The sequence below is a fragment of the Hungatella sp. SL.1.14 genome (assembly GCF_024460495.1).
Classification (GTDB): domain Bacteria; phylum Bacillota; class Clostridia; order Lachnospirales; family Lachnospiraceae; genus Hungatella; species Hungatella hathewayi.
On sequence record NZ_JANFYJ010000029.1, the window covers coordinates 1 to 57,671 of the forward strand.

A 57,671-nucleotide genomic window follows, 5' to 3' on the forward strand; every position below is an offset into this window, starting at 1 on the left:
CCATATCCAGCTTCCTTCAGATTCCACCTCACGATGGACACCCTTGCCTTCGGCTATATCCTTCCCACCACCGGGCGGATTCCGGACTTGCACCGGTTAGAAACGTGCGCCGCCGGGCGCACCAAAAAACAGGTAACTGATGAAATCATCTCTTCTTTTCATCAGTTACCTGTTTCTATTATCTTTTAGTTTCTATTATCTTTTCCATTCAGCAATACATACCGTTCTTAGTACAGCTTCGCTCCTGCAGGAATCCTGTCATCCACCATCAGAAGATTCAGTCCCTCATGACCATCTTCCTCATGTACCGCTGAAATCAGCATACCTTCGGAATCAATGCCCATCATCTTTCTCGGCGGCAGATTAACAATGGCAATCGCCGTCCTGCCAATCAGCTCTTCCGGTTCGTAATACTCATGAATCCCGCTTAAAATCGTGCGTTTCCGGTCTGTTCCATCGTTCAAGGTAAACTTTAAGAGCTTCTTGGACTTCGGCACCACCTCACAGGCTTCGATCTTTACAGCCCTGTAATCGGACTTGGCAAAGGTATCAAAATCAATCATTTCTTCAAACAACGGTTCAATCTTCACATTGGAAAAATCAATCTTTTCAACAGGCTTTTCCTCTGTTTTCACTTCAGCCGCAGCTGCCTTTTCCGCCTTTTTCCCACTCTCAGAACCGCCCAGGCTCTTCATCGTCGGGAACAGCAGCACATCACGGATTGCATAGGAATCCGTCAGCAGCATTACAAAACGGTCGATTCCGATTCCGATTCCGCCTGTCGGAGGCATACCGATCATCAGAGCATTTAAGAAGTCCTCATCCATGGAGTTGGCTTCCTCATCGCCTGCGGCCTTTAACACTTCCTGCGCCTCAAAGCGGACTCTCTGGTCAATCGGATCGTTTAACTCGGAGTAAGCGTTGGCCATCTCACGCTTCGTGATAAACAGCTCGAAACGCTCCGTATAGTCAGGATCATCCGGCTTTCTCTTGGTCAGCGGGGAAATCTCCACCGGGTGGTCCATGATAAAGGTCGGCTGTACCAGATGTTCTTCCACAAACTCTTCAAACAGCATGCTTAAGATGTCGCCCTTCTTATGACGCGCTTCATACTGGATGTGGTACTGGTCTGCCAGCGCCTTTGCCTCTTCGTCTGTATGAATCTCCGTAAAATCAATTCCCTTATATTTCTTCAGCGCATCGACCATGGTAATACGCTCAAACGGCTTCGATAAATCGATTTCCACGCCGTCGTATGTCACGACTGCGGTTCCCAGTACCTTTAAGGCAACGGAACGGAACAGATCCTCGACCAGGTCCATCATACCGTGGTAATCCGTGTAGGCCTGATATAATTCCATTAAAGTAAATTCCGGATTGTGACGGGTATCCACACCCTCGTTGCGGAATACGCGGCCGATCTCATAGACTCTCTCCAGGCCGCCTACAATCAGTCTCTTCAGATACAGCTCCAGAGAAATTCTGAGTTTCACATCCTCGTCCAGCGCATTGTAATGAGTCTCAAACGGTCTTGCAGCCGCACCGCCTGCATTGGCGACCAGCATCGGGGTCTCCACCTCCATGAAGCCCTGATCGTCTAAATGATCACGGATCGCCTTGATAATCTGGGAGCGCTTCACGAAGGTGTCACGTACTTCCGGATTCATAACCAGATCCACGTAACGCTGTCTGTAGCGGAGGTCTGTGTTGGTCAGGCCGTGGAACTTCTCGGGAAGAATCTGCAGGCTCTTGGTAAGCAGAACCACGCTTGTGGCATGGATCGAAATCTCACCGGTCTTCGTGGTAAATGCGGTTCCCTTAATGCCGACAATATCGCCGATATCCAGCTTCTTGAAATCTTTATAGGACTCCTCGCCGATGCTGTCTCTGGCTACGTAGGTCTGGATGTTCCCTTTTAAATCCTGGACGTTGCAGAAGGAGGCCTTTCCCATCACACGCTTGGACATCATACGTCCTGCTACGGAAACTTCCTTTCCTTCCCATTCCTCATAATGCTCCTTAATATCACTGCTGTGTACCGTTACATCATACTTTGTAATCTTAAACGGATCCTTTCCCGCTTCCTGAAGCTCCGCCAGCTTATCGCGGCGCACCTTCAGCAGCTGGTTTAAATCCTCTTCCTTAACCTGGTTCTGGTTCTGCTGTTCTGCCACTTATATACACTCCTTTGTGAACTTGACTTTTCGATTTATGATACTCTCTGGATCTCCAGCACCTTGTACTGGATCACACCGGCCTGGGTTTCTACATCTACGACATCACCGGCTTTTTTGCCCATCAGTGCCTGGCCTACCGGCGACTCGTTGGAAATCTTGTTCTGAAGGCTGTTCGCCTCTGTGGAACCCACGATCTTGAACTCCATCTCCTCGTCCTCATCCACGTCGTAAACCTTTACCTTACAGCCAATGTTAATCTTATCCAAATCAATCTCGTCTTCCACGACAACTTCCGCGTTCTTCAGCAGCTTCTCAAGCTCTTCGATTCGAAGCTCGATGTCTCTCTGCTCATCTTTCGCAGCGTCATACTCTGCATTCTCCGATAAGTCGCCCTGCTCCCTGGCTTCCTTAATCTTCTGGGCAACTTCTTTTCGTTTGACTACTTTTAAGTTCTGAAGCTCATCCTCATATCTCTTAAGGCCTTCATATGTTAATATATTTTTCTTATCTGCCATGGTTTTACTTCCTCCTGGTTTATTTCTCGCTCTTTCGCATTCAAAGTATTATATCTTAAACGTCCCGGATTGTCAAGAATTCCGCCTATTTTCCCTTGCAAATGGCAAGCGTTTCATCCTCCGCTTCCAGGACAAACCGCAGATACGTCCTGTCATCGAAGCTGTGAAATCCCGGGGCTATTCCTTTCGGTCCTTTAAACCGGAACATGCACATGGGATCCGTCTCCTTCACCTCCCGGATGACGGCTTCACTCTCCGCAAGGCTCCCGAAAAGTTCCGGATATCCGTCGCTCGCCAGCACCACTTCTTCTCCGGGCCGAACCGGATATACCCGGGTGTGTTCTTCATGGATCGGAAACCCATCCAGCACATCGTAGGAATATTCCCCGTCACCATTGGCAAAACGGCACTCTCCCACCAGAAGCGGCATAATGTACTCACGCCCCGTATCATGCTCCGCCAGCTCCTCAAGCGTCTTTCCGGCAGCCAGTTCCAGCTGGTTATAAGCCGACCTGACGCCCGCAGTCAGTTCATCCATCACCGTCGTTTTCCGATAAAGCCTGCCGCCGATCATACACTGACAATCCCCAAAGCACCAGACCTCCCGGCGCATACGGCTGTATACAACAAGAACGGCCTGAGGACGCTCCTCTCTCATCCGTTCCAGAAGCTCCGGATGTTCCAATGCCTGAAATGAGGCCGACCGAAGCGCATGATTTAAACAGGAAACAGCTTCTTGCGCACTGCAGTCCGCCGGAAGCGTTTCCAGTGCACCCAGAAGTACATCTTTGGCGAACCGCCCTCCTGTCTTTTCCCCCGGCCACACAAGGCTTCCTTTGCTGGTCACCCCATCGATAACCGCAAAATAATGACGGCCTGTGTAAAGGCCATCCTCACACAGTTCCTGGTTCGGATGCTTTGCCTGGATCCATGTTTCAATAATCCGCTCTCCCATTCAGAACACTCCTCCTCCCGTTTGTTTCCGGTTTATTTTTCCCATACAGCCAGTTTCCGCAGCAAAACCGCCCCGCAAACCGGGGTACAGAGAATACGAAATGGCAGGTTTTCTCCCTGCCATTCGCTGTCGGAAGCATCTGCTCCCGCTCATACCGTATGATACCAGTTGGTAGTATACCACAAAACAGGAATAATAACAATGTCCTGCCATCATTCTGAAGCCCTGTTTTCTCCTTTTTTAATCAGAAAAATTCTGCTTTTCTTTCCTTAAAGCGCCCCGTCCCCTTTCATGGAATCGTACTGAAGAAGCCCGGCGAAAAATGCAAGCGCCATGCCCTGTCCCCAGCCCTGAATCCATTTGCGGGAAATACTGCGGTAGCCTTCCCTGTCCTTCATCACCGCGGTGCCGCCGGAGACATTCGTCACGCGGCCGTCCTCCGTCACATTGGCCAGGAGACCCTGTACTGTTTTGTTTACATATTTTAAATACAGCGGGTTCTTTTTCGCCAGCATCGCCGCGGCAATCCCGGCAGAGGCGGACACTTCCTCATAGGATTCGCCGTCATCCAGAAGCGTGCGCCATAAACCGGACTCCGTCTGGTACAGCTTCAGCGCAGATAACTGCTCATTTAAGCTTCCCGCAATCTCCAAATACTCCGGATATAAATAGCATTCCGGGAGAATATGGGATACCCGGGACATGGTATACGCCGCCCAGCAGTTGGCCCTTCCCCAATAGAAGCCGCTCATATGGTCCTTTGTAATATGGTTATAGCCATGATACCACAGTCCGTTTTTCTCGTCCTGCAAATACTGAATGTGCCAGTACCACTGTTTCAGCGCATCCGCTGTCAGCTCAGGTCTGTCAAGCAGCACGCCTGCCCGCAGCAGAAACAGCGCGGCCATAAAAAGCGTGTCCGCCCAGCACTGTTCCGGGAAATCATTGTCCGCCGACACGGTATGCTGCAGGACGCCGTCTCCGAACCGAAGCGCCTCATGTTCCAGGTAATCCACCTTGGCCTCGATGATATCTCTGTAAATCTCCGAACCGGTGTGCTGATAAAGCGTCAGCAGCACATGCCCCATGGCGCAGGTATTAACCGTAAATCCGGGAAGTCCAAGATCGATCAGTTCATCCACCCTCTCCTTCATACGGTCCAGATACTGCTGTTTCCCTGTCGCCTCATACACCTCTGCGATGCCGTAATAGGCGACACCGCAGGGCCAGTCCCATGTCATATCCATCCGCATGGTGCGCTCCACGATCCGGTCCATGGTCTCTTCGATGATATCTCTGTCAAATTCCAGTTTTCCCATCTGCCTGTTCCTCCATCTTCAACAGCTTTTTTCTTCTTTCCTCTTCCGTTTCATCCTTATCCCTTTAATCCGCTGGTACTGATTCCCTCGACCAGATATTTCTGGAAGAAGATGAAGATAATCACTGACGGAAGAATGGACAGGGAAGCCATGGCAAACATTGCACCGTAATCCGAGGAAGAGCCCGGATCACAGAACAGCTTTAACGCAAGGCTGACCGGATACTTAATGGACTTATTGATGTAAAGCAGTGCAGAGAGGAAGTCATCCCATCTCCACATAAAGGAGAAGATTCCGCCGGTTACCAGAGCCGGCGTAATTAACGGAAGGATTACCCTTGCAAATATCTGTGGATAGGAACAGCCGTCGATCTTGGCCGCCTCGTCCAGCTCCTTCGGAATACCGTCGATAAAGTTGGTCATCAGGTAGACGAAAAATCCCTGGATTGCAAAGAAGTACGGCACAATCAGCGGTAAGTAGCTTCCCACCCAGCCAAGCTTCTGGTACCAGAGGTACTGCGGGATCATTAAAACCTGTGCCGGAAGCATCATGGAGAGCAGCATCGCCGCAAACAGTATTTTCTTTCCCCGGAATTCAAATCGTGCGAATCCATACGCCACCACCGCAGATGAAATTACAGTTCCAATCGTGGCGATTACGGAGATAAACAGGGAATTTTTAAAGAATACCAGAAACGGCACCTTTGCAAAGCCCTTCAGTCCGTTTATGTAATTATCCAGTGTAAACGGATTGGGGATCAGGCTCCCGGCCGTCTGGAAGATGGTTTTCGTCTCCTTAAAAGAACTCATGAACATCCAGATCAGCGGATAAATCATGAGAATGCCAATGCCGAACACGATGACATGGTATACGATATCGCGAATTCTTTTCTTTGCCTTCATAATTAAAGCCCTCCTTCGTACACCCAGAATCTCTTTGTCGCAAACAGAAACAGCGTGATCAGTCCGATTATGGCCAGCATTACCCACGCCAGCGCCGCGCCGTATCCGGTGTTATAGAACTCAAAGGACTGCTGGTACATATACACCGTGTAAAAAAGGGTGGAATTCATTGGTTTTCCCTGGGTAATGATATAGCTCTGCGTAAAGGCCAGGAAACCGTTGATCATCTGCATGACCAGGTTGAAGAAAATTGTCGGTGTCAGAAGCGGCAGCGTAATTCGGAAGAATTTGGAAATGCCGTTAGCCCCATCCACATTGGCCGCCTCGTACAGAGACTGCGGAATCTGTTTTAACGAGGATAAGAAAATCAGCATGGAGGAACCGAACTGCCATACCGCCAGGATAATTAACACCCAGATCGCCGTCTTCGTATTGCCCAGCCAGGACATGGTACAGTTAATTCCAACCGCCTGAAGCAGCTTGTTGATCACACCGTCCGTGGCAAACATACGCTTCCACAGAATAGCGACCGCAACGGAACCGCCGATGATGGATGGAAGGTAATAGGCCGCGCGGTAAAAACCGGTCAGCTTCGTGCTCTTCAGCAGCAGCATCGCCACAATCAGCGCAAATAAAAGACGCAGCGGTACAGACACAAACGCAAAGAAGAAGGTGACCTTAATGGATTTATAGAATGTCTCATCCGCAAACATAGTCTTGAAATTCTGCAGGCCCGTGAAGACGGGCGGAGACAAAATATCATAGCTGCAGAAGGAATAGTACAGTGAAATTCCCATCGGCACTATCATAAACAGCAGGAATCCGATGGTAAACGGCATGGTAAAGATCATTCCCGCCGTGCGCTCATTATTCATAGCTTTTTTCAGCATTTTCATAGATCTGCTCCTTTTTCCCTTGATCAGAAATTCCTGATTCCTGAAAAAAGGGCGCCCCATATGTCAGATTTTATCGAAATGGGGACACCCTCAAAATGTTTTCAATTAACAGCCGTTTATTTGGCTTTTTCTGCCATGATCTTGTTTCCCTCGGTATAAAGCTGCTCTGCCGCTTCCTCCGCAGTCAGTTCGCCGTAGCATACCTTTTCACCCAGCTTGTTGATTAAGTCGGATACCTCTGCACTTCCGTTGGGATACGGAGGGTTGATCTGGGAAGAATTCGGTGTCACCACATCATTGATGAAGCTGATTACCTTCTGATCGCTCTCTGTCAGAGACGGAGCCAGTTCCTCGGCAACCTTGGAAGAGATCGGCACGCCTCTCTCTGCCAGAAGAATCTCGTTGCAGTCCATGGAATTAGTCCAGTAATCAATAATCTTAGCACCGGTAACCGGGTCCTTGGAATCCACGGATACGGAGAAGAGCTGGGACGGTTTTAAGAAATTGGACTTTTTCGGATCTTTGGAGGGCCATGTGGTTAAGTCTAATTCCATATCTTCCGGAGCCGCATTGGTAAACGCCGCATACTGGTTTGACCAGCAGAACGCCACCCATGACATGGTTTCCGGGCTGGAGCCGTAGATCAGGGGATCCTGCTCGATGGAACCCGGTGTCAGTTCTGCGAATACGCTCGGTTCAATGTACCAGCCTTCCTTTACGCCATCTTCATATACCTTATAAAATGGAACGAATTCGTCAGCGCTGTCTACGCCCAGTTTTCCTTCGTCAAAGAGCACATGGCCGTCATAGCCGCGGATCATGGCCTGTAAGATTTCCTGGGATACACCGTATGCCATGTTGGTCTTGCAGCCGGTCTTTTCATAGATTTCCTTGCTGACCGCTACAAATTCATCCAGTGTCATATTGTCTTTAATTTCCACTCCCGCCTGGTCGGTGATCGTCTTGTTATAGACCATGGCCGGCGCATTGATTCCGATTGCGATGGAGTAGACCTTTCCGTCAACCGAACCGGAATTTATGATGTCCTGGCTGCAGTTGTCCACGTTCAGGGTTCCATCTTCGATATAAGGAGTCAGATCAACCAGAAGGTTATTGGTAACGTACTGGTCTAAGTAAGCGTAATCCATCTGAATGACATCGGGAAGCGAATGGCCTGCTGCCGCGGTCGCCAGCTTGTTCCAGTAATCCGACCACTCGGAGAACTGACCGTCGAATGTCACGCCCGGATTCAGCTCTGAATATTTGTCAAGCGCAGCCTGTGTTCTTTCATTTCTCGTCTGGTTGCCCCACCAGGCCACCGTTAAGGACGCATCGCCGGAAGCCGCCGCCGTCGTATTTTCAGCCGCCGCACCTGCGGTTGTCTGGGAATCAGCTCCCGTTGTGCTTCCGCTTTCCGCCGCACCGCCGCCGCAGGCCGCCAGGGATACCGCCGCCATGGAAGCGGCCAGGACTACTGCCAGTTTCTTTTTCATTTTCATATCCTCCTGTCTCAATTCTTTTCTTTAAACGGTGTTGTTCTTCCGTTTCGTTTGTAAGCTTATTATAAACCGGTTTCTTCCGATACCGGTATAAATAAAACCGACTTCCTTTTAGAAAAAACCGACTTTCCTCTCTGAAATCTTGAGTTTGCAGCCCAATTATTATATACTGGCCATGTACCATTTGTAACCATGTTTTTCCGGTTCAACAGAATCCTTAATTATAGAAAGAAGCAGGGCAATTTCCATGAAAAAGCGTGCAGAAACCATTCAAATAAAGTTCCTTACCTTATTCAAAAACCTCTCCCTGAGATGGAAGATTTTCTTTATTGTGCTGTTAAACGTGGTCTCCCTCCTGCTGTTTTCCTTCATCGGCTTTACCATACTTTCAAAGACCTACAACGAACTGCTGTACCGGTCCATCGCAGGTAATCTGAGTTTTTCGGCAAATACCATTTCTACAAATTTAAAGGATGTGGAGCGCCTGTCGTCCATTATCCTGTCGACATCGTCGATTCAGACTTCCCTCTCTGCGATCCATGAATCGGAGGATGCCGTGGTCCGCTCCAATGCCAACAGAAGCATTAACACCGCCCTTTCATCCTATTATGAGACCTTCCGTCAGAACGGAGTCTCCTATATCGTCCTGTTTAACGACAACTTTTCCAACGCAACCAACTGGGCCGCCTACGAAAAGACTGACCGGGAATTTATCGATCATGCCCTGCAAAACGCGGAGCTGGGAGACGGTGCGGTCAGCTGGACCACAGGAGGCGGCAGCACTTCCGGCCTTTTTCTGGGGAGAAATATCAGGAAAATCGAAGGCCTCGATTTTTCCACCATCGGAAGGCTCCTGATCTATGTGGATACCGACAGACTGATTAACACCATCAACCGTTCCTTTCAGACCTTCGATACCGGATACTACATCCTGGCAGACGGCCCGGATACCATCTACGCCTCCTCCGGGCTCTCCAAAGACCTGGTAAACCGGACGCTCCTGCTGGAGGATGATACCTACCAGACGCTGCAGTCGGACAATCACACCTATTTCGCAGTCAGCAGTAAGATTCCGTATTACGACTGGCGCTATATCAGCCTGATTCCGTTTGACTCCATCATCCACTCCATAGGACGTTCGGCGAAGATCATTCTCGGCATCATGGTACTCGGCATTCTGACTGCCCTCGTTTTGACCCAGTGGCTGATTTACTCTATCCTGCGCCATTTCAACGCTCTGATCGTCAAGATGGACGTCTTCAGTAAGAATGAACTCACGCTGGAGCAGTCCGCCTACGATTACAGTACCCGCAATGATGAGATCGGACGTCTCCATCAGCGTTTTGACCGGATGGCAACCAGGATACGAACTCTGGTGGACACCAATTACAAAAATGAACTGCTGCGCAAGGAGGCCCAGATCAAGGCGCTGGAGTCCCAGATCAACCCTCATTTCCTCTATAACACGCTGGAATCCATTAACTGGAGGGCAAAGGCGTCCAAAAATGCGGAAATATCCATGATGGCGGAATCGCTGGGGACACTGCTCCGCTCCACACTCAGCAATCACGAGTCCCTGGTGGAGCTGGACTATGAGCTGGAACTGGTGCGCGCCTACATTACCATACAGAAAATACGGTTCGAGGACCGCTTGGACTTCCTCTCCCTGGTGGATGACGATCTGCATCATATCCTGATGCCTCCGCTCACCATACAGCCGCTCATAGAAAACGCCATCCGCTACGGCATGGAGGAGATGACGGAAACCTGTCACATAGAGCTTCTGGTGCGCCACGAGGGCGATCAGGTGTTAATCCGGGTAAAAAACAACGGTTCTGTTTTCGAGGATCATCTTCTCGAAAAATTAAAAAGCCGGGAAAAACAGCCGAACGGCTTCGGCATCGGTCTCATGAACATTGACCAGCGCATCCGCCTGCTGTTTGGCGACGCATACGGTCTGGAACTTAACAATGAAGACGACTGTGCCACCGCCGATATCCATATTCCATTTCAAGTCAAGGAGAACTGATACTATGCTGAAACTGATCATTGCAGACGATGAGCGCATCATCCGGGAAACCATATCCACAATCATAGACTGGAGCCAGTACGGGATTGAACTGGCCGGTCTCTGCTCCAACGGAATCGAAGCGTACGACATGATCTTAGATGAATCGCCGGATCTGGTTATCACGGATATCCGTATGCCCGGCATGAACGGACTGGAGCTGATCGGCCGGATCTGCGAGACGGATCTTGACACGCAGTTCATCCTTCTCTCCGGCTACGGGGAATTTGAATACGCCAAGCAGGCCATGAAATACGGAGTCCGCCACTATCTTTTAAAGCCCTGCAATGAACAGCAGATCATTGACGCCGTAAAAGAAAGTGTCAGTGACTGCTACGCCAAACGCCAGGCGCGCAGGATCCTGGACTCCCAGTTCAGTCAGGCGGACAGCATCCGCCACAATGTGGTCTCCAGTATCATCAACGACGCCCTCTATCTGGAAAAGCCGCTGGAGGAGATCATTCCGACCTATGAACCTTACATGGACTTTTACTTTACCCCCTACCGCCTGTTTTACATTTACTATCTGGAACAGGAAAATCTGGAGGAATTTCTGGGACTCTTAAATGCGTTTGCCCGGAATTCCCTTCCGCAGGTCAGCATCTACGGGATCTACGTGAGAAACACCTTCCTGATCTTCTGTCAGGATATTTCCTTTGACTTCGACCAGCTGGAGGCAAAGCTTGACGGCGTCAGCCTGGAAGGCCAGCACACCAGCCTGGAGCTTCATATGGAGACGTACTCCGATTTAAAAGGCCTGTTCGCCATTGTGCTCGAAAAAATCCGCAGATTCAGCACCTTTTACTTCGTAAATAATGATCACACCTTATGTACCTGCAACTATACCGCAATCACCCAGGAGACGGAAAACTACTGCCGCGCCATTTCCGAAGGGGATGCTGCCGCCATGAGCGGGCTTATGGAGCTGATCTCCGATATCATGGACATCCGGTTCCTCAAACAGCTGTCCGGCAGTATGTTTTTAAAAATCACCCTCGGCAATCCGAATATCTCCGGCTCCGGCCTCACGGAGTGGCTGATGCAGGCCGAGGGGGAGACGGATCTTTCCGCGCTGAAGGAATCCGTCTTTCAAAAGCTTACAGAAGTGGTGGAAAGCGGCTCCAGAACGGAGACCGTCAGCAGCATGACGCGGCAGATTTTTACGTATATCAAGGAAAATCTGGAGAATCCCAACCTGACGCTAAAGTACATTGCCGAACAGCATTTGTACATGAATGTGGATTATGTATCCAGAAAATTCCAGAAGGAGACTGGAATACGCTTTTCTGATTACCTGACCAATGAGCGGATTCAAAAGGCAAAGGAATATATCGAAACCGATGGAATGGACCGGATTTCGGACATCGCCGAGCGGGTCGGCTTCGGCAACAATCCACAGTATTTTTCCCAGCTTTTCAAGAAAAAGACCGGGATGGCGCCCAGCGCCTACATCACCGGTCTGCGGGGACCGTCCGGGATGTCCGGACAGAAGGAGGAATTTTAAGATGCAGATTCAGTTTCAGCCATTTACCCACAGCACGGACACAGGCCGTCTTCCGGAGGATTCGGAACGGCTCGCCATACCGGAACTGTCTGACGGCTTTGACAGAGAGCTCTCCTCTCTGGCCGACGGCGTCGCGGGCAGTATGACTCCCGTCAGCTATTATTCGGACCGGGTGCCCTGCGGACTGTACGCCATACATATTTCGCTGACCGCCGTGGAAGAGGCAGAGCAGATTTTTCTCTTCACCGGAAGAAAACTTATGCGGGATATCATCTCCTTAAAGAAGGGGGAACGGTACGAGCGTACCTTTTACCAGTCCATAGCCGGGATTATTCCGCGCTATCACGAAGAGTATTATCCTGCAGAACACCTCTTCGTCACGCTCTGCACCCCCACGCCCGGTGCTGTTAAGATCGACGGCTGCCATGCAGAAACGGCCGGCCCTGTGACGACAGTCTATCTCTGCGGAGATTCCACAGTCACAGACCAGGCCGCGGAAATCCCTTATCTTCCGGGAGCCTGCTATGCCTCCTGGGGCCAGGCGCTTCCGGCGTTCCTAGAAGGCAGAACAGCCGTGGAAAACCAGGCGCACTGCGGGCTGACGACCGAAACCTTCCGCCAGGAAGGCCATATGGACATCGTAAAGCGATTTCTCCGTCCGGGTGACTTCTGCCTGTTCCAGTTCGGCCATAATGACCAGAAGCTTCCCCATCTGCTGGCCCACAGGGAATACCCCGTCAATCTGCGAAGATACGTGGAAGAAGTCCGGGCCCTGGGCGGAATTCCGGTGCTGGCAACCTCTCTGGGACGCAACATCTGGAATGCGGACGGCACCTACCACGAGCTTCTGGCCGAACACGTTCAGGCGGTAAAGGACGTGGCGGCCGCCACGAATACCCCGGTCATTGACTTACATGAATTTTCGGTACAATTTTATAAAAAAACCGGGATGGAACGCTCCTGCGGATACTTCCATCCCGGGGATTATACCCACACCAACGAGTATGGGGCATATCTCTTTGCTTCCTTTATCGCAGCAGAGCTTAACCGGCTGTTTCCTGAGACTTTCCACGTCACCCCGGGACGGACGGACTTTACACCGCCCTCCAGTCTCTGGGAGGAGCTTGAAAACCGGAACAACAGGGCCGGCGGTCAGGAACAGAGGGAACAGTTTGACGCCATGGAAAAATCCACAGCCGCACTGCTGAAAGCATTGGAGGAGGCAGAAAAGCCTTACACGGATACGCTCTGACTCTTCCTCCGGCTTTTGCTGGCTTTGCCTTATTCCATTGCCAACTGGTTCCTCAGAAAACTCAAAACAGATGTTTGTAAATCGGACAGTGCTTCTTTCTCGATCGGATAATGGGATCCATTCTGAAGCACTGTTTTTGTCACCGGTACCTTCTCAATCTGATTAAGAAAATCGTCACTTAAGAACTGCGGCGTCCAACCGTCCTTTTCCGGCTGAGTCAGAAGAATCGGACAAACCGAAAACTCTTTCGGCTCCACCTCCGGTTTATACGTTATATAACTGTTCAGAAATTCCATTGTTACCCGGTTCCCTGCCGAAGTTCTGTCCGCCATCATAATATCCAGGCATTTTCTGTCATTGACAAGGGCCTTCATCTTTGACGGGATACTCATTTTGATTCTGAATCCGGAGAAACCGGCCGCACAGGCCAGCTTTGCAAGCATTGCTCCCGCATGCCCCCAAAAGGGGTTACTGGCTGTAGTGATCTGAACCGGCTTTTGGCGCTGGTCAAGGAATGTCATTCCAATAATGCCTCTTACCCTGCCGTTTTTCGCTGCTATATGGTAAGTTTCCATGCCTCCTGCTGATAACCCGTACAGAAAGACAGGGCGGTCATCCTTTTTCAGTTCTTCCTCGACCAGATCGCTTCCGCACTGCACCCAGTCTGCATAGGTGATCCGCATTTTGGGGTTGACCTCTGTCACCCCGTAAGTTGGCATATCCACGGATATCGTCTCAAACCCCTCTTTTGCCAGCGGACCCCCGATGATCAGAGAAATCTGCCTCCCGTTTGTTCCGACTCCATGAAAACAGATCATTTTCGCCTCCGCATCCGGATTACGAAACGTATCCAGATGGACCTTATTTCCTTTCCAGTTCCACAGTTCCTCAGCCGGCTGATACTCCCCACGAAAATGATATTCCGGCGGTAAAAATTTCTCAATCTCTTTCCAGGCTTTTTGATTGTTATAGGTCATTCCAATTTCCTCCGTTTCCATCTTATCTGACAGAAATTCTATTCTAAACGGAGGATTTTGGCATTAACAAATGTTAAAACAGACTCAGCCGTTATCCCTGAGATTACGGCGCAGTCTGCTTAAGGATTCCTTTTTTATTCCAAGATAAGACGCGATCACATTTTGGGGAACCCGCTCTAAAAGATCTCTGTAATCTTCCCGAAACTGAAGATACCGTTCCATCGCCTGCATATTCTGCAGGCTGTATTCGCGGCGCATCTTGTATATAACGGTCTGTTCCAGCATTCCTGCGTAACTCACCAGGGCCGCCTTGTCAGAGTAAATGATTTCCTTCATTTTTTTCGCTTCAAAGCGAAGGCTTTTTAAGTTGTCCAATGCCTCAAAAACCTCCAGACTCTCCGGCAAAAAAAGGCTTTCCCCTACCGCAAATTCCTCTTCCCGAATAAACATTTTTGTTATATCGTTGCCCTCGCTGTCGATATAATAGCTTCTTGCAATCCCTTCTGTAATCAGATAGAGGTACTTCTGCTCCACGCCAATCTCCTGTATGGCTGCACCGGCCGGAAAATGCACTTCCCGGGCAAGCTTTACCATCTGATCAATCGTCTCGGGTTTGGGAGAGCACCCGCTTGTCTTAAAAACCTTTTCTATTGTGTATCTCTTTTCGGCTTCTGTCATTGTCACAGCTCCAGTCTTTTCTAATAAACAGGAAAACAGCCAGTCCGGACAGTGGGGACCAGCATGGAATTTTTGGGGTATTAAACTTAATAGAATTATAACAGATATCCTGTCAATATGGGAACTGCTATTTCCCAAACATTTTAGGATGCAGCCAAATGCCCTCGCCAATTTGTTATAATAATGTATCACACAAATTTAAGTGCAGGAGGTAATTCAATGAAAAAAACTAAACTGATAAGGGGAAATGCAAAGCGGGTGATTGCAGTAGCATCAGCTTTCATGATGACTTGCAGCACAGTGGCCGGAAATCCTGTTAACCATGCGGCAGCTGCATATGCAAAGGAGGCCGATACTGCAAAAGAGGAAGAAAATTCTTCCTGGAAGGAGAATGCTGCATCTGATACAGAGAAAAGTGACACTGAAGGAACTATGTCTGCTGAAGATGCGGATGAAAGCAGAGCCGATGACGAATCCGGGAAGGGCGACGATGGGATTGCTTCCGAGGAATCAAAGGAAAACGATGACGGGATTAATTCTGACGAATCCAAGGAGACCGATGATGAGATTACCTCTGACGAATCCAAGGAGGCCGACGATGGGATTGTTTCTGACGAATCCAAGGAGGCCGACGATGGGATTGTTTCTGACGAATCCGAGGAAACCAATAATGGCGAAGAAGCTGATGAGAGTCAGGCAGCAGACGGATCGGAAGCCACTGACGAGTCAGAGGAGAACGGAGAGACAGGAGCCGCAGAGGAATCTGAGGGCACAGATGAGAGCACTACCTACAATGAGCCTGAAACTCCCAAGGGCCTGGAAGAAGCAAACAGACTGGCAGCCGTAATGGCAGTGGATCCTGATTCCTGGTATGTAGAACTCGACAGCTGCATCTGCAGGGACGATCGCTATTATGTGGTGGATGAGACTACTCAAGAAGAAACCATGCTGAAAAAACAATACATAGAGGTGGAAAAGGACGGCGAATCTTTCATTATCTATGTAGACGGTAATGGTGTGATGGTCAAGAGTAAATGGCTGGAGACAGAAGACGGACACTTCCGTTTTGTCAATAACAAAGGAAAAGTGATCAGGAACAAAGAGGGAAAGGAAGCAGGTAAGTTTTACGGCAACTTTGATGATATGGGGTATTGGACTCCCGTGCCCAATACATTTTTTGAATCCCAACTGGATGACGGTACCAGTGTGATAAAGTATTCGGGTGAAGATGGAGGGGTATCAGGAAAGAAGAAGGATGACATCCAGAAGTACTACTGTTTCCAGACAACGGAGGACGGAATACTCTGCAGCCTGATACCAGCTGAAGGCATATCCGGCGCAGAAGCCGTAACCGACACCTGGGTTGTGGATCTGTGGATCGATGCAGACGGCTATTTGACTGTTGACAAGGAAAACCAGCTGATCGGAGATAACTACTACAACTTTGACGGAGAAGGCCATTCTTCCCGGTCTGCCAATACCTTCATACGGACGGAAGATGGGACAATCTTATGTTATCTCGACGAGGACGGAGAGAAAGTAAGGGAGCAGTTTGAGTCAGACAGCGAACATACGTATTATTTCGACGAGAATGGTGATCTGGCAGTACGTCAGTGGATAGAAGAAAACGGAAGCTTCCGCTATGTGGACGGCAAAGGCCGCATGATTGTGAATGCCACAAAGCTAGTCGCCGGATTTTACGGCCATTTTGACGGAGAAGGTTACTGGACTGCGATCGAAGATGAATTTTTTGAGGATAAACTGGACGATGGGACTCCTGTAACAAAGTATTCGGGCAAAGAAGGAGAAGTAGCCGGAATTGGCAAAAAGCCAGACCGCAGGTACTACTGCTTTGTAACAGGTACGGACAACAGGATCAGCTGCCGTCTGCTCTCCGCAGATGAAACGTCCATGAGCGAGACGGTAAAGAATGTCTGGATCGACGATATGTGGGTAAACGAGGACAGCATTCTCACCATCGACGTGAGGGAGCAGCAGATCGACGGCAAATATTACAATTTTGATGCAGCAGGCCATGGCAGTCTGATTACCAGCGCCTTCATCCATGATGGAGATGGGAACAATCTGTACTATGTGGATGACGCCGGAGAGAAAGTGACCGGTGAGGCAGAATATCCGATTGAAGACAAATATTACAGTTTTTCTGAAGACGGCAGGGTCACTCTGATCACCAATTCTTTTATCCATGATACGAATGGCAATAACCTGTATTATGTGGATGAGAATGGAGATAAATTAACCGGATTAAGAGAGCATCCGCTTGGAGAGAAGTATTACAACTCCGATGCCGATGGCCGTATCGAGCTGATCGTCAATTCCTTCATCCATGATGAGAATGGAAACATCCTGTGTTATGTCAATGCAGATGGAATAAAAGTGACCGATACGAAAGAACAGTTAGCCGGAGATAAATATTACAACTTTGATGAAGATGGAAACGGTACTCTGATCATCAATGCCTTTATCCATGATACGAATGGCAATAACCTGTATTATGTGGATGAGAACGGTGATAAGCTGACGGGCTTAAGAGAATACCAGATTGGAGATGAATACTATAACGTCAGCACAGACGGCCTCCTGGAACTGATCGTCAACGCCTTTATCCATGACGCGGATCAGAATATCCTGTGCTACGTCGGCGCAGACGGGATGAAAGTGACCGGAGTGAGGGAACAGCTTGTTGACGGCAGATACTATAACCTTGACAAAGATGGCAAAGTCACCCTGATCACCAGTGCCTTTATCCATAATGCAGCCGGTGAGAATCTGTATTATGTCGATGAGGCCGGAGATAAGGTAACTGGGAAAGACGAGTATTTGATCGAAGGGAACTACTACAGCTTTGATGCGGAAGGCCTCTGCCGCATGATCACCAATTCCTTTATCCACGACACTGCCGGTAACCTTTTATATTATGTCGATGATACAGGTTCTGTCATAACCGGTAAACAGGACTATCCGATAGAAACCAAATACTATAACATTGCTGATGACGGGAAAGTCACTCTGATCAAAAACGCCATGATACATGATCAGAATGGAAAGATCCTGTGTTATGTCAATGAGTCTGGGGAAAAAGCAGCCAACCGCTTCGTAACGGTTGACGGCCGAACCATTTATTTTGGAGCAGACGGAGCACAGGTATTCCGCCAGTGGATCGAATCAGACGGGAAATTCCGCTATGTGGACGGGAAAGGCTATATGATCGTGAACGCGGTTAAGGCGGCAGGCGGATTCTATGGCCGCTATGACGGAGAAGGCTATTGGACCGCAATCTCCAATACATTTTTCGAAGACAAACTGGATAATTGGGAACCTGTTACGAAATATGCAGGCAAAGAGGGAGCCATCGCAGGAATCGGTGAAAAACCCAATACCCGCCATTATTGTTTTGAAACCGGCCAGGATAATACCATACACTGCCGTCTGCTTTCCGCAGACGGAGGTTCCGTTACGGATGATCCGGTAGCAAATGTATGGATCGGCGATCTGTGGGTCAATGAAGACGGCAATTTAAGTATGAATGTAAGCGCACAGCAGATCGATGGCAGATATTACAGCTTTGATGAGAACGGCCACGGCACCCTTATTACCAATTCTGTTATCCAGAGCCCGGATGGGGAGGGCTTGTGTTACGTCAACGAGTCCGGTGAGAAAGCAGCCAACCGTTTTGTGACCTTCGAAGGCCATACCCTTTATTTCGGAAGTGACGGCGCACAGGTATTCCGTCAGTGGATCGAGATCAACGGAAAATTCCGCTATGTGAACAACAAGGGCTATATGCTCGTGAATACGAAAAAGGCAGTCGCCGGATTTTACGGCAGTTTTGACGGAGAAGGCTATTGGACCGCGATAGAAAATACGTTCTTCGAAGCGGATGTAAACGGTGAACTTGTGACGAAATATTCCGGTAAAGAAGGAAAGATTGCAGGCATCGGAGACAAAGAAAACCGACAGGAGTACTGCTTCCTGAAAGAAACGGATGGGAAACTGAAATGCCGCTTAAGCGCGGCTGACGGGGACTACCTGACAGAGGAGGCCGTAAAGAACACCTGGATCAACGACATGTGGGTGAACGAAAGCGGATATCTGGTAATGAATGCAGACGCTCCGGTTCATGGCGTGTATTATCATTTTGATGCCAATGGCCACGGCACGCTGATCACCTATAAGGTTTCCTATATGCTGGACGGCGGGATCAACAGCGGGAATAACCCATTGCACTACACCGGGGCCATGGACACAGTGATCCTCGAGATGCCTTCCAGACCGGGCTACTCGTTTGACGGCTGGTATACGGACAGCAGCTTCACTGACAGGATCACAGAGATCACATCCAAGAGCCATGGGAATCTGACTCTGTATGCAAAATGGAGAAGGATCTACGAAGACAACAGCAGCGACAATAATGAAGAGTCTGCCACCAGTACCACTACGAACAATAACAATAATCCAACTGTCGTCACACCGCCAGTCACAGTCACGGTTGGGGAAGACAAAAAGGTAACCCTGCAGACCGGGGGGACTACGGTAGCCGCATCGGCTACGCAGACTGCAGAAGGCAGCGTAAGCGGCAATACCATTGTTTCCACCACGGAAACTGCTTCTGTTACCGTGGCAGAAGGTCAGGTGGCTGATGTGGCTACGGTCGCAGTCAGCGCAGATGGCTCTGCAAGAGCACTGCTGGCATCTCCGGCACTGGGGGCAACGGTTCAGCAGCAGACCGTCACCATACAGGGCGTGCCTGTAACTCAGAATGTAGTAGTCTATGCTGACGGCACACAGGTGACCCAGAAATCCGGCGCAGAAGAGCTGGAAGGCTTTGCAGAGGCTGTTACTTCGACTGAGAAGGCCATCCAGAGCGGAACACAGACCCTTGCAGCCGCGTACAATGATAAGGTCAGCATTGATCTGCAGCAGTATAAACAGGTCGGCGCAGCCGTCACCTATGCGGTGACTTCCGGAATAAACGGCGCAGTTCCTCAGGTACAGATGGAGCAGACCAGCTTTGCGCCGGGCCAGGAAGTGGCGGCACTGATCACAGATGCCAACGGTAATGTAACAGCAGTCACCATCATCGTAGGCGCCAATGGAATCATCCAGTATCAGATTCCGGGCGTAAACTGCATCGTCAGATTTATGTGTAAGATTTGATGAACCGATCGTTTGAATATCATGACTATGGGGCGCCGCATCTGCGGCGCCCCATAAATTTGCATGAAATGTATGACTCTATCTTCCCGATTCACAGATAATATCTGAAAACCGTTCCATCACAAGCGTTTTTAAATCCGCCAGTGTCTCCACCGCGTTAATGTCATTCCTCAGCTTTGCCGAGTGCGGCAGTCCCGCCGTATACCATGCCATGTGCTTGCGCATCTCCCGGATTCCCAAATACTCTCCTTTGTATTCCACCGACATCTCTGCGTGGCGCAGAACCATGTTCTGAAGCTCTTCCATGGAAGGCGGAGGAAGCAGCTCTCCCGTCTCCAGATAATGAATCGTTCTCGAGAAGATCCACGGATTGCCCTTTGCTCCTCTGGCAATCATAATTCCGTCACATCCCGTCTCGTCCAACAGCGCCTTCGCATCCTCGGGTGCAAAGACGTCCCCGTTGCCGATGACCGGTATCTTCACGGCTTCTTTTACTCTGCGGATAATATCCCAGTCCGCAGTTCCGGAGTAATACTGCTCTCTCGTCCTGCCGTGAACTGCAACCGCGGCCACGCCGCAGCTCTCAGCCATTTTGGCAAATTCCACCGCGTTTACGTCGCTGTCAGTAAAGCCCTTGCGGAACTTTACAGTCACAGGCTTTTTCACCGCCTTCACCATGGCGCCAAGAACCGCCTCCGCCAGCCTGGGATTCTTCATCATCGCTGAACCTTCGCCGTTATTCACAATCTTCGGCACCGGACAGCCCATGTTGACATCGATGATATCAAAGGGCCCCGGCTCGATGAGCTTCGCAATATCCGCCATAATTTCCGGATCGGAGCCGAACAGCTGAACCGAAACCGGACGTTCTCTCTCTTCCACCTCAAGGAGCGCCTTCGTATTCCTGTTTTTATAAAGAATCGCCTTCGCACTCACCATCTCCGTCACCACCATGCCGCATCCCTGCTCCTTGCAGAGAACGCGAAATGGCAGGTCGGTTACCCCTGCCATCGGCGCCAGAATCAGATTATTCTCCAGTGTTACATTCCCTATCTTAAGCTTCACGATTCCTCTTCCTCATCAATCTCTTCTCCTAGATAAAAAACCCGGTAATACATCTCCAGGGCTTCCAGAAGCTCTCTCTTTTCCATCTGATACTGCTTGATCTTCAGCACACTTCCTATCTCATCAAACAGATAATCCGACTCCTCCGCCGTCACCTTAAATTCCAGAGTGCCGTCCTCTTCAAATTCCAGAGTCAGGATTCCGCCCACATCTTCTGTATACAATACACACATAATTTGAAGCTCCTGCCGTATGTTCTCAGGCAGGTTGGAAAACTGTTCATTAAAATAATATTTCTGTTCATAGGAATTGGCTCCGCACAGTACAATGCGGTCCTGTTTTTCTTCTATCATCAAACTACCGTTCCTTCTATACATAATTTATCGTAACGGTAGTATATCACAGGACAGAATAATTGACAATAGCGCCTAAAAATCCGTCGTACACCGTTTCACCAGCCTGCACGGCACCTGGCTCTTCTGCGCCGCCTGTTTCTCTTCTCCCCGCAGGACCGCCATCATCTGATCCGTGGTGATGGCGCAGAGTTCCTCCACCTTATTATCAATGGAAGAGAGTTCGGGATCGCAGCAGATGGAAAGCGCGGAATTATTAAAGCCCGTAATGCAGAGTTCCCCGGGAATCTTTAACAGCTTGGCATTGGCATATTTGATCGCCCCTACGGCCAGACCGTCGTCTGTGGCCAGCACACTGTCAAACTTCAAATCCCGCCTCTCTAAAAGAATGTCTCTCACCGAGTGGATCCGGTTCTTCACATACAGTTTTAAATCCCCCAGCACCGGAAGGCCATGGTCCTTTAAGGCCGCCTCATATCCTGCCAGCTTCTGGTTCGCACTGTAGGAATGGGAATCACACAGAAACAAAATCCGTTTTCTCCCAGCCTCAATCATCTGTGAAGTCACATCATAGGTGGCACCGTAATCATCGCTGAACGCACAATATACATTTTCTCCCTTAATATAACCGTTGATCATAAACACAGGAACCGTCTTCGCCGCATTCCGCACGTAATCGGCCTTCCTGTCGTCTCCTCCCTCGCCCGCATACGTCGATCCCACCAGAATCAGCGCGTCGATCCGCTTATTTAACAGAAGACTCACATACTTTTCCTTATTCGCCTGTTCAAAGCCGCTGCAGCAAAGAATACAGTCGTATCCGTACTCATGCAGACGGCCTTCCAGATGAAACGCAGCCGACGCCATATAGGAATCCGAGACATCCGGGCAAATAATCCCGATGGTCTTCATGGAGTCCAGCCCCAGGCCGCGTGCGAACACGTTCGGTGTGTAACCGTTCTCCTCCATGATGGCGCGGACCCTCTGTTTTGTCTTCTCACTGACACGAGGACTGTCGTTCACCACCCGCGATACGGTGGCAATGGACACCCCTGCAAGTTCTGCTATATCGTATATATTCATTCTGATCCCTCTCTCACCTGCGATTCCTGTTTCGCAAATAGCGTAAGCGCTTACACTTTTACTTACATTATATCTGATCGTCTGGCTAAAAGCAACTGCTTTCCATTGTTTTTTTCTGGTATTCACACGACCGTCCGTTACTATTTTTCATATATTTTACAGCGTTGCACAAAAAAAATTTATTCTTTTTTCTTTCCCTATTGACGAAGCGGCAAAAATGGTGTATGGTTTATGTAAGTACTTACATTCTGTAGTTGCAGAAAGGAAAAACGATTATGCAGGACTTTATTAAAATTCACTCCGGAGATAACGTAGCAGTCGCCTTAAAGCCTCTGGCCTCCGGAACGACCGTGACAACAGGCGATCAGACAATCACTCTCATCTCCGATATCCCTCAGGGGCACAAGTTCGCCTTAACCGACATCGCAGAGGGAGCTTCCGTTATAAAATACGGCTGCGCCATCGGACTGGCGAAGGAGCCGATTTTAAAAGGAAGCTGGATCCACACCCATAATCTAAAGACCGGACTGGGCGATTTGCTCACCTACTCCTACAAGAAACAGGATACGACCGTCGCTCCGGCAGAGGAACGGTTCTTTCAGGGTTACCGCCGGCCAAACGGAAAAGTCGGTGTCCGCAACGAGATCTGGATCATTCCAACCGTAGGCTGTGTCAATAATGTGGCTCAGGCCATCGAGCGCCAGGCTAAGAGCCTGATCAGCGGAACGGTTGAGGATGTAGCAGCGTTTCCGCACCCCTACGGCTGTTCCCAGATGGGTGACGATCAGGAACATACCAGAACCATTCTGGCTGATCTCATCAATCATCCCAATGCCGGCGGCGTCCTCGTTCTCGGCCTGGGATGTGAAAACAGCAACATCACGGAATTGAAACGATATATCGGAGAATACGATGAGCGCCGCGTCAAGTTCCTTGTTGCACAGGAATCTGACGATGAGATTGCCGATTCCCTGGAACTGATCCGCGAGCTGAATGCCTATGCCGGCAGCTTTAAACGGGAACCGGTCAGCTGCAGCGAACTCATTATCGGTATGAAATGCGGCGGCTCCGACGGCCTCTCCGGCATCACAGCCAACCCTGCCGTCGGCGCTTTTTCAGACATGCTGGTCGGCGCAGGCGGAACCACGATTCTGACCGAGGTTCCAGAGATGTTCGGTGCGGAGACACTGCTCATGAACCGGTGCATCGATGAAAAGACCTTTGAAAAAACGGTTCATCTGATCAATGACTTTAAAAACTATTTTACCAGCCACAATCAGACAATCTATGAGAACCCGTCTCCGGGCAATAAAAAAGGCGGAATCTCTACCCTGGAGGACAAGTCGCTGGGATGCGTCCAAAAATCAGGAAGCGCTCCGGTCATGGACGTCTTAATGTATGGAGAACCTGTTCATACAAAGGGTTTAAACCTCTTAAGCGCCCCCGGAAACGATCTGGTCGCCTCCACCGCTCTGGCCGCCTCCGGCGCCCACATTGTTCTCTTTACCACAGGACGCGGAACACCGTTTGCCTGTCCGGTTCCAACCATGAAGATATCGACCAATACTGCTCTCAGCACAAAAAAGAGCAACTGGATCGATTTCAACTGCGGCCGACTGGCAGAAGATACGGATATGGACACCTTAAAGAATGACTTCTTCGATTTTGTCCTGGAGGTTGCCTCCGGAAAGAAAGTGAAATCAGAGGAGGCCGGATTCCACGATATGGCTATTTTCAAGCAGGGAGTCACACTGTAAATGCCGGCTGCTGTTTACAGCCGGCATCCCGCAGCTGCAGACAGCAACCCAATAGAAATCATATAAAGGAGAGTATTTCAAATGGAAAAGTTATGTTATGAGACACTGGAAAAGCAGGGCTACGACGGATATTTATTAAAGGATGCGCCGGAACGCGTGCTGCAGTTCGGAGAAGGCAACTTCTTACGCGCCTTCGTGGACTACTTTATCGATATGATGAACGAAAAAGCTGATTTCAATTCCAAAGTCGTTTTATGCCAGCCCATCGCCCCCGGACTTGCCGACATGATCAATGAGCAGGAAGGCTTATACACCCTGTTCCTACGCGGCTTTGAAAATGGGAAGAAGGTCAATGACAAGCGGGTGATCTCCTGTGTCAGCAGATGCTTAAATCCATATAAAGACTACGACGCGGTTCTGGCATGTGCCAAGAATCCGGATTTACGCTTCATCGCCTGCAATACAACGGAAGCCGGCATCACCTACGACCCGGCATGCAGCTTCACCGATGTGCCTGCGGACAGCTATCCGGGCAAACTGACTCAGTTCTTATATAAGAGGTTTGAAACGTTCGGAAAGGAACCAGGAAAAGGCTTTGTCATTCTCTCCTGCGAGTTGATCGACAACAACGGAAAAGAGCTGGAGAAATGCGTCCTCCAGTATGCCGAAAAGTGGAAATTAGGGGAAGAATTTACCAGCTGGATCAAACAGGAGAATATCTTCTGCTCCACTTTAGTAGACCGTATCGTAACCGGCTATCCGAGAAATGAAGCCGCTTCCATCTGTGAAGAGCTGGGCTACCAGGACAACATCATCGACACCGGAGAAGTCTTTGGCTTCTGGGTCATCGAGGGACCTGAGAGTTTAAAGAAAGAGCTTCCATTTGAGAAGGCCGGCCTTCCGGTACTCATTACCGACGATCACAAACCATACAAGCAGAGAAAGGTCCGCATCTTAAACGGCGCCCACACCTCCTTTGTCTTAGGCGCATATTTAGCAGGCCAGGATATCGTCCGGGACTGTATGGAAGATGAAGTGATCTGCGGTTTTATGAACAAAACCATTTACGATGAGATCATCCCCACTCTGACACTTCCCAGGGAAGAGCTGATGAGTTTTGCCGCTTCCGTCACGGAGCGCTTTAAGAATCCATTCATCGACCACGCGCTGTTAGCGATTTCCTTAAACTCCACCTCCAAGTGGAAAGCGCGCGTTATGCCTTCCTTAAAGGGGTATATCGCCAACACGGGCAGGCTTCCCGAATGCATCACCGCCTCCTTTGCCTTCTACATTGCGTTCTACCGCGGAACGGAGCTCACCGAGGAAGGGCTGACTGCTGCGAGACCGGCCGGCAATGAGTACACCGTGAAGGATGACCGTCCAATTCTTCAGTTCTACTATGACCACAGGAATGATGACGTGAAGACGCTGGTTCACGCGGTCTGCGTAAATGAAGAGTTCTGGGGCGAGGACTTATCCGCAATCGCCGGATTCGAAGACGCAGTCGCCGGATACGTGGCAGCAATTGAGAAGAAGGGCGCTTACGAAGTAATGAAGAGCTGTCTTGATAAAGAAGCTTAAAAAGGAAGCAGGTCAAATGCACGAATCCAGGCTCGATGCATTTGACCTGCTTTTTCCCTTCTCTCAATCAAACACCGTTTTCCAGTTCTTATCCGCATATGCATCAAAGCACATCTCGACCTGCGCCTTCGTATTTTTGTCCTCCGACAGCACAGGCAGTTCGTCCGGAGAAAACCATCCGCTCTCCACCGTCTCGATGTTTTCTTCAAATTCCCCCTCCACAATCTCGCACAGAAAAAACACCTTACAGACTCCATAGGCAAAGAGCTGCTTATTATGGCGCCCCATATCGTGAAGCGCTACCACACGCACCGGGACTACCGTCAGACCAGACTCCTCCTTCGTCTCTTTGACTGCATTTTCCCCCACCGTCTTATTCACATCCACCCAGCCTCCAGGCATGGAATACCAGCCATCCTTCTCCTTCACCAGAAGTATCTTTCCATTCTCGATAATGGCAGCCCTCGTATCCAGCTTCGGCGTCTGAAATCCCGTTTCACTGCAGAAGAGATCCGTCACCTTCTCACCGGACAAGCCGGTATAGCTGCTCATAATCTCTCCTGAAAGCTCTCTGATCCGTTCAAACCGCTCCAGATCGTAGCTGTCCTTTGTGTAAGTGATTCCCGCCTGGGCGATAAACTGAAGTTCCATAGCCCAGGAGAGCCATTTTCGCCCCTCATCCTCCGCCTCCAGGCGCTCCAGAACGGACAGAACGGACGCCGGATCGGGAAAATAGTAATCTGCATGGATATGCTTCACGCCGCCGGCCCCCCACAGCGCCAGGCCGCAGGCGGCCTTTGCCGCGCAGGCGCATTCCATATCGTAAATGCTGTCTCCAATATATAACACTTCTTCCGGCCTGGCCCCCGTCTTCCTCATATAGAACTCCAAAGGCTCCGCCTCCGGCTTATGGTTCACCGTATCTTCCTCACAGACTACCGTATCGAAGTAGCCGTAAAGACCCAGGCGTGTAAAATCCTCCTCATATTCCGCCCGGCTCCTGCTCGTCACAATTCCCATGTGAACGCCTTCTGCCTGCAGCCGTTTTAGCAGCAGCTCCATACCGTCGAACACACGGACATAATCTCTTAAAGCTGCCAGGTTTTCCTTCCACTGTGAGAGCAGTTCCTCCTCATTTCCAATCCCCAGCCGATTCAGGGCGGCTGCCCCTGTAATTCCAAGACAGAACGTGAGCTCCGAACACTCTTTCTCGATTCCCGCGCCGTCTCTCAGCGTCTTCTGAAATGACTGAAGAATTGCTTCTTCCGTATTCAGGAGCGTGCCGTCCACATCAAATACAATATACTGATATCTCATGTTTTCAATTCCTCCTCTGTCTCATTTCATTTAACCATATTCTGTCTGAAGGAGCAATAACATAGGAACAAAAACTGGAAAAATCAAGAAAAAGTCAAGAATTCCGTTGTAATATCTCACAACTTCCTGTATGATAAAAAGATAACAACTATAACGAAAGACAAGGGGAACAAGTATGTTAGAGACTTTGAAAAAGCATGTAACCAAAAATCTGATTTGGCGTATCGTCATCTCAGTCATCATCATCGGAGCCGTCTTCTTTTTCAGCGGCAAGTCGATTCTGATGTTTTTAAAAGGGCCGGAACCGATTACGGCAGGCATGGACTATGACGCCGCCGAGGGCTCTTATGTGAGCTTTGACGCGCGCTACATCGTTGACGAATACGTTCGCCAGACCGAGCGCAACACGGATACCAAGAAAGAAACGCTGAAAAACATCAGCTACTTCGTCTACTTTGAGGAAGACGGATACTTTTTCGGAATCGAAGTCCCTTCTTCCAAAGAAGACGAGATGAACCAGTATATCGACGATACCATCAGCTGGCTGAACGGTGAGGTAGAAGAGCTCACCAACGTCAAACCGGTCAAGGGAACATGGACAAAGCTTACCGGCAAGCGGCTTCAGTATTACCAGGAACAGATTACCGACGATCTCGGCGCTGAATTTCTCGAGATTGCCCTTCCATATTATATCGATTCGAATAAGGTGGGAGAGCGCACCTATGTCTCCATTTATATCTGCCTTGCCGTGATTGCTTTGACATTGATTTACCTTCTCTACAGCCTGATTCAGTATTTTACCGGCAGCAGCCAGAAGTATTTAAAGAAGTATTTAGAAGCCAATCCAACCGTAGCGATGGAGCATTTAGAAGCAGATTTCGCTTCCGCTTCCGCCATCTCCAAAAGCATCTGGGTTGGAAGACGCTGGACCTTCCACATTTCCGGCATCTACACAAAGCTTATTGAGAACAAGGATCTGGTCTGGGCCTATTACTACTATCGTTCAGGCCGCCATTCCGAGAGTACCCTGCGCCTGTATGATGTCAACAGACACTTACACAGCTTAAGCGCCTCGGAAAAAGAGGCCAAAGCCGCGCTGGCTGTCTACGAACAGCAGCAGCCGCATATGGTGCTCGGATACAGCAAAGAAATGGAAAAATTACATGATAAAGATTTCCAGGGTTTCTTAAACCTGCGCTACAACCGTCCTGTGGAAGAATTACAGACCGCGCCGGATGAACCGTGGAACTACACAAATCCCGAAGAATCATAAACCATCACATGGGCAGCACCGGGCGGACTAAAAAGAAGTCCGCCCGGTGCTGCCCGTAGAAATTACAGGAGATCTGCCATGCATTATGACTGCCTGATTGTAGACGACGAGACCGCAATCGCCAGCTCTACCTCGGAATATTTTAACTTATTTGAGCTGTCCTCAGCCTATGTAACCAGTTACGAACAGTGCATCCGCTTTTTAAAAGAGAATACGGTCTCCCTTCTCCTGCTGGATATCAACTTAGACGGCCATTCCGGCTTCAGCCTCTGCAAAAAGCTGCGCGAACAGACGGATATTCCGATTCTGTTCATCAGTGCGCGCACCAGCGACGACGATATCCTGACTGCTTTAAACATTGGCGGAGATGATTACATTACCAAGCCATACACCTTAAGCGTTCTTCTGGCCAAGGTAAAGGCAGTCTTAAAACGGTGTGCGCGGTCCGGGGAAGCCGTGCCCCTGCGCATTGCCGATGTGGAGATCGATCTTTCCGCCCATAAGGTAACCGTTGGAGGTAAACCGGTCAAACTGAAGGAAATGGAATTCCGTCTGCTTACCTATCTGGCACAGAATCTGGGACGTGTCGTCACAAAGGAAGAACTCCTGGAAAATGTCTGGCCCGACCCCTATGTGGGAGAAGGCACTTTATCAGTCCACATCCGCCATCTGCGGGAAAAGATTGAGAAAGACCCCAATCATCCGCGGTTAATCCTAACGGTGTGGGGTACCGGATACCGCATGGAAAACGGAGAATGCCATGATTAAGAAAAAATGGACCATCCTGTTTCTGATTTCCTGGCTCCTTCTCGGCGCCGTCTTTCTCTTCCGGCTTTTTACCTCGATGGAGATGCCGGAGATCGATATGGTTTCCATCAACCGCATCGGAAAAGAGACGGCGGTCCAGTGGGAACAGGGAACCTTTTATAAACCGGATTTCAGCCCCTATGATTACACAGTTACAGACCTTTCCGGGACCATCCTGTTAAAGACTTCCGCTTCCGCTCCGTCAAGTGTGGCTGAAGCGGTCCGCAGCCATGATCCCGTGCTGGATATCACCGTCGGTCAGGGTGTGAAAGGCCATGTACTCATTGCCGCAGGATACGACGACGCTCTGCTGAAAACAAAAAAAGAACTGGCTATATTCGCCGTTCTTCTGCTGCTGATGCCGGTAATTCCTGTTTTTCTCTATACAGCATACTTAAATCATACCGTACTGAAGCCATTTTACAGGATGAAAGAGTTCACCCGCCACATCGCCATGGGAGATCTGGATTTCCCCCTGCCCATGGACAGGAAACACATCTTCGGCGCCTTCACCGAAAGCTTCGACATCATGAGGGACCAGCTGAAAGAGGCGAGACGGAAGGAGGCTGAGGCAAACAGAAGCAAAAAAGAGCTGGTCGCCTCACTGAGCCACGACATTAAGACTCCGGTTGCTTCCATCAAGCTGACCAGCGAGCTTTTACTGGTCACGGAAAAAGAAAAACCGGTCAGGGACCGGCTGCAGACCATATACCAGAAATCCGACCAGATCGACCATCTGATCACCAATATGCTTCAGGCCTCCTTAGATGAACTGGGAGAGCTGACGGTAAGCTTATCGGAGGTGAGCAGCAGTGCCGTCGAAGCCATGATCCGGGATGCCGATTACTGCGGCAGAATCGCCTCCCTCACCATTCCCGGCTGCATTCTCCTCCTTGATCCGTTCCGTTTAGAACAGGTTATCGGCAACATCCTGAATAATTCCTACAAATATGCGGATACCAGGGTCAACGTGGTATCCCAGCTCACAGAAGACGGCCTGCGCATCGAATTTATGGATTACGGAAAGGGAGTCCCTGATGAGGAACTCCCCAGCCTTTTCGGCAAATTCTACCGCGGCTCCAATTCAGATAAGAAGGCTGACGGCTCCGGCCTTGGCCTTTATATCTCGAAAAACCTGATGGAGCGTATGGGCGGCATCATTGAATGCAGGAACCGCAGCGACGGTTTTTCTGTAATTCTGTATCTCCCGCTCCGCCATCCCGGCTCCTGATCATCACTGAAGTCGGGAATGCTTCTGCAGATTCCCGGTTTAATCCAGGTACCGGACTGCAAACACCGCCCCCGCTTCGCCTGCCAGTACTACCCTGCCATCCTCCGGGAGATAGAAGGGACGGTCTTTCTCCATTGTCCACGAACTCGACACGCACTTCATCTCGCGGCCGCTGTGGTCATATAGATACCAGGCGCCGTTCTCCGGCTTTTCAATCAGAACCCGGCGATTCTGATTCACGTCTCCGGTAGTGAGCCAGACCGCCTCCCCGGCCGCTCCGAGTGTCACTTCACAAGTGCTGTCGGGAAACGCTTCCGCGTCTTCTGCCGCCATATACCGGAAACTGCCCGATTCCAGGATCTGTTTCCCATTCTCCTCCTTCCGCGTGTAATCATTTAAATCGCGGCCTGCCTGCCCCGGAACCTCCGTGAAGAAGTCCGCATGGGTCTCATCCGAGACCACAGCCATCCGCAGTTCCAGGTTCTCAAAAGAAAGAATTCCTTCCGGTTCATCCAGCAGTAGCGGTTTTACCATAAACCGTTTCAGCCAGGCAGCAGAATCGTATTTTTCACTTATCAGATAGTATTCCTGACCATCCAGCTCCTTCCAGGCTGATACCGCTGCCTCTGATGGCACATTCCCGGTATAGCGGGTTCCGACGGGCAGATATGTCGCCACGCGTCCAAGCCCTGGATAGACCTCCATGCTTTCCGCCATCAAATACTCTCTTCCCTGCTTTCCTTCCTGGAAGCTCAGCCTGGTCCGGCCGATCCGGCCACCGCTTCCCTTTGACAGTTCTCCCGATGCGCTGATATAATTCCCGTCCGTAGAATAAAATCCGCCGTCCGTTCCAGGCTGATAGACCTGCTCTCTCCGCCGCCCGCTCCCCTCGGATGCAATCGTCATCTTCCCATCACCGGAGACGGAAAGCTTTAACAGATCACTGCCGGCGTACCATCCGGAACGCTCCGCGATATCGGCAGGTACCGTCATTTCCGCAGATACCTCTGTTTCCGCAGATACCGCCGGGTCCGTGTCTTTTCCCTTTCTTACGTCCGCTTCCCAGCTTACGTTCTCTTCCTCTTCCCGCTCAATTCTTCCGACCTCGTCCAAATACGTCATCACAATCTCCTGCACCGCCAGCTGGTTCAATGTGCTGGAGCCGCCGCTGGTTAACACGGCACAGGAAATCTGTTCCTCCGGAAGAACCGTCAGGCTGCCGTGATAGAAGTTCGTATCGCCGCCCTTAACAAGGGCCTTTATCCCATAGCGGCTGAATGGATACGTCTCCACGCTGTCCCAGCCAAGCCCATAGGATAAGGTCGTATCGCAGCCCTTCGGATTGATCTCCTCATGATAACGGCTGGTTTCCATGGCAGTCAGCGCTCCGTCGGACAGCAGCCTGGCATTGCCGCTTCTGTTCCTCATAAAAATTTCCGAAAAACGGCACAGGTCCATGGCAGTCGCGTAAATGCCGCCGCTGCCGATCACATTGGCGTTTTCCGCAGGGAGCTCCCCGCCGCTCCCTGCATCGTATATCTTCGCCAGGCGGCCTGACAGATTACTGCTCTGAGGCGTTTTAAACTGTGTCAGACCAAGCTGATCCGCAAATTCCCGTTCCACGTATTCCGTAAAGCTGAGTCCCGTCACCCGCTCTGTCAAAATCTCCGCCAGTGTAAAACCATCGTTGCAGTACACCTGGATCTCCCCCGGATCGGACTTCAGACGCTGTTTCTTCAGCCGCTCCAGCAGCATATCGTGATTTTCCGTATCGTTGTCTCCCAGCAGCATGGCATTGTTTAATGTGCTGCCCGGAAGCCCTGAACTGTGATCCAGAAGCATCTCCGGCGTGATCAGGCGATACCGTTCATCCGCCATCTCAAACTCCGGAATGTATGTGGTAAGGGGCTTCTTTATATCAATCAATCCCTCATCCGCCAGTTTCATGACTGCTGCCGCGGTCACCACCTTGCTGGTGGAACCGATCCCGTACATGAGCGGCTCTGCCGGTGCCGTCTCTTTCGCCAGGCAGGTCATCTGTCCCCAGCCCGCCATTCCTGAACATACCGCTGCCGCTGTCAGTGCCGCAGTGATATAGCGCCATCTTTTCTTCATCCTCATCATTCCTCCGTCAACAATCCATATACCGTAATCCCTCTGATCTTTCCCGCCAGCACCATGGAAACCGCAAATGCGAATGCCACCAGCGCAAGGGCCATAAGAAGAATCAGCCACGGCTCAACCACAAAATTCATCTCTGAAACTCCCAGCCGCTCAAACAAAAGACTGGCCATACGATTCACCGACAGACATGCCGCCACGGAACCAGCAAACGTTCCGCCAATGGAGGCCGGCAGAAAACTTATGGCGATTTGTTCCATCAGCTGTCTGTCCGTGTAGCCCAGAGCCTTGTAGATACCGAATTCCCCTCTCCGCCTCGTCAGCATTGATTTGATCACCATATAGAGCACCAGCACCACGAGAAGCACCGTTCCCGTAATAATGAGGGCCGCCATCATACGTGTTGAATCGGCGATACTGTCCACATTGGTCACAAAGAGCCTCCTGTTGTTTTCAATCCGGTCTATCTCATAATCATTCGTGTCGCCGCTTAAGACGATTTCACCGTCTGCCATCAGGGCATACTGGGCGCTGTCCACACCGTACATGGAAATGAGGGCGGTAAGTTTCTCCTCCGCCTTTCGCCTGGCCGCAGCCAGCGCCTCCTCCCTGCCCGGTTTCGCATTTGCATCTGTTTTGGTCTCCTCCGCGCCGGACTCCCTGACTGCGTCATTCACTGACGGAGAAAGCACACGGAACTTCTGCTCCATGGCGGCGATAACCGTATCGATATCCAGCCCCGGCTCTAAGTACACCTGAATCGAACTCTTCTCGTAGTACGGTTCCACCCTTAAAAGTCCTGTCTCATGGATAAAGCAGATGCGGCCGAAATTATTCATGGTCTGAGTCAGCCCGCAGATCACATATTCCGAGGAAACCCCGTTGGCTGACACCGTAATGGTATCCCCGATCTTCTTTCCCCAGCTCCTGGCGAGCAGCCCTGTGATTACGATCTCGTTATCGTATTCCGGAAAATCCCCCTCATAGACTTCTACCAGTTCCAGTTTGCCGAAATCATCCGACACGTAACAGCTTAACAGTTCGCCCTCCACGGTCAGGGATTCCATCTCATAGAGACTCACCTTCCTGACCCCTTCCATGGCGCCCACCTTTTCAGACAATTCTTCATAATTCTCATGAGGCGCCTTATAGACCATGATGTCACTGATCTCATATCCGGTCAGCTTAAGCACCAGATCGTCGTTGATTCCCATATTCCACCAGGTGATGATGGAAAACGCGCTGGCAAATGCAATCCCGGCAAATATCACACCGACCATGAGAATCATTTTCCGGTGAAAGGCCATGCTCTTTAATCCCAGCACCATGGACAGAGAGCCTCTCGTCCGTTCCAGCGGGAAATACTCCTTTTTAAAGCTGTGGGATTTGATGCCTCCCCGCAGCGCCTCCACAGGCAGAATTCTGGCAGCCGCTGCCGCGGAGCGCCATGCCACAAACACAACCACAGCCATGATAACGGCCGCGCTGATCATATCGAATCCGATATGACCGCCGCTTCTCCAGGTAACGCCCACAGAGCTGGTGATCAGCCCGCCCAGAGCCGCAATGATCCCGTAGGAAAGCGCAATGCCCAGGCAGGTTCCCAGAATCCCAATGATAACAAACTCCAGCACCACAGACCACCGGATCTGCCTGCCGGTATATCCCACAGCCCCCAGTGCCCCGATGTTGCGCATCTGGGAATCGATATGGTTGGAGATCCGGAACTTCATCACGATCAGGGCAACCAGGACCATTAAAAACGAGAATACAAACAGCACCGCCGAAATAATGGTGACCACCATGGTGGTACCGTTTCTCATATCATCAATGGTGATTTCCATGGCATTTGCCTCCATGGAGATCGCTTCTATATTTACATCCGTACTGTTCTTAAAATCCGCTGTTAATCCCTTTAAATCCGCCTGATCCTTCAGCCGCACAAGAAGAATATATCCGCCGCCCTGCTGTTCGTACAGTTTTTCATACGCCTTCTCCGGCATATAGAAATTCACCATGCTGCTGACCGAGGAGTGAAGCCATGTGGACTGTGTGAAGCCCGCTATGCGGAAATGGTAATCTTTTTTATTATAATTCAGGATCAGCTCATCCCCCAGTCCATATCCTAAGTCCTTCATAAACACCGGCATATAAACCGCCTCATCCTCGGGAACCTCCGTCTGTTCCGCCACAAAGTAACCGCTTATCTTCCTGTTGATATCCATATTCAAAAAGTTGGCAGTGATAATGCCTCCTTCCGGGAAAGAGGCCATCTGCATCAGAACAGCCTCCTCCGTCTCTGCCGTCTCCACCCTCGGATCCTGCAAAAAGAGATCCAGATATTCTTCCCGGTACTCATTTCCCGTAAACCGGACCATATAATGGGCTCCGTTCAGCCGGTCATTTTCCATGTCGTAAAAACGGTTGATCCCAGCCAGCAGTGTAAGACCTACGTTAAAGATCGCTACAGCCAGCAATATAAGAACGCCCATGGAAACCGCCACGCCCTTTTTCTTTTTGATATTTGCCATGGCAATCATAAAAACCGGCATGTTACCACCCCATTTCCGTTAAAAATGCACTCAGCTTCTCGTGGCGCGCCGTATCGGCGGCGGCATACGTTCCCAGCCGGCACTCGCCGCAGATCATACCGTCTTTCAAATAGACCACCCGGTCCGCCCGCCTTGCTGTCTTTACGTCGTGAGTGACAACAACGATGCTCTGGCCCTTTTGATTCACCTCGGTCAGGGTATTTAGCACCTGCTCTCCAAAAGCGGAATTTAAGGCTCCTGTGGGCTCATCCGCAAATATCACTGCCGGCTCATTGATCAGCGCTCTCACGATCCCCACCCGCTGGGCCTCGCCGCCGGACAGCTGGGCCGGAAACTTCCCCCAGTCCTCTTTTTGAATCCCGACTTCCTCCAGCAGCTTCTTTGCCCTGGCTGCAACCGCCCTTTTTTCCCTGGACACCAGGAGCCCGCAGGCCAGCACATTGTCCAGGACGCTCATTTGATCCAGCAGATGAATCTGCTGAAACACAAAACCGCAGTTTTTCCTGCGGAACACTGCCATATCACTGATTCCCAGGTGGTTAATCTTCACCTCTCCGTACATGACCTCTCCCAGCGTCGGCTTATCCATCCCTGACAGCGCATAAAGCAGTGTGGACTTACCGGAGCCGGAAGCCCCCATAATCACGGTAAAATCTCCTTTATAAATGCTTAGATCCAGATTTTTAAGCACATGCTGCTGCCTCCCGGCACTGGAAAAGCTCTTGCATAATTTATCTGTCTGAATAACCACTTCTTTCATGGTCTGTCTCCCTTCTATTGCCGCCGGCCATTATCATTCTGACCGTTTTCTCCAATATCACCATTATAAATGGCCGCCGGGTAAAAGTCCTTAGAAAACTGCTGTCAAATTCTTATCAGTTTCTTAACTGAATCATAATTCTGTGATAAACTGGAAAAAACAGATTTGCAGAAAGCATGCGGCGGTATGTGATGGCAGAACCCTCCATTATAACACCAGGCTTTCCGGTTATGATAAGATAGAGAAGCTGGAGGCATCAGACATGAAAAATACTTACTCTACTTCCGATGTGGCAAAGCTGATCGGAATTCACCCAAACACAGTACGGCTCTATGAGGATCTGGGGCTGATTACAAGACCGGAACGGAAAGAGAACGGCTACCGGATCTTTACGGACTTCCATCTGATCCAGTTTCGGATTGCCCGCCTGGCCTTTCAGGTTGAAGTCCTTCAGAACGGCCTGCGGACGCAGGCGGCGGCCATCGCAAAGACCTGTGCGTCCGGCGACATCGACGGTGCTCTGCTCTTAACCGACCGTTATATCAGACAAATCGGAGAAGAAAGCCAGAATGCGGAGACCGCCATACAGATCGCCGGACAGATTATATCCGGTCAGACTCATTTTGCCAATCCCCTGCTCCTTACCAGAAAACAGACTGCCGCTTACTTACACATTACCGTGGATACGCTGAGAAACTGGGAGCGCAACGGGCTTCTGGTGGAAAAGAGAATGCAGGACGGCCGCCGCGTCTACACCTCCCGGGATCTGGAACAGCTGATTATCATCAGGTCTCTGCGCTGCGCCAACTACTCCCTTGCCTCTATCCTGCGCATGCTTCATGCGCTGTCCCTCAATCCGGAGGCCAGCATCCGGGACGTCATCGATACTCCCCGGCCCGATGATGACATTCTGACTGCCTGCGACCACCTGTTGTCCTCCCTCGATCAGGCGGGGCAAAATGCAAAACAGATCGCCGGACTGTTATCAGAGCTTAAGAATCTGAATTCCCTTATGTTAAGCCCAGGACAGAAAGAAAGACAGGGGCCGGCGTAACCGCCGCTCCTGTCTCCTCTTCTTCTAATTTCCTGCGACTCCCGCCGGAAACAACGGAATGCCGTTTATTGCTCAGATATATTATTCAAATTTATTTTTCAAATCTCTCTAAAAATTTCCTGGATTCCACCGCATTTTCCGGTGTACTGTCCTCGATTGTCATCTGAATGTACGGTTTTTCCTTCCGAACGAAATCCATTATCGTATCGTATTTCATGATTCCCGTCCCCGGGGCGCCCGATACGATTGTATGATCTTTCACAACGAAATCTTTCATATGCAGAACCGCAGTGTACTCTCCCAGATCCTCAATCGCCTGAGCAAAGACAGACTCATATTCGCCGCAGTTTTCCACAGATAGAAGATTCACCGGATCCAGAATAATCTGGAGGTTGGGAGAATGGATCTCCTTTAAAACCCGCAGCGCCTGTTTTGAATCGTAGACAATATGGCTCCAAACCGGCTCAATGGCAAGAATAACACCGAATTTTTCCGCGCACTCTACCACCGGGCGGACATTGGCAATAAAGGTCTGAAGCGCCTCTTCCGTATGGCAGGCCGGTTCAAAGTGGTAATCCGCGTTGGGAGCTCCCGTCTCTGTTCCCACCACGCTGCATCCCAGAATCGAAGCAAACCGTATATGGGCAAAATACCGTTCCTGGATCTTCTTCAACTCTTCCGGATCCGGATGGGCAAGGTTTAAATAGCAGCCCAGAACCGCAATATCCACATCGTATTTTGCAAACATCTTTCTCAAATAAGCAGCATATCCGGGTGTCAGCGCCGAATTGGCCACGGAGTGCTCCGTCACCGTCTTGGCCAGCGCCAGATGGCCGCAGGTAAACCCCTGCTCATGCGCTCTCATCACTCTCTGTTCCAGAGTTCCAGGTTCAATATCGTGTAATCGGATTCCTATCTGCATTTTTCTTTCCTCCTTGTTATGAACACATCGCGTGTTCCGTTTTGCTTAAAGCACCATTAAATCTCTTTAAAATGTTCAATATTACTCATAATAAACGCGTCGCCCTTCTGACCGGTAATCGTTACATTCTCACAGACCAGCGTATCTACATTCATAACCGTAAATCCCTGTCTGGAACAGGCAGAGACGCCTTCCATCATAGCCGGAACGCCTTCCCTGGCCTGTTCTGCAAATGAAATGTCTACATTTCTCAGTTCTATCTTCCGGATCTTCTGCTCCGGCAGACCACAGAGGAACGATGCCGCTGCATGGCAGTTGGCCGCTTTGATATCGGTGAAGGAAAGATTCTGAATCTCAGGCGTCCGCTCATCTGCCGGCAAAGCCTCCCTGCACTGCACATACTCTGTCTTCCCGTCCGGATCACAAAAATAGAAACTGTTGACCACAAACGGTGTCATGACATGATCCATGACGATATGCTGAAAGGAAATATCAGACAGTACCGAATCTTTTCCTCTCCCGCGCCTCGTTTTCACGCGGAGCCCCCTGTCCGTATGGCGAAACAGGCAGTCCCTTACCCGCACTGCCTTAACTCCGGCTCCAACCTCGCTTCCCACAGTAACCGCACCATGACCGTTTTCCATAAGACACTGGCGGATCTCAATATTCTCAGAAGGCGTTTTATAACGGCGTCCCATATAGATTTTCCCTGACTTTACGGCAATGCAGTCATCGCCGAGGGAAAAGTGCAGTCCTGTAATCTCCACATCCTTACAGGACTCCGGATCCAGCCCGTCTGTATTGGGCGAGTCCGCAGGATTTTCAATATCCAGATCCAAAAAGCGGAGCCCTTGGCTGAAATACGGATGCAGCACCCAGGCGGGGCTGTTCTTTAAATAAAATCCCTGAAGCGTGATGTCCTTACATCTCTCCAGAAATACCATACGCGGCCGGAAAGCCCCCCGCATCGTTCCCGCATCCTTCCACCAGTTCTCAAAGGAAGCCTGACCGTCTATCAGTCCCTTTCCATAGATTACCACATTTTCCACTTCAATTCCATTGATTATTCCGGCAAACATGGGAAGGGGATTCCCCTCCCAGGTTCCTAAATTATAATCCTCTGTCTCATCATAGCTTTCGATCATGCCCGGTAGTCTTGGATACTTAAACCGGTCGGTATCCGCCGCCAAAACGGCTCCTGCTCCCAGCTCCAGCCTGATATGGCTTTTTAAAAACAGGCTGGTAATCCGGTATGTACCCTTCGGTATCAGTACACGCCCGTTCTTTGGACATGCCAGAATAGCCGCCTGTATAAATCCTGTATCGTCCTGTAATCCGTCTCCCTTTGCTCCGAACTCCTTCACATTGATCGTCACAAACTCATAATCTGTGCGGAAAACAGTTCTGGCTTCTGCTCCATCCCGTTTCAGACAGACCTCATACTCCGTATCCGGCTTTAATCCGAACAGACTGAAAATCACCCGGTTCGTCCTCTGATAAAGACTTCCGTTTACATATACTTCTCCCTGTGTATCAAACTCGAAAATCTGCCCGGCCTCAGTCTCTAATGTCGCTGACCTGGCAGTCATACAAATCACCTTAAGCTCCATGTTCTTTTATCCTCACATATCAACAGATCCCATATCTTCAGTTCTTTTCAAAGATCAGGTACTGTGCCTTCAGCATATTCCCGAATCCCTCACCCTTATCCTGCTGTACCTCGAAGCGTCTCCAGATTCGAAGTCCTGCCTCTCCATACTTCTCACGGTTTAATACGCCCAAACTGCATGCCTTTAAAACTGCATAGCCAAGCCAGGCTTCTTCCTCATTAAGCAGAACCTCCGGACGCGGCCCCTCCGCCGGCAGCTTCTGACGGACTGCCTGCTTCAATAAATCACACAGCGCCCTGTAGTATTCATAAATTTCCATGGACATCTTTTCAATTGTATCAATCAGCACAGCGGCCTCCCGGCCTGACCACGCTTTTTTTCCTTCAAAATACGCCGCAATCTCTCCATAGTGAGCCTTCTTATTAAAAAGAGTATCATACTCTGCATAAAAAGGCATGGCAGCCTCCGGCATTGCTGTCTCTCCGTTCACCAGCCGGTTGAATACGAGATCAGCCGCTTTCCGGTATTCCTGCTTTCCCGTCTGCTTCAGTGCAAACAGACAGGCCCCTGCTTCCGGACCGGAAAGAAGGGTTCCGTCCTGCCGCAGAATGGCTCTGTTCGTCTGTTCAAGAGCACGTTCCCCATATTCCGCCTTACCTGTCGCCTGATACATCTGAATCAACCCGGGCAGCTCATAGATATCTTCCATGACGTTCCATCTCCTCATCGTTCATTCCCGCGGCACATAACCGTTCCAGTCGCACGACCGCATCCGGCTGTGTAATCGCTTACATATTCATTTTATGTAATTTTAATGATAAATCCATGCATTTTCAGTTTATCATCTTTCCCAAATACTGTCAATGTGTAAGCGCTTACGCATGCGGATAATTTTCAATACATGTTATTTCAATGAATGTTGCAGGTTCCGTCACAAAACCGGGATATGGAACATATTTTAAAATCGGATGGAAGCATCATTCCCGTTTTCCTTTTCCCACGTTCGAATCGTCTCGACTGGAGTCCTGGTATACCGGGCAACTTTCTCATATGGCTCTCCGTTTTTCCGCATTTCGATGGCCAGCTCTCTCAAAGTTTCACTTCTGCCCTTTTCAATCCCATCATTTACAAGCATCTGCCCCAATAATGTCATGGAAAATTCCTCCTTTACCTCTTCTAAGTCTTTCGAGTCCAAAAACTTCACAGCCAGCGCGTAAAGTACGGCCTGCATCTTTGCCCCTTCATCCGCCGTAATTTCTCCGGAAGCCTGCAGCAGACGGTTCCCCTCTATGAATCTCTCTTTTTCTGCCATCTTCCCGGACATAAGCGGAGTCAGCAGCAGCGGAATCACTTCTTCCCTTTCAATCCTTTCCCCAGTTTGCAGCTTTTGCTTCAAATGATCGAACAGCTGGTCTGCATCCCGGTCTTTTAGCCTCACCGTCATAACACGGTATGTATTGATTCCTTCGTGCAGCTCGCTCAGTACCTCCGCCGCCTTTGCTGAGCAGATCACAATCGTGGTAACCGGTACCTGATACGTATAGCCGGTTACTGCCTCATACCCACGAAAGCGGCGCAGATCCTTTTCCGTCACTTTATCACTCTCAAATTCCAGATGGATCCAGGAGCCGTCAGAAACGATATAGGTAAAATCCTCTATCAGCCCCTTTACTTCCAGGTATACCAGTTCCGTCGGCGCAATCCCCGTAATCTTACAATCGATGCCAAGATACGGGAGCAGCACCTCCCCGAAATACGTAACAGCGGACTTTAGAATCATGTCCTCCAGCGGAAGATTTTCCGGAGGAACAGGCACCGTGCCAGTGCATGATTCCCCGGCCGTTGAACGGCTCCTCCCACTTTTTCGCATATAGCCTCCAATCCAAGCTATATAAGAATCTGTCTCCATGATAACAGAAGTAAGACCGACAGACAATAACCCTGCTTTCCGTATTATTTTCTATCATAAATCAGTGTTGTAATAAAGGAAATATCGTCGAAATCGACGCAGGAAAACCAGATGCCTGACGGCAGTATGATCCGTGAACACGGAACAGAATTCTGGAAATGGAGACAGCTTCTTATGGAAGGCCATCATCTGTTTAAGTGGTACAAATTACTTATATTACAAGTATATCATACTATTGATCCATTCGCAAGTCCAATTTTAATTATCGGAAAGAATCGCAGGGGAGAATCCTTACATGAACAGGAGAATGGAAATACAAAAAGGAGAATCCCCCTTCTGCGCCGCATATACCGCACACAGCCAGCAGGAATTCTCCCTTATCCTTTTATCCAATTCTCTTAATCCTCAGATCCGCCGGTCATCGAAACCGTTTCTCTTTGCATTACCGAACCAGCATTCTGCTGATCTGATACTGATCCTCCGGAATATCCTTATGCATATTCAGCGCTTCCTGAATATCGAAATCCACGTATTCGCCGTGCTTATAAGCTACGATACGGTTGCTTTCTCCCTTACAGAGAAGTTCTACCGCCTTCGCACCCATGATGGAAGCGTAAACTCTGTCCTTACAGGTCGGCGCGCCGCCTCGCTGCATGTGGCCCAGAATCGTGGCTCTCGTCTCTATGCCGGTAGCCGCTTCAATTCTCTTCGCCATGGAAGAAGAATGGCCGATGCCCTCCGCATTGATGATGATGTGATGCTTCTTGCCGCGTTTTCTGTTCTCAATGATGCGGTTGATCAGAGCCTGCTCATCGCCGTCGTAGCGCTCCGGAAGAAGAATGTCCTCCGCTCCGTTGGCAAATCCGCACCAGAGAGCGATGTAGCCGGCATTACGGCCCATAACCTCGATGATGCTGCAGCGCTCATGGGAGGTAGAGGTATCACGCACCTTATCGATCGCCTCCATGGCCGTATTCACTGCGGTGTCGAAACCGATGGTGTAATCGGTACATGCGATATCCAGATCGATGGTTCCCGGAAGTCCTATGGTATTAATTCCAAGTGCGGAAAGCTTTCCCGCTCCGCGGAAGGAACCGTCGCCGCCGATTACCACCAGGCCGTCAATCCCGTGTTTCTTGCAGATTTCAGCGCCCTTTTTCTGGCCCTCAGCCGTTGTGAATTCCTGGCATCTGGCTGTATAGAGAATCGTACCGCCGCGGTGGATAATATCCGACACGCTGGTACTCGTCATATCAACAATTTCTTCCTGCAGAAGGCCCGCGTATCCTCTCATGATGCCCTTCACTTCTAACCCTTTATGGATAGCCGTCCTGACAACCGCACGGATTGCCGCATTCATTCCTGGTGCGTCACCGCCGCTGGTTAATACGCCGATCGTCTTTACTTGTTTTGCCATAGTAACTTCCTCCTGTTTCTGAACATCTTTTATTGTAAATTTTCTTCGCTCCTACCAAATCATACAAGTTGTATTCTAATTCATTTTCCTTATCTTTTCAACCTTTTTTTCTACAACCTTGACATTTTTTTCACCAAGTTTTTCAGTCAAAACAGAGACAAGTTCATTGGAAGCACTTACATTTCTGTTGGCCGGTAAAACCTTTTTCGCCCGCTCCTTTTCCAGATAAATGATAACGGTATCGTTTCCCTCCGACTCCTTCAGATCTGAAAGGATTTCTGCCTCTCTGGCCATATAAACGTCTTTGTCGGGGAACTTAAGCCACAGCTCTTTCGGAAGGCTCTGGAAAGGGATTACGCGCTCACAGATGACCTTTCCCACCGGATCGTCACCGATGGATGCCCGCCCCTGGATAAAGACCTTGGCGTCCTCCACAAACAGCTCCCTCTTGCTCTCATAATCCTTTGGAAATACGATTACCTCCACAGAACCGACTAAATCCTCCAGCGTAAGGAAGGCCATCAGCTTGTTGTTTCTCGTCGTCTTCACCGTCTTGCCTGTGATCATGCCTCCGATGGTCACGTAAGAGCCATCCTTGACACGAGCCTCTTCCGTCTCCTCATCCACTATGAAATCTATGGTGACCGCGGTAATATTATTCCTCCAGGTCGTCTCATAAGCCTCCAGCGGATGGCCGCTTACATAGATCCCAAGCGCCTCTTTCTCAAAAGCAAGAAGCTCCTCCTTCGGAAATTCTCCCACGTTTGGGAAGGTGATCTGGTACCGCGTCTTCTCCTCCTCGCTGGCAATATCGAACAGTGTCAGCTGACCTTCCATGGAGTTCTTCTTCTCCTTGCTTCTCTGGTCTAACAGCTCCGGCGCCACCAGGATCTTCTGCTTTCTGGTTCCGGGAAGCGTATCCAGAGCCCCCGATTTGATGAAATTCTCCAGCGTCCGCTTGTTGACCTCCTTATTGCTCATACGGTCCACAAAGTCCTCGATTGAGGTGAACAGCCCGCTGCTCTCCCGCTCCGTAACGATCAAGTCCACGACGGACTTACCAACGCTCTTAATGGCCGAAAGTCCATAACGGATTGCACCTCCGGAAACGGAAAATCCGCTCTCCCCTTCATTAATATCCGGCGGAAGAATGGAGATTCCCATCTGCCGGCAGCTTAAAATATATTCCGACACCTTGGTCACGTTATCCATCACCGAGGTCAGCAGAGCCGCCATATATTCCTGCGGGTAATAGTATTTTAAGAAAGCCGTCTGATAAGAAACCACGGCATAGGCCGCCGCATGGGATTTGTTAAATGCATACTTCGCAAAATCGATCATCTCATCGTAAATATGATTGGCCGTCTTCTCATCAATTCCATTGGCTATGCAGCCCTTAACGCCCTCTTCCGGATTCCCGTAAACAAAATTCTGGCGCTCCTTTTCCATGACCGACGTCTTCTTCTTGGACATGGCTCTGCGGACTAAGTCACTCCGTCCCATGGTATAGCCGGCCAGATCCCGAACGATCTGCATAACCTGCTCCTGGTAGACGATACAGCCGTAGGTCGGGCTTAGGATCGGTTCCATCTGCGGACAGTCGTACGTTGCTGACGATGGGTCATTCTTTCCTTTTAAATACTTGGGAATGAAATCCATGGGACCGGGGCGGTAAAGGGATATTCCGGCAATGATATCCTCGAGACTCTGGGGCTTTAACTCCTTCATGAAGCTCTTCATCCCTGAACTCTCCAGCTGGAACACGCCGTCGTCCTTTCCTGTTCCGATGGATTCCAGCACCGCCTTGTCGTCGTAGTCAATCGTATCCATATCGAGCACCACGCCGCGGTTCTTCTCCACCGCCTTCACCGCATTCTGAATCACCGTCAGCGTACGGAGCCCCAGGAAATCCATCTTTAAAAGTCCCAGTTCTTCCAGCGTAGTCATGGTAAACTGTGTCGTAATCGTACCGTCGGCCGCCTTTGAAAGCGGCACATACTCGTCTACCGAGGTACGGCTGATCACGACTCCCGCCGCATGCATGGAAGTATGCCTCGGCAGTCCCTCCAGACGCATGGACATGTCGATTAAATATTTGACTTCCGGGTCCTCATTGTAGGCGTTTCTTAAATCCGGGCTCTGCTTCAGCGCCTTTTCCAGCGTCATCCCCAAATCGCCAGGTATCATCTTCGCAATGGCGTCACATCTGGCGTAAGGCATGTCCAGAACACGCCCGACGTCGCGCACCACGCCTTTGGCCGCCAGCGTACCGAAGGTGACGATCTGCACCACCTGCTCCTTGCCGTACTTTCTCACCACATAATCGATAACCTCCTGGCGCCGCTCGAAGCAGAAATCAATATCAATATCGGGCATGGACACACGCTCCGGGTTTAAGAACCGCTCAAACAGCAGGTTATAGCGGATCGGATCGATATTGGTGATCCCCAGACAGTACGATACGATACTGCCGGCCGCCGAGCCTCGCCCCGGCCCCACGATGATGTCCTGAGATCTGGCATAATGGATGAAATCCCACACGATCAGGAAGTAGTCCACGTATCCCATGGTATGAATAACGTTCAGTTCATATTCCAGTCTGGCCTTCAGGGTTCCGTCGTCATCAGGATAATGCTTCGCCAGACCTTCGAAGCAGAGCTTGTTTAAATATCCCCAGGAATCGTATCCCTCCGGTACATCGTACCTGGGCAGCTTCGTCACGCCGAACTCGATCTCCACATTGCAGCGCTCGGCGATATCGTGAGTATTGTCAATCGCCTCTGACGCATAGGGAAAGAGCTTTCTCATCTCTTCCTCGGTCTTGCAGTAATACTGGCCGCCCTCATACCTCATACGGTTTTCATCCGTCACCTTCTTACCGGTCTGAATGCACAGAAGGATATCATGGGGAGTGGCATCCTCCGCAAACGTATAATGAATATCGTTGGTAGCCACCAGCTTAATGCCTGTCTCCCTGCTCATGCGCATCAATCCCTGGTTCACCGTGTGCTGTGCCGGAATTCCATGATCCTGCAGCTCCAGGAAAAAATTCCCTTCGCCGAAAATCTGCTGGTAGCGGAGCGCCGCATTCTTCCCCTGCTCATACATGCCGCGCTCGATATAGCGCTGGACCTCGCCGGCCAGACAGGCGCTTAAGGCGATAATGCCCTCATGATACGTCTCCAGCACTTCATAATCCACCCGCGGTTTATAATAAAATCCATCGACGAAGCCCTTGGACACGATCTTCATTAAGTTCTGGTATCCCTGGTTATTCTCGGCTAAAAGTACCAGATGATAGTAGCGGTCCTCCCCGTTCGTCGTTTCTCTGTCAAATCTGGAACCGGCCGTCACATATACCTCGCATCCGATGATGGGTTTGATCCCCACCTCTCTGGCCGCCCGGTAGAAATCAATCACGCCGTACATGACGCCATGGTCCGTGATCGCCATGCTGTCCATGCCCAGCTCTTTTGCCCTCGCCGTCAGCTCCTTAATCTTACAGGAGCCGTCTAACAGGCTGTATTCTGTATGGACGTGTAAATGCGTAAATGCCACGTTTCTTCTCTCCTTTGTTTTATCTCTTATCACTTGTCAAAATTATTTTAACATATTCGATCCGTTTATTATAGCCTATTTTTTATTTATTTCACAGCGATTTAAGTCCGCAGCTACAGTTTCTCAGCAGTTATCTGTAAATTCAAAAACAGACATGAATCTCCGCATCTTCGCAGAATCATTCATGCCTGTTTTCATTTTCCCATTTAGAGCGTGTAGCACCCTTTAGTTGTTGCTCAAATATTTTTCAATATCGGTAACGGCCTGGTTCTCATCGGCACCATCAGCAGAAATTATAACCTGCTCTCCTGCTGCAAGGCCCAGGGTCATCATACCCATAATGCTCTTCGCATTTACCTTTTTGGAATCGATCTCCACGTAAATACTGCTTTCATACTGGCTGGCTACCTGTACAAGCATGGCTACCGGCCTGGCCTCTAATCCTGATGCAAGTTCGACGGTGACTGTTTTTTTTACCATAATTATCCTCCTCATTCCTGTGAACGGACCCTATTCCATTCTGCTGCGTTCACTCCTGTCCCGCAGTTGCTCCGCAATATCGCAGAGTTTCCTAAGTCGGTGGTTTACTCCTGATTTTCCAACAGGAGGGTCCAGAGCTTCCCCAAGCTCTTTTAATGTAGCTTCCGGTCTTTCAACCCGCTCGCGCGCAATTTCTTCCAAATTCTCCGGCAGGTTTTCCAGGCCTATTGTATCTCTGATATATTCTATATCCTCTATCTGCTTCACAGCAGCTGATACCGTTTTATTGATGTTGGCGGTCTCACAGTTAACCTGACGGTTTACGCTGTTGCGCATGTCCTTCAGGATTCTGATATTCTCCAGCTCCATCAGTGCTACCGGCGCCTCCATCACGTTTAAAATATCGACAATCTGACTGCCTTCCTTAATGTAGACGATATAGTAACGTTTTCTCTTGACAATCTTCGCCTCTAAGTCAAAGGTGGCAATGATCCCCTGAAGCTGCTTCGCCTTCTCCTCTGTTGCACATACGATCTCAAAATGATAGAATTTCTCGGGATCACTTAAGGACCCCGATGCAAGAAACGCCCCGCGGATGAATGCGCGCCTGCAGCATGACTGCTGAATCACCACATTCTGAACCACATTTAAATTTTCCCCCACCTCTCCATGCTCGTCAAGGAGCTTAACGGCATGAAGCACCCGGAGGGCATCCTCATGCTCCCGGATCGTCACCGTGTATGTACGGTTTTTATTTAAGTAGGCGTTTCTTCTAATAGAGACATCAGTAACTATATTAAATGTTTTTTTCAATAATGTAAAGTACTTTCTTGCAACTGCCACATTTTCCGTGTGGATTTTAATGGCATAATGGTCCTCTTCCGAGATTGTGATCTTTCCGCAAAGGCTGATGATCGCCGCTGTTTCGGCAATCTGACAGTGTCTCGCCGGGCTTAACTGCCTGGATAGTTCGTCTTTTACTTTGGAGGAAAATGACATGGCAGCTCATTCCTTTTTTCTTTTATTATCCTTATCAATATCGCGGTGCTCAATTTTTAAGCCGAATTCCTCATGGGATTTGAGCCGCTCGTAAACCGCCTTCGCAATCGTCACTGACCGGTGCTTTCCTCCGGTACAGCCAATCGCAATCACAAGCTGGTTTTTCCCTTCCAGCACGTATCCCGGAATCAGGAATTCCAGCATATCGTACAGCTTATTCAGAAAAATGTCTGCTGTCCCGTTCTGCATCACGTAATCCCGCACTTCCTGATCCTCGCCCGTCTTTGGACGCAGTTCATCCACATAGTATGGATTCGGAAGAAATCTGACATCAAAAACAAGGTCTGCATCCGAAGGGATTCCGTACTTGAAACCGAAGGACAGAATCGTGATATACAGATTCTTATAGCTTTCATTTGCCATAAATATTTTTTCCAGCTCTGCCTTCAGTTCCTTTGTCAGCAGCTTGCTGGTATCTATAATGTAATCCGCCTCTTCCTTTAAAAATGCCAGTTTGAGGCGTTCCTTCTCGATTCCGCTGTCGATCCGCCCCTCCCCCGCCAGAGGATGGGCACGCCTCGACTCTTTATAGCGTTTGATCAGTGTCTCGCTGCTGGCATCCAGGAACAGAATCTCGTATGGAACCCTTTTTCTGGACCACTCATCAAAGATCCTGTCCAGTGCCGACAGTTCATCGCCGCTGCGGATGTCGATCCCCAGCGCGGCATTTCTGATTCCGCCCTGATTGCTCAGGGTAAGCTCAGCAAATTTTTCTACCAGAGGGATGGGAAGGTTATCCACACAGTAGAATCCCATGTCCTCCAGCATCTTCAGCGCATTTGTCTTACCGGCGCCCGACATGCCTGTCACAATTACCAGTCTCACGTTACGTCTCCTCTACGACTTTCGAATGTTCCCAGCGTCTTAACTTCCATCTCCAGCTCCACCCCGGAGCATTCAAACACCTTTCGCTTCACATCCTGACAGAGCGTCATAATATCCGAGGCCGTGGCATGATCCCTGTTTATCACGAAACCACAGTGTTTCCCGGAAACCTCCGCGCCGCCCACACGGTATCCCGCCAGACCGGCTTCCTCGATCAGTTTACCCGCAAAATTCCCTGCCGGCCGCTTAAACGTGCTCCCGGCACTGGGATACTCCAGCGGCTGTTTACTCTTTCTCCTGGCGGCCAGTTCGTCCATATATGCCCTGATCTCCGTCTTGCTGCCCGGCTTTAAACGATACCGCGCTTCCAGCACAATGTACCGGTTTGCGGGAATACAGCTGGTCCGGTAGCCCAGTTCCAGTTCCGGCAGGGAAAGGACCTTTTCCTCACCTTCTATGGTCATCACACGGGCTGATTCAATGATATCCTTCGTCTCGGAACCGTAGGCGCCCGCATTCATCACGACGGCTCCGCCCACCGTGCCGGGAATTCCGGCTGCAAATTCAAAGCCTGTGAGCCCGGCCTCCAGCGCCGCCTTTCCCACCCGGGAAAGGGACGCCCCCGCGCCGGCCGCGATCTCACACCGGTCACTGTCCACCGTACACCCGGAAAATCCGGCCGTCATGGAAATGACCACACCGTCGAAACCGCCGTCTCCCACAAGCAGATTGCTTCCGTTTCCGAGAATGCAGTACGGGACCTCTTCTCTCCGGCACAGCCGGATCACCTCTCCCAGTTCGCGCGCATCCGCCGGGCTTACATAGTAGGCTGCGGGACCTCCTGCACGAAAGGTGGTGTGTCTGCTCATCTTCTCTTCCGTCTTCACATGGCTGCTATCTGACACTTCCAGCAGTTTCTCATAAAACATTGTCATGAAACACCTCAATCATCCTGTTTTCTTGACAGGTTTGCCTGGACACGGTTGTATAATTCCTGTGCCGCGTTGTACCCCATCTTCTTCTGTCTGTAGTTGACAGCTGCCGACTCCACGATGATGGCGAGATTCCGTCCCGGGCGAACAGGGATGGAATGGCAGACCACACGGTTTCCTAAGAATTCCGTATACTGGTCTTCCAGTCCCAGTCTGTCGTACTCTTTATCCTTATCCCAGTCCTCCAGCTTGATTACCATATCGATGGCCTGGGTGTCCTTCACGCTCTCCACACCGAACAGCGTCTTGACATCGATAATACCGATTCCTCTCAGCTCGATAAAATGTCTTGTAATTTCGGGAGCACTTCCGATCAGAGTCTCATCGCTGACCTTTCTGATCTCCACCACGTCGTCCGTTACGAGACGGTGGCCTCTCTTAATGAGCTCCAGAGCCGCTTCACTCTTACCGATTCCGCTCTCACCCATGATCAGAACGCCTTCACCGAATACATCCACCAGAACGCCGTGGATGCTGATGCACGGAGCCAGTTTTACCTTCAGCCAGCGGATGATCTCTGCCATCAGATCAGAGGTCGTCTGCTCCGAAACAAGGCATGGTACGCCGTAATGGTCGCAGCGTGCGATCATATCTTCATCCGGATCCTGGTTCCTCGAATAAACCAGGCACGGAATCTGACTGGACAGAAGCTTATCATACATCTCCACCTTGCGGTCATGTTCCATCTGACGGATATACTCCTGCTCCACATAGCCGATAATCTGGACCCTCTCATTGTCGAAATGGTCAAAAAAACCTGCCAGCTGCAGTGCCGGACGATTGACATCCGGATGACTCAGCACAATTTTCTCTGCATCGATCTCCGGTGTCATGTTCCGGAGATTCATTTTTTCAATTAACTCTGTAATCGCAACTCCATGCATGGTCTGATGCTCCTTTTCCATCTGTTTTTCTCATACTAACACAGATTTCGTGTTTTGAAAAGAGATTCGGAGGGAAATTCCACAATCCTGCCGCCGGGCAGCTGCAGTTCACTCCCCGTTTATTCCTCTTTTGGACGTAAGCTGACGCAGCCGATTAATGGAAAAAGTCATAGACACTCTGAGCCGACTTAGTATTCATGCCCGGTGCGGCAGTCAGGGCTTCTATGGTGGCTTCTTTTATGGCTTCGATATCTTTAAAATGGCGCATCAGTGCCTTGCGGCGGGTGGGGCCGATATCAGGGATGTCATCCAGTATGGAGTGAACCTGGCCTTTGCTGCGCAGGCTTCGGTGATATTCGATCGCGAAACGATGGGCCTCATCCTGGATTCGGGTGATCAGCTTAAAGCCCTCGGAGCGCTTGTCGATGGGGATCTCCACGTTGTTGTAGTACAGGCCGCGCGTCCTGTGGTTATCATCTTTTACCATACCGCAGACCGGGATAGACAGCTTCAGCTCATCGAGCACTTCCAGGGCAATATTAACCTGTCCGCGGCCGCCGTCCATCATGAGTAAGTCCGGGAATTTCGTGAAGCTGCCGAACTCTTCGTCCACGCCCTTTTCTTTTAATGCGGCGGCTTCGTCAAGTCCGTGGGAAAATCGGCGGGTGAGTACTTCACGCATGGAAGCGTAGTCGTTGGCGCCTTTGACCCATTTAATCTTGAATTTCCGGTAATCGTTCCGCTTGGGCTTGCCGTCTTCATAGACAATCATGGAGCCTACGGATTCAAAACCGCTGATATTGGAAATATCAAAGGCCTCGATCCTGTGGACTCCGGTTATGCCAAGCCAGCCGCTGACCTCGTTCATGGCCCCGATGGTCCGCAGCTCTTCGCGTTTGATCTTTTCTTTGTCCTGGGAGAGCACCAGAGCTGCGTTCCGCTCCGCAAGCTCCACCAGCCGCTCCTTCTCCCCCTTCTGAGGAACGACCAGCTTCACCTTCTGGCCGCGCTTGGCACTCAGCCACTCTCTGATGATCCCGCTGTCCTCCAGCTCCGTCTGAACCCAGAGTTCCCTCGGGACAAACGGCGTTCCGGCATAGAACTGCTTGACAAAGCTGGTTAAAATCTGTCTGTCATCTTCCGCTGTGGCTATGGCTACATGGTAATGCTCACGGCCGATCAGACGGCCTTCTCTTACAAAAAACACCTGGACCACCGCGTCCTTTTCGTCCTTTGCCATGGCAATGATATCGCGGTCCTCCATACTGCTGCTGGTAATCTTCTGCTTCTGTGCCACCGCTCTGACGCTGGTCAGCAAATCCCGGTATTCGATGGCTTTTTCAAAATCCATCTCATCCGACGCCGCCTGCATCTTCTCCTCCAGCATGGAGATGACCGGGTCGTATTTACCGCCCAGAAAATCAAGGGCCTGGCTGATGGCCTTTCCGTATTCTTCTTTGTTGATGTACCCCTGGCAGGGCGCCGAGCACTGCTTGATGTGGTAGTTTAAGCAGGGGCGGTCCCTGCCGATATCCTTCGGCAGATTGCGGTTGCAGGTCCGGATCTTATACAGCTTATGAATCAGATCGATGGTATCCTTTACCGATCCCGCACTGGTGTAGGGGCCAAAATATTTGCTTTTGTCCTTTTTCATATCCCTGGAAAATAAAACCCGGGGAAAATCCTCGTAAACCGTCACCTTAATATACGGATACGTCTTATCGTCCTTTAACATCGTGTTGTATCTGGGACGGTGTTCCTTAATTAAATTGCACTCCAGAACCAGGGCTTCCAGCTCAGAATCGGTTATGATGTACTCGAACCGGGCGATCCTGGAAACCATCTGTTCAATCTTTGACGTCTTATTCCTGCTGCTCTGGAAATACTGCCTGACCCTGTTCTTTAAACTGATGGCCTTGCCCACATAGATGATCTCATCCTTTTTATCGTGCATGATGTAGACCCCCGGCTGGGCGGGCAGTTTCTTTAGTTCTTCTTCTATATTAAATCCATTGTATCCGGATTGCTCCACGTATTTGTCACCTCAGTCTCGCTCCATCGTATTTCGTCTGCATCTCCAGATAATTGACGGCGGCCCGGTACATTCCTTCCCGTGTGCCCGTTCCGCTTCCGATATCCAGGGATTCACAGACAGCCGTAAGCTCCTCTTCTGAAAAGATCTCACAGCGCTCTTTTAAAACTTCCAGCTTTTCATAATACGTCTCCGCGTCTAAAAAAGCAAGAAGATTTTTACTGGAAACAGCGGTTTCTTCACTCGTTTCTTCTGCTTCCTCTGTCTTAAGTTCGACCCGCTCAAACCGGTACTTCTGATTCACCTCCGGATATTTTTCATGGTCCACTTCACTGGTGAACATGGACAGCGGCCGTACATACGTTCCAAATGTACCGTACAGCGCCTGATAAACCACCATCTTCTCTCCTGTCTCGGAATGTTCGGCTACGGTGATAATCTGATACAGCTTATTCTTAAAATGTCTGTAACATTCTCCTGGTTTTGGTATTCTGTCCATATGCGTTTCCTTTCCTGATTTCCCGTCATGCTGTATCCGCAGAAGCCTGCGCAGCGCTGCACGGTTCAGTACAGCGCTGCGCAGGCTTCCGTGAATGATCAGTTACTCTCCAGCGCCTCCTGTTGTGACGATCACAACATTGGGCTTGCTTCTCTTTTCCCCCTGTGCCGCAGTCTCCGGCTGGGCGGCAGCTTTCTCTGCGGCTTCTGTTTCCGCATCTTCACCGGTCTGCAGTTCTTCACTGGCGGAGGTTCCGTCCACCGGAGCCTCTGTCTCCTCCATCGTGGTTTCTTCCGAAGGCTGTCCCTCCTGGGGAAGCGTTTCCTCCGGTGCAGGCGGCGTCTCCCCGTCTGAAGCTTCTGCCGGCGGGACCGCTGTGGTCTCAGGAGGCAGAGCCGCCCTGGATTCCGCTATCTTTTGATCTTCCCGGCCGGCTTCCTCCGGGGAAAGAAGTCCATCCCACGTATATTTGTTGGATGCGCTCCATAGAATCCATTCATCGTATCCGGCGTCGTAGACCGCCTGAATCTGAGCCCGCACCTCGGCAGGGCCGTATTTGATATAATGCTGCAGATAGGAGGCGGTGAAATCCTGAAGCCACGGCCGCACGATGGCATGGTCCTCCCCCGCCGCCGTCACGATAGCCAGATCCTGCTTTGACTTCATCAGGGCCGCAAGAATCGTATCGTAAGGCTGCGTATCCGGATGCTCAATCCCGAAATTCCCGTCACCGTAATGGGAGGGATAAATCATCGGACAGATATAGTCTAAATGCTTTGCCATATCATTATACACCTGTCCCACCGCATCCGCATCAATCTTACTTCCAATGATGGTGCCGAAAACGTCTGCCGATACGAAGACGCCTTCCTCCGACAGCTTATCATAGGCATACGTAATAAACTCCGTGATGATATCCGTCTTGGAGCGTCCCCTCGTATCCGCCTCGTCAAACACGACCTGCTTCATGGTGCTGTCCGTGGCAAAGCGGATGTAATCGAACTGAATCTCGTCAAACCCGGCTTTTGCGGCCTGTTTGCCCACTTCTACCAGGTAATCCCACACCTCCTGGCGGTAGGGATTGACCCAGGCCAGCCCCTTATTATCGCGGTGAAGACTGCCGTCCGCGTTCTTTAAGCTCCACTCCGGCTTCTTCTCAGCCAGATATGGATCACGGAATGCCACGACCCTGGCGATGGTATAGATGCCTCTGGCCTTTAAATCCGCCATAAGCGATCCGATATCTCTGATATACCGCTCCGATGCACCGATCTCATTGACCGTGGGCGCATCATCCATGGCAAATGTGATCCTTCCATCGTCGTTCTTCACATCGATGACCACCGCGTTAATCTCCGTCTGGCTGATCTTGTCAAGAATCGCCTGAAAGCCTTCCGATCCCGCCATATATCCGGAAATGTAGACGCCCTTCACCCGGACCCGCTCCTTCTTAACTTCTTCCGGTTCTGTCTCTGGCTGAATCTCCAGCGTCTCCTCTTCAGTTTCTCCGCTCATACTCTCTGTTTCTGTTGTCTCATCCGTTTCCGGCAAGTCGGATACCTGCTTATACTTACTGCATCCCGTAACTGCCAGCGTACAGACAAGTACTGCCAAAAGCCATTTCTTCATATTGCTCCCGTTCTCTTTCCTGATGGTTTTATGGTAATCTCCTGTAACATTTATTTAATATTTTACCACATTTTGTAAAATTTACAAACGTGTTTTCGTTTTGCCGTCTTAATCATTCATTTTGTAAATTATATTTGACATTTAGTCGTATTTAGTGTACTATTAAAGTATGAAACAGGAGTCCTGCAGAAACCGGAGGTGGATTTTTATTGAAGAACAAACGGCTGAAAATTGCCCGCATAGAACACGATTTATCACAGGAACAGTTAGGGGAACGGGTTGGCGTCACACGGCAGACGATCAGCATGATCGAATCCGGGAACTATAACCCGACGCTGAATCTCTGTATTGCAATCTGCAAAGAACTGGGTAAGACACTGGATGAATTATTTTGGGAGGTATCAGAATGAAATCACTTTTTAAGAAACGAATCGTAGATGAACGAATGGAACTTCAAAGTCTTAAGAATGCCAGAAAGAGCTGGAACTTTCTTCTCATTGCGACCGGCCTCTGCCTGTTGGCGGAGCTTCATTTACTTCAATGGGAGCTGAAATACGTACTTCCACAGGCCGTTATCGTGCTTGCTGCCTCTCTTTATAATATATTTTTGGATACCAGAGACGGCAACATTTATACCGCGGAATCCGCCAACCGCAAAAGGCTGTTTCTGCTCTACTCCATAAGCTCCCTGGCTGCGTCACTGATCATCGCCAGCGGTTTTTACAGGCGCTATTCTCTCATAACAGCGATTATTATTTTCATTATTCTCTTCTTTTTCATGTTTGGACTGATGTATCTGTTTGATTCTCTCATCTTCCATATGGGAAAAAAAAGAGCGCTGAAAGACACCGAAGAGGAAGAGTAACCACGGCCGGAACTTTCCCGCCGCAAGCAGAATATCACAACCACAGTTTACAGAAGGAGAAGGCGTCTGCCTTCTCCTTCTGCTGCTTAACAGCTCCATCACAGAGTTTCTTCGAGCTATAACAGATGAACTGCCACGATCAATCCTGCAAATACAATCGAGACCATGGACGTAAGCTTAATCAGAATATTAATGGACGGCCCCGACGTATCTTTAAACGGATCGCCGACCGTGTCCCCAACGACCGCAGCCTTGTGCTGGTCGCTTCCCTTTCCGCCGTGTGCTCCGCCCTCGATATATTTCTTCGCATTATCCCATGCTCCGCCGGAGTTGGCCATCATGACCGCCAGAACGAAGCCGGTCACGGTATTGCCGGCTAGAAGGCCTGCGACACCGTTTACCCCCAGCAGCAGCCCGACGGCGACGGGAATGATCACTGCGATCAGGGCCGGCGCCAGCATCAGCTTCTGTGCCGATTTCGTACACATATCCACACAGGAGGCGTAATCCGGTTCCGCCTTTCCCTCCATCAGCCCCCTGATCTCCTTAAACTGCCGGCGCACCTCGATCACGATGGACTGGGCCGCCTTTCCCACCGCGTCCATCGTCAGAGCGGCAAATAAAAACGGAAGCATGCCGCCGATAAACAGGCCGATTAAGACAGTCGGGTTGGTAATGGTTAAATTCAGCGCAATATCCGGGTTCAGCTGTTGTACCTTATCGATGTAGGAGGCAATCAGCGCCAGTGCTGTCAGCGCGGCTGAACCTATGGCAAAGCCTTTGCCAGTGGCCGCTGTCGTATTTCCCAGGGAATCCAGCGCATCCGTCCGGTTTCTGACCTCCGGAGGCATGTGGGTCATCTCCGCGATTCCCCCTGCATTGTCGGCGATTGGGCCGTACGCATCCGTCGCCAGCGTGATTCCCAGTGTCGAAAGCATTCCGACCGCGGATACTCCGACACCATAAAGTCCCATATTAAAATCGGTATTTCCGCCCGAACAGTAGTAGCTGATCAAGACGGAGGCACCGACAATAATCACCGGCGCCACGGTGGAAAGCATTCCGAGAGACAGGCCGCTTATGATGACCGTGGCCGCCCCCGTTTCACTGGATGAAGCCAGATTCCTGGTAGGCCGGTACGAATCCGACGTAAAATATTCTGTGATTGCACCGATCAGAACCCCGGCGATCAGGCCGGACAGTACTGCCGCATAAATCCCCACATGGCCCGGAAGCAGGATTCGGATAATCACGAATGCCCCCACGGCCACCAGAACGGCGCTGATATACGTTCCCAGCCGCAGTGCTTTTAAAAGACTCTTTTGAGAGGCGTCCTCCTTTGTCTTTACGAAAAAGGTGCCTGTAATTGATGCGATAACGCCAAATGCTGCCAGCATCATGGGAACAGCCACGCCCTTTACGCCGAAACCGGCCGCAACCGCCAGCGCAGAGGTCGAAACAATAGATCCGACATACGATTCATACAAATCAGCCCCCATACCGGCCACATCGCCCACGTTGTCACCCACATTATCCGCGATAACCGCGGGATTGCGCGGATCATCTTCCGGAATTCCGGCCTCCACCTTGCCAACCAGATCGGCTCCCACATCAGCCGCCTTAGTGAAAATGCCTCCGCCCACACGGGCAAACAGCGCCATACTGGAGGCGCCCATGCCGAAGGTCAGCATATTGGCTGTAATCTGGCCGATCCGTTCCGCCTCCGGGAGCGAACGGAATACGGTATTCAGGATAAAATACCAGATGGTCAAATCGAGAAGTCCAAGCCCCACCACGGTAAACCCCATAACAGATCCCGCCGAAAACGCCACCTTCAGTCCCTTATTCAGACTGTGGGAAGCCCCCTCCGCCGTCCTGCAGTTCGCCATCGTCGCGGTGCGCATTCCGATAAATCCCGACAAACCGGAAAAGAAGCCGCCTGTCAAAAATGCAAACGGTGTAAAGTAACTTAAAAATCCGCCAAACGCCATACACAGCAATATGAGGAAAACGACAGCAAAGAAAACGCCAACGCCCAGATACTGCCGTCTTAAATAGGCGCCGGCACCTTTCCTGACCGCAGTAGAGATTTTAATCATCCCGGCACTGCCCTCCG

Annotated in this window: 44 protein-coding genes (1 of these 44 running past the window's edge); 13 read left to right on the forward strand and 31 right to left on the reverse strand. The window is 50.3% G+C overall.

The window, feature by feature from the left end; all coding sequences use genetic code 11:
* A partial coding sequence (locus NE473_RS24795; protein ID WP_256265404.1) for a hypothetical protein occupies positions 1 to 189 on the forward strand: 189 nt, incomplete at its 5' end.
* 38 nt (positions 190 to 227) lie between these two features.
* Here the strand turns inward: NE473_RS24795 and lysS are convergent.
* From lysS to NE473_RS24830, 7 genes are all read right to left on the reverse strand, one after another.
* The gene (gene lysS / locus NE473_RS24800; protein ID WP_055651478.1) at positions 228 to 2,174 is read right to left on the reverse strand and encodes a lysine--tRNA ligase; all 1,947 of its coding nucleotides are present in this window, start codon (positions 2,172 to 2,174) and stop codon (positions 228 to 230) included.
* A 35-nt stretch (positions 2,175 to 2,209) separates the two neighbouring features.
* Positions 2,210 to 2,692: a transcription elongation factor GreA gene (gene greA, locus NE473_RS24805; RefSeq protein ID WP_002600589.1), complete on the reverse strand. Its 483-nt coding sequence runs from the start codon at positions 2,690 to 2,692 to the stop codon at positions 2,210 to 2,212.
* An 85-nt stretch (positions 2,693 to 2,777) separates the two neighbouring features.
* Positions 2,778 to 3,647: a hypothetical protein gene (locus NE473_RS24810; protein WP_006776777.1), complete on the reverse strand. Its 870-nt coding sequence runs from the start codon at positions 3,645 to 3,647 to the stop codon at positions 2,778 to 2,780.
* A gap of 269 nt (positions 3,648 to 3,916) precedes the next feature.
* Positions 3,917 to 4,966 carry a glycoside hydrolase family 88/105 protein gene (locus NE473_RS24815; protein WP_055651480.1) on the reverse strand — a complete coding sequence of 350 codons (1,050 nt, stop codon included), beginning with the start codon at positions 4,964 to 4,966 and terminating at the stop codon, positions 3,917 to 3,919.
* 56 nt (positions 4,967 to 5,022) lie between these two features.
* Positions 5,023 to 5,868: a carbohydrate ABC transporter permease gene (locus NE473_RS24820; protein WP_022030278.1), complete on the reverse strand. Its 846-nt coding sequence runs from the start codon at positions 5,866 to 5,868 to the stop codon at positions 5,023 to 5,025.
* Between the two features lie 2 nt (positions 5,869 to 5,870).
* A complete protein-coding gene (locus NE473_RS24825) occupies positions 5,871 to 6,764 on the reverse strand; it encodes a carbohydrate ABC transporter permease (protein ID WP_022030277.1) in 894 nt (297 codons plus the stop codon).
* Positions 6,765 to 6,880: 116 nt separating this feature from the next.
* Positions 6,881 to 8,257, reverse strand: coding sequence for an ABC transporter substrate-binding protein (locus tag NE473_RS24830; protein ID WP_022030276.1), 1,377 nt, complete (start codon positions 8,255 to 8,257; stop codon positions 6,881 to 6,883).
* A gap of 253 nt (positions 8,258 to 8,510) precedes the next feature.
* Between NE473_RS24830 and NE473_RS24835 the strand changes: the two genes are divergently transcribed.
* From NE473_RS24835 to NE473_RS24845, 3 genes are read left to right on the forward strand one after another with little or no spacing between them, the layout of a single operon-like run.
* The gene (locus tag NE473_RS24835) at positions 8,511 to 10,292 is read left to right on the forward strand and encodes a sensor histidine kinase (protein ID WP_081034984.1); all 1,782 of its coding nucleotides are present in this window, start codon (positions 8,511 to 8,513) and stop codon (positions 10,290 to 10,292) included.
* A gap of 4 nt (positions 10,293 to 10,296) precedes the next feature.
* On the forward strand, positions 10,297 to 11,835 hold the full coding sequence (locus NE473_RS24840; RefSeq protein ID WP_055651481.1) for a response regulator transcription factor: 1,539 nt from the start codon (positions 10,297 to 10,299) through the stop codon (positions 11,833 to 11,835).
* Position 11,836: 1 nt separating this feature from the next.
* Positions 11,837 to 13,087, forward strand: a complete 1,251-nt coding sequence (locus tag NE473_RS24845; RefSeq protein WP_055651482.1) for a rhamnogalacturonan acetylesterase — start codon at positions 11,837 to 11,839, stop codon at positions 13,085 to 13,087.
* Between the two features lie 29 nt (positions 13,088 to 13,116).
* Here the strand turns inward: NE473_RS24845 and NE473_RS24850 are convergent, their stop codons facing one another.
* Both NE473_RS24850 and NE473_RS24855 read right to left on the reverse strand, forming a co-directional pair.
* On the reverse strand, positions 13,117 to 14,064 hold the full coding sequence (locus tag NE473_RS24850) for an alpha/beta hydrolase (RefSeq protein WP_055651483.1): 948 nt from the start codon (positions 14,062 to 14,064) through the stop codon (positions 13,117 to 13,119).
* 84 nt (positions 14,065 to 14,148) lie between these two features.
* On the reverse strand, positions 14,149 to 14,742 hold the full coding sequence (locus tag NE473_RS24855; RefSeq protein ID WP_055651484.1) for a Crp/Fnr family transcriptional regulator: 594 nt from the start codon (positions 14,740 to 14,742) through the stop codon (positions 14,149 to 14,151).
* Between the two features lie 219 nt (positions 14,743 to 14,961).
* Between NE473_RS24855 and NE473_RS24860 the strand changes: the two genes are divergently transcribed.
* The gene (locus tag NE473_RS24860; RefSeq protein WP_196411682.1) at positions 14,962 to 19,920 is read left to right on the forward strand and encodes an InlB B-repeat-containing protein; all 4,959 of its coding nucleotides are present in this window, start codon (positions 14,962 to 14,964) and stop codon (positions 19,918 to 19,920) included.
* A gap of 78 nt (positions 19,921 to 19,998) precedes the next feature.
* Here NE473_RS24860 and dusB read toward each other — a convergent pair whose 3' ends face one another.
* The 3 genes from dusB to NE473_RS24875 all read right to left on the reverse strand — a co-directional run bounded on the left by dusB (position 19,999) and on the right by NE473_RS24875 (position 22,421).
* Positions 19,999 to 20,985, reverse strand: a complete 987-nt coding sequence (dusB, locus tag NE473_RS24865; RefSeq protein WP_022032878.1) for a tRNA dihydrouridine synthase DusB — start codon at positions 20,983 to 20,985, stop codon at positions 19,999 to 20,001.
* Positions 20,982 to 21,338: a DUF6145 family protein gene (locus tag NE473_RS24870; protein ID WP_039892676.1), complete on the reverse strand. Its 357-nt coding sequence runs from the start codon at positions 21,336 to 21,338 to the stop codon at positions 20,982 to 20,984. The genes dusB and NE473_RS24870 overlap by 4 nt, the downstream gene beginning before the upstream one ends.
* Before the next feature lie 75 nt (positions 21,339 to 21,413).
* Positions 21,414 to 22,421: a LacI family DNA-binding transcriptional regulator gene (locus tag NE473_RS24875; RefSeq protein ID WP_022032876.1), complete on the reverse strand. Its 1,008-nt coding sequence runs from the start codon at positions 22,419 to 22,421 to the stop codon at positions 21,414 to 21,416.
* A gap of 275 nt (positions 22,422 to 22,696) precedes the next feature.
* Here NE473_RS24875 and NE473_RS24880 point away from each other — a divergent pair, with 275 nt between their 5' ends.
* The gene (locus NE473_RS24880; RefSeq protein ID WP_055651486.1) at positions 22,697 to 24,178 is read left to right on the forward strand and encodes a UxaA family hydrolase; all 1,482 of its coding nucleotides are present in this window, start codon (positions 22,697 to 22,699) and stop codon (positions 24,176 to 24,178) included.
* Between the two features lie 81 nt (positions 24,179 to 24,259).
* Positions 24,260 to 25,759, forward strand: a complete 1,500-nt coding sequence (locus NE473_RS24885; protein ID WP_055651487.1) for a tagaturonate reductase — start codon at positions 24,260 to 24,262, stop codon at positions 25,757 to 25,759.
* Positions 25,760 to 25,822: 63 nt separating this feature from the next.
* Here NE473_RS24885 and NE473_RS24890 read toward each other — a convergent pair whose 3' ends face one another.
* Complete coding sequence (locus NE473_RS24890; RefSeq protein WP_055651488.1) at positions 25,823 to 27,076, reverse strand: NUDIX hydrolase N-terminal domain-containing protein; 1,254 nt, start codon at positions 27,074 to 27,076, stop codon at positions 25,823 to 25,825.
* 175 nt (positions 27,077 to 27,251) lie between these two features.
* Here NE473_RS24890 and NE473_RS24895 point away from each other — a divergent pair, with 175 nt between their 5' ends.
* The 3 genes from NE473_RS24895 to NE473_RS24905 all read left to right on the forward strand — a co-directional run bounded on the left by NE473_RS24895 (position 27,252) and on the right by NE473_RS24905 (position 30,387).
* The gene (locus tag NE473_RS24895) at positions 27,252 to 28,349 is read left to right on the forward strand and encodes a DUF6709 family protein (RefSeq protein WP_055651489.1); all 1,098 of its coding nucleotides are present in this window, start codon (positions 27,252 to 27,254) and stop codon (positions 28,347 to 28,349) included.
* A 78-nt stretch (positions 28,350 to 28,427) separates the two neighbouring features.
* Positions 28,428 to 29,117: a response regulator transcription factor gene (locus NE473_RS24900; RefSeq protein ID WP_055651490.1), complete on the forward strand. Its 690-nt coding sequence runs from the start codon at positions 28,428 to 28,430 to the stop codon at positions 29,115 to 29,117.
* Positions 29,110 to 30,387, forward strand: a complete 1,278-nt coding sequence (locus NE473_RS24905) for a HAMP domain-containing sensor histidine kinase (protein WP_055651491.1) — start codon at positions 29,110 to 29,112, stop codon at positions 30,385 to 30,387. The genes NE473_RS24900 and NE473_RS24905 overlap by 8 nt, the downstream gene beginning before the upstream one ends.
* 39 nt (positions 30,388 to 30,426) lie before the next feature.
* On the opposite strand, the gene NE473_RS24910 is transcribed toward NE473_RS24905, so the two are convergent.
* The 3 genes from NE473_RS24910 to NE473_RS24920 are packed head-to-tail and all read right to left on the reverse strand — an operon-like array spanning position 30,427 to position 35,820.
* Positions 30,427 to 32,502, reverse strand: a complete 2,076-nt coding sequence (locus tag NE473_RS24910; RefSeq protein ID WP_242866217.1) for a serine hydrolase domain-containing protein — start codon at positions 32,500 to 32,502, stop codon at positions 30,427 to 30,429.
* Positions 32,503 to 32,507: 5 nt separating this feature from the next.
* Positions 32,508 to 35,060, reverse strand: a complete 2,553-nt coding sequence (locus tag NE473_RS24915; RefSeq protein ID WP_055651493.1) for an ABC transporter permease — start codon at positions 35,058 to 35,060, stop codon at positions 32,508 to 32,510.
* 1 nt (position 35,061) lies between these two features.
* Positions 35,062 to 35,820, reverse strand: coding sequence for an ABC transporter ATP-binding protein (locus NE473_RS24920; protein ID WP_055651494.1), 759 nt, complete (start codon positions 35,818 to 35,820; stop codon positions 35,062 to 35,064).
* A 262-nt stretch (positions 35,821 to 36,082) separates the two neighbouring features.
* Between NE473_RS24920 and NE473_RS24925 the strand changes: the two genes are divergently transcribed.
* Positions 36,083 to 36,874 (forward strand): MerR family transcriptional regulator, encoded by a 792-nt coding sequence (locus NE473_RS24925; RefSeq protein ID WP_039891348.1) that lies wholly within the window; start codon positions 36,083 to 36,085, stop codon positions 36,872 to 36,874.
* A 91-nt stretch (positions 36,875 to 36,965) separates the two neighbouring features.
* Here NE473_RS24925 and NE473_RS24930 read toward each other — a convergent pair whose 3' ends face one another.
* The 14 genes from NE473_RS24930 to NE473_RS24995 form a co-directional block, all read right to left on the reverse strand.
* Positions 36,966 to 37,796, reverse strand: a complete 831-nt coding sequence (locus NE473_RS24930; RefSeq protein WP_006772792.1) for a sugar phosphate isomerase/epimerase family protein — start codon at positions 37,794 to 37,796, stop codon at positions 36,966 to 36,968.
* A gap of 56 nt (positions 37,797 to 37,852) precedes the next feature.
* Complete coding sequence (locus tag NE473_RS24935) at positions 37,853 to 39,406, reverse strand: glycoside hydrolase family 28 protein (protein WP_055651495.1); 1,554 nt, start codon at positions 39,404 to 39,406, stop codon at positions 37,853 to 37,855.
* A gap of 37 nt (positions 39,407 to 39,443) precedes the next feature.
* Positions 39,444 to 40,115: a glycoside hydrolase family 88 protein gene (locus NE473_RS24940; RefSeq protein WP_022032865.1), complete on the reverse strand. Its 672-nt coding sequence runs from the start codon at positions 40,113 to 40,115 to the stop codon at positions 39,444 to 39,446.
* Positions 40,116 to 40,364: 249 nt separating this feature from the next.
* Positions 40,365 to 41,276, reverse strand: coding sequence for a hypothetical protein (locus NE473_RS24945; RefSeq protein ID WP_256265405.1), 912 nt, complete (start codon positions 41,274 to 41,276; stop codon positions 40,365 to 40,367).
* 481 nt (positions 41,277 to 41,757) lie between these two features.
* Positions 41,758 to 42,732 (reverse strand): 6-phosphofructokinase, encoded by a 975-nt coding sequence (gene pfkA, locus NE473_RS24950; RefSeq protein WP_022032862.1) that lies wholly within the window; start codon positions 42,730 to 42,732, stop codon positions 41,758 to 41,760.
* Between the two features lie 75 nt (positions 42,733 to 42,807).
* On the reverse strand, positions 42,808 to 46,290 hold the full coding sequence (locus NE473_RS24955) for a DNA polymerase III subunit alpha (RefSeq protein WP_055651498.1): 3,483 nt from the start codon (positions 46,288 to 46,290) through the stop codon (positions 42,808 to 42,810).
* A 225-nt stretch (positions 46,291 to 46,515) separates the two neighbouring features.
* On the reverse strand, positions 46,516 to 46,770 hold the full coding sequence (locus NE473_RS24960; RefSeq protein ID WP_022032859.1) for an HPr family phosphocarrier protein: 255 nt from the start codon (positions 46,768 to 46,770) through the stop codon (positions 46,516 to 46,518).
* A gap of 30 nt (positions 46,771 to 46,800) precedes the next feature.
* Positions 46,801 to 47,769 (reverse strand): DNA-binding protein WhiA, encoded by a 969-nt coding sequence (gene whiA / locus NE473_RS24965; protein ID WP_006772800.1) that lies wholly within the window; start codon positions 47,767 to 47,769, stop codon positions 46,801 to 46,803.
* A gap of 6 nt (positions 47,770 to 47,775) precedes the next feature.
* Positions 47,776 to 48,654, reverse strand: a complete 879-nt coding sequence (rapZ, locus tag NE473_RS24970) for an RNase adapter RapZ (RefSeq protein ID WP_006772801.1) — start codon at positions 48,652 to 48,654, stop codon at positions 47,776 to 47,778.
* On the reverse strand, positions 48,651 to 49,589 hold the full coding sequence (gene murB / locus NE473_RS24975) for a UDP-N-acetylmuramate dehydrogenase (RefSeq protein WP_055651499.1): 939 nt from the start codon (positions 49,587 to 49,589) through the stop codon (positions 48,651 to 48,653). The genes rapZ and murB overlap by 4 nt, the downstream gene beginning before the upstream one ends.
* Before the next feature lie 8 nt (positions 49,590 to 49,597).
* Positions 49,598 to 50,530 (reverse strand): HPr(Ser) kinase/phosphatase, encoded by a 933-nt coding sequence (hprK, locus tag NE473_RS24980; protein WP_022032857.1) that lies wholly within the window; start codon positions 50,528 to 50,530, stop codon positions 49,598 to 49,600.
* Between the two features lie 154 nt (positions 50,531 to 50,684).
* Positions 50,685 to 52,562, reverse strand: coding sequence for an excinuclease ABC subunit UvrC (uvrC, locus tag NE473_RS24985; protein WP_055651500.1), 1,878 nt, complete (start codon positions 52,560 to 52,562; stop codon positions 50,685 to 50,687).
* A gap of 7 nt (positions 52,563 to 52,569) precedes the next feature.
* Positions 52,570 to 53,061 carry a DUF1653 domain-containing protein gene (locus NE473_RS24990; protein ID WP_022032855.1) on the reverse strand — a complete coding sequence of 164 codons (492 nt, stop codon included), beginning with the start codon at positions 53,059 to 53,061 and terminating at the stop codon, positions 52,570 to 52,572.
* A gap of 102 nt (positions 53,062 to 53,163) precedes the next feature.
* Entirely contained in the window at positions 53,164 to 54,690 is a 1,527-nt protein-coding gene (locus tag NE473_RS24995) for a putative glycoside hydrolase (RefSeq protein WP_055651501.1), read from the reverse strand.
* Between the two features lie 209 nt (positions 54,691 to 54,899).
* On the opposite strand from NE473_RS24995, the gene NE473_RS25000 reads away from it, so the two are divergent.
* The gene (locus NE473_RS25000) at positions 54,900 to 55,100 is read left to right on the forward strand and encodes a helix-turn-helix transcriptional regulator (RefSeq protein ID WP_006772808.1); all 201 of its coding nucleotides are present in this window, start codon (positions 54,900 to 54,902) and stop codon (positions 55,098 to 55,100) included.
* Positions 55,097 to 55,555: a DUF6773 family protein gene (locus NE473_RS25005; RefSeq protein ID WP_006772809.1), complete on the forward strand. Its 459-nt coding sequence runs from the start codon at positions 55,097 to 55,099 to the stop codon at positions 55,553 to 55,555. The genes NE473_RS25000 and NE473_RS25005 overlap by 4 nt, the downstream gene beginning before the upstream one ends.
* A 116-nt stretch (positions 55,556 to 55,671) precedes the next feature.
* On the opposite strand, the gene NE473_RS25010 is transcribed toward NE473_RS25005, so the two are convergent.
* Positions 55,672 to 57,671, reverse strand: the 3' portion of a protein-coding gene (locus tag NE473_RS25010) for a sodium-translocating pyrophosphatase (RefSeq protein WP_006772810.1). The gene runs 85 nt beyond the window's last position; only the last 2,000 of its 2,085 coding nucleotides appear in the window; the start codon falls outside the window, past its right edge — the gene reads right to left on this strand; its stop codon occupies positions 55,672 to 55,674.

Excerpts from the sequence above, each read along its gene's own strand:
- greA (WP_002600589.1), bottom strand. The coding sequence starts at position 2,692 with ATGGCAGATAAGAAAAATATATTAACATATGAAGGCCTTAAGAGATAT.
- NE473_RS24810 (WP_006776777.1), bottom strand. The coding sequence starts at position 3,647 with ATGGGAGAGCGGATTATTGAAACATGGATCCAGGCAAAGCATCCGAAC.
- NE473_RS24815 (WP_055651480.1), bottom strand. The coding sequence starts at position 4,966 with ATGGGAAAACTGGAATTTGACAGAGATATCATCGAAGAGACCATGGAC.
- NE473_RS24820 (WP_022030278.1), bottom strand. The coding sequence starts at position 5,868 with ATGAAGGCAAAGAAAAGAATTCGCGATATCGTATACCATGTCATCGTG.
- NE473_RS24825 (WP_022030277.1), bottom strand. The coding sequence starts at position 6,764 with ATGAAAATGCTGAAAAAAGCTATGAATAATGAGCGCACGGCGGGAATG.
- NE473_RS24830 (WP_022030276.1), bottom strand. The coding sequence starts at position 8,257 with ATGAAAAAGAAACTGGCAGTAGTCCTGGCCGCTTCCATGGCGGCGGTA.
- NE473_RS24835 (WP_081034984.1), top strand. The coding sequence starts at position 8,511 with ATGAAAAAGCGTGCAGAAACCATTCAAATAAAGTTCCTTACCTTATTC.
- NE473_RS24840 (WP_055651481.1), top strand. The coding sequence starts at position 10,297 with ATGCTGAAACTGATCATTGCAGACGATGAGCGCATCATCCGGGAAACC.
- NE473_RS24845 (WP_055651482.1), top strand. The coding sequence starts at position 11,837 with ATGCAGATTCAGTTTCAGCCATTTACCCACAGCACGGACACAGGCCGT.
- NE473_RS24850 (WP_055651483.1), bottom strand. The coding sequence starts at position 14,064 with ATGACCTATAACAATCAAAAAGCCTGGAAAGAGATTGAGAAATTTTTA.
- NE473_RS24855 (WP_055651484.1), bottom strand. The coding sequence starts at position 14,742 with ATGACAGAAGCCGAAAAGAGATACACAATAGAAAAGGTTTTTAAGACA.
- NE473_RS24860 (WP_196411682.1), top strand. The coding sequence starts at position 14,962 with ATGAAAAAAACTAAACTGATAAGGGGAAATGCAAAGCGGGTGATTGCA.
- NE473_RS24870 (WP_039892676.1), bottom strand. The coding sequence starts at position 21,338 with ATGATAGAAGAAAAACAGGACCGCATTGTACTGTGCGGAGCCAATTCC.
- NE473_RS24875 (WP_022032876.1), bottom strand. The coding sequence starts at position 22,421 with ATGAATATATACGATATAGCAGAACTTGCAGGGGTGTCCATTGCCACC.
- NE473_RS24880 (WP_055651486.1), top strand. The coding sequence starts at position 22,697 with ATGCAGGACTTTATTAAAATTCACTCCGGAGATAACGTAGCAGTCGCC.
- NE473_RS24885 (WP_055651487.1), top strand. The coding sequence starts at position 24,260 with ATGGAAAAGTTATGTTATGAGACACTGGAAAAGCAGGGCTACGACGGA.
- NE473_RS24890 (WP_055651488.1), bottom strand. The coding sequence starts at position 27,076 with ATGAGATATCAGTATATTGTATTTGATGTGGACGGCACGCTCCTGAAT.
- NE473_RS24895 (WP_055651489.1), top strand. The coding sequence starts at position 27,252 with ATGTTAGAGACTTTGAAAAAGCATGTAACCAAAAATCTGATTTGGCGT.
- NE473_RS24900 (WP_055651490.1), top strand. The coding sequence starts at position 28,428 with ATGCATTATGACTGCCTGATTGTAGACGACGAGACCGCAATCGCCAGC.
- NE473_RS24905 (WP_055651491.1), top strand. The coding sequence starts at position 29,110 with ATGATTAAGAAAAAATGGACCATCCTGTTTCTGATTTCCTGGCTCCTT.
- NE473_RS24910 (WP_242866217.1), bottom strand. The coding sequence starts at position 32,502 with ATGAAGAAAAGATGGCGCTATATCACTGCGGCACTGACAGCGGCAGCG.
- NE473_RS24915 (WP_055651493.1), bottom strand. The coding sequence starts at position 35,060 with ATGCCGGTTTTTATGATTGCCATGGCAAATATCAAAAAGAAAAAGGGC.
- NE473_RS24920 (WP_055651494.1), bottom strand. The coding sequence starts at position 35,820 with ATGAAAGAAGTGGTTATTCAGACAGATAAATTATGCAAGAGCTTTTCC.
- NE473_RS24925 (WP_039891348.1), top strand. The coding sequence starts at position 36,083 with ATGAAAAATACTTACTCTACTTCCGATGTGGCAAAGCTGATCGGAATT.
- NE473_RS24930 (WP_006772792.1), bottom strand. The coding sequence starts at position 37,796 with ATGCAGATAGGAATCCGATTACACGATATTGAACCTGGAACTCTGGAA.
- NE473_RS24935 (WP_055651495.1), bottom strand. The coding sequence starts at position 39,406 with ATGGAGCTTAAGGTGATTTGTATGACTGCCAGGTCAGCGACATTAGAG.
- NE473_RS24940 (WP_022032865.1), bottom strand. The coding sequence starts at position 40,115 with ATGGAAGATATCTATGAGCTGCCCGGGTTGATTCAGATGTATCAGGCG.
- NE473_RS24945 (WP_256265405.1), bottom strand. The coding sequence starts at position 41,276 with ATGCGAAAAAGTGGGAGGAGCCGTTCAACGGCCGGGGAATCATGCACT.
- pfkA (WP_022032862.1), bottom strand. The coding sequence starts at position 42,732 with ATGGCAAAACAAGTAAAGACGATCGGCGTATTAACCAGCGGCGGTGAC.
- NE473_RS24960 (WP_022032859.1), bottom strand. The coding sequence starts at position 46,770 with ATGGTAAAAAAAACAGTCACCGTCGAACTTGCATCAGGATTAGAGGCC.
- whiA (WP_006772800.1), bottom strand. The coding sequence starts at position 47,769 with ATGTCATTTTCCTCCAAAGTAAAAGACGAACTATCCAGGCAGTTAAGC.
- murB (WP_055651499.1), bottom strand. The coding sequence starts at position 49,589 with ATGACAATGTTTTATGAGAAACTGCTGGAAGTGTCAGATAGCAGCCAT.
- hprK (WP_022032857.1), bottom strand. The coding sequence starts at position 50,530 with ATGCATGGAGTTGCGATTACAGAGTTAATTGAAAAAATGAATCTCCGG.
- NE473_RS24990 (WP_022032855.1), bottom strand. The coding sequence starts at position 53,061 with ATGGACAGAATACCAAAACCAGGAGAATGTTACAGACATTTTAAGAAT.
- NE473_RS24995 (WP_055651501.1), bottom strand. The coding sequence starts at position 54,690 with ATGAAGAAATGGCTTTTGGCAGTACTTGTCTGTACGCTGGCAGTTACG.
- NE473_RS25005 (WP_006772809.1), top strand. The coding sequence starts at position 55,097 with ATGAAATCACTTTTTAAGAAACGAATCGTAGATGAACGAATGGAACTT.